Consider the following 57,671-nt stretch of genomic DNA (forward strand, 5'->3'; position numbering starts at 1 on the left):
GCTGGGTGACATCGTCAGAGAGGCTGCCCGCCCAGCGCCCGTCCGCCGGATCGGCCGACAGGCTGCCATCGGCCTGACGCTGGACGATCGCATCGCGCTGGAGATAGTCGGCCAGCGTCACCGGGCCAACAAGCACGGCCGCGCCGAGCTGGTCGGGTACCTGGGGATCGCCATTGTCGAGCCGGTACAACGGGACCGGGCGGGTATCGAGACAGCCTGTCAGGCCGATGCCGATCGCCAGGCAAAGGGGCGCGAATCGCACGAGAGTCAAGTTCATTCCATCACGCTAGAAGGCCGGTGACCGCCCGTCACGCAACGACCGGCGGCGATGCGCAGTGCGACGGTTGTCCCGTCATTTCCGCGCTGAATATCGAAGCGCGCTATCTTCCCTGAATCGCGTGCGCATCACCAGCACCGGCGCCGTTCAACGTGTTTCGACCAGCAGCCCGTCGACCCGCTGGAAACCGCGCGGCAGCTTGTTGCCTCGCCGACCGCGCTCGCCCTTGTAGTGCTCCAGGTCGTCGGCTCGCAGTGACAGCGTCCGCTTGCCGGCCTGCAGGACCAGCGTGGCGCCGGGCGGCAGGATGGCCAGATCGGTCAGGTACTCGTCCCGGCTGGCGACGCGCTCGCCCGGGATACCGATGATCTTGTTGCCCTTGCCCTTGGCCAGTTGCGGCAGGTCGCGCACCGGGAACACCAGCAACCGCCCCTCGGTGGTCACCGCGGCCAGCCAGTCGTCCTCGCGGCTGGTCACCGGCCGCGGCGCGATCACGCGGGCGCCCGCCGGCAACGACAGCAGCGTCTTGCCAGCCTTGTTCTTGGCTTGCAGGTCCTCGCCCTTCACGACGAAGCCGTAGCCGGCATCGGACGCCAGCACATACAGCGCATCGTCGTCCGGCAGCAGCACGCATTCGAATCCGGCCCCCGGCGGTGGCGTCAGACGACCGGTCAGCGGCTCGCCCTGGCCGCGCGCGGATGGCAGCGAATGCGCGGCCAGCGAATAGCTGCGGCCGGTGCTGTCGATGAACACCGCGAACTGGTTGGAGCGGCCCGGCGCGGCGACCTTGAAGGCGTCGCCGGCCTTGTACGACAGGCCGGCCGGCTCGATGTCGTGGCCCTTGGCGGCGCGAACCCAGCCCTTCTCAGACAGCACCACGGTGATCGGCTCGGAGGGCATCAATTCGTTTTCGGCCAGCGCCCGTGCCTCGACGCGCTCGACGATCGGCGAGCGGCGCGCATCGCCGTACTTCTCGGCGTCTTCGAGCAATTCCTTGCGGACCAGTTTCTTGAGCTTGGCCTCGCTGCCGAGCAGCGCCAGCAAGCGCTCGCGCTCCTTGGCCAGCTCGTCCTGCTCGCCGCGAATCTTCATTTCCTCGAGACGCGCCAATTGCCGCAGTCGCGTGTCCAGGATGTAGTCGGCCTGCAGCTCGGAGAGCGCGAAACGCGCCATGAGCACGGGCTTGGGCTGATCCTCGGTACGAATGATGTGGATGACTTCGTCCAGATTGAGGAAGGCGACCAGCAAGCCTTCCAACAGATGCAGCCGCCGCTCGACCTTGTCCAGGCGGAACTGAAGGCGTCGGCGAACCGTGCCGATGCGGTAGGTCAGCCACTCGCCGAGCAGCACGCGCAGGTTCTTGACCTGCGGGCGGGCGTCGAGGCCGATTACGTTCATGTTGACGCGGTAGCTGCTCTCGAGGTCCGTCGTGGCGAAGAGGTGCTGCATCAGCGCCTCGACGTCGACCCGGTTCGAGCGCGGAATGATGACGATGCGGCACGGATTCTCGTGATCCGATTCGTCGCGCAGGTCCGCAACCATCGGCAGTTTCTTGGCCTGCATCTGCGAGGCGATCTGCTCGAGCACCTTCGCACCCGACACCTGGTGGGGCAGCGCCGTGACCACCACGTCGCCGTCCTCGACCCGGTACACCGCGCGCATCCGCACCGAGCCACGGCCGCTCTCGTAGAGCTTCAGCAGGTCGGCGCGCGGCGTGACGATCTCCGCCTCGGTCGGGAAGTCCGGACCCTGTACGTGTTCGCACAGCTGCTCGACGGTCGCCTGCGGCTCGTCCAGCAGGCGCACGCAGGCCGCAGCGACCTCCCGCAAGTTGTGCGGCGGGACGTCGGTCGCCATGCCGACGGCAATGCCCGTGGTGCCGTTGAGCAGCAGGTTCGGCAGGCGCGCGGGCAGCGTCGCCGGCTCCTCGAGGGTACCGTCGAAGTTGGGCACCCAATCGACCGTGCCCTGCCCCAGCTCGGACAGCAGCACCTCGGAATAGCGCGACAGCCGCGCCTCGGTATAACGCATCGCGGCGAAGGACTTCGGATCGTCCGGCGCGCCCCAGTTGCCCTGGCCATCGACCAGCGTGTAACGGTAGCTGAAGGGCTGGGCCATCAGCACCATCGCCTCGTAGCAGGCGCTGTCGCCGTGCGGATGGAACTTGCCGAGCACGTCGCCGACGGTGCGCGCCGACTTCTTGTGCTTGGCGTCGGCGTCCAGGCCCAGCTCGCTCATGGCGTAGACGATGCGCCGCTGCACCGGTTTGAGGCCGTCACCGACGTGCGGCAAGGCGCGATCCATGATCACGTACATGGAATAGTTGAGGTACGCCTGCTCGGTGAAGTCGGCGAGGGAACGCCGCTCAACGCCATCCAGGCTCAGGTCGAGTGATTCGCTCATCGGCAGTTTTCTTCAGATAAGGGTGTATGACTCACGGCCGCTGCTCACCGAACTTGAGCAAATTGCCGTGGAGGTCCGTGACATAGAGTTCTTTCATGCCCCAGGGCCGGACGATCGGCTCCGCGAGGCTCAAGCCGCGTGCGCTGAACTCCGCATGCAGGGCCTGGCAATCGCCGGTGCGCACGTAGCAGGAGGTGTTTTCCGCCAGGTGTCGCTCGGGGCAGAGCCAGAAGTGCAACTCGGCCCCGTCGCGCGCCAGGATCAGGTAGTCGGGCGCTTGCAGCAGGGCCTGAAAGCCGAGAAACCGGGTGTAGAACGCCTGGGTTTCGGCGAAGTCCAGCGAGGCCAGCACCGGCACCGTCGCCTGTATCAGAGCAGTCATCGAGTCGGCCGTTGCTGCCGCAGCACCAGGGTGCCGGCGCGCTGGGTGAATTCGAGTTGGCTGAGGGCGCTCATGCCGAGCAACACCTGCTCGCCGTCGAAACCGGGGGCGACCAGCGCGGCGACATCGCGCAGCACGATGTCACCGAGTTCGAGGCGATCGAGCCGGGTGCGATAGCCACGGGTCTGCCCGTTGGCCGTCTGCAGGGTCACGGCGGCGCCTAGCGAGAGGCCGAGCGAATCGGCCAGCTCATCGGAAATCGCCACGTCGGTGGCGCCGGTGTCGAGCAGGAACACCACCGGCTCGCCATTGATCTTTCCCGAGGCGACGAAGTGGCCCTGTACGTTGGCCTCGAGCAGCACCTCGATGCGATTGCCCTGGTGCGCCGACACCGGCTCGGTGTTGGGGTTGAGCCGGCCCTGTTCCCAGTCCGCGAAGAACCGCGTCGCCAGGAAAAGTCCCATGCCCCACGCGAGGACCAGCATGACGCGGCCCGCCCGGCGCCCGACCGGCTGGCTCACTGGGCGGCGCTCCAGCCGCCCTTCGGCGCGGCGAAGCGCCAGACGACCGGCCGGCGCTCGCCGTCGGCACGCGGCTTGCCATTGTTGTCGACCCCGATCCAGGCGCCCTCGGCATCGATCACGAGCGCTTCGGCGGTGCCGTAAGGCGTGTCGTAGCGGCGCCCCTCCGCGCTCGCCGCATCCGCGTAGGACCAGCACCGCTCCGCCACCCCATTGCTGGCATCGCGCCGACAGATGCGATGGCTGGTGCGCTCCAGCGTGAACAGCTTGCCATCATGGAAGGCCAGCCCGGAAAAGCTCCGGGACTGCTGCCGGGCGCCGAGGGCCGGCGGGGTCGCCTCGGTGCCGCCCTCGGCGAGCAGCACGCATCCACCGGTGCAGCGCCAGCCGCTCTGGTTGCCATGCAGCACCACCAGGCCCCGGCGCTCACGCTCCGCGGCCAGCCATAGCCGGCCCGCCTCGGGATCGACGGCGATGCCTTCGAATCCGGCATTGAAGCCCAGCAACATCCCGCTGGCCCGGCCCTGGCGCACCGGCGATGCGGGCAGCGCCAGCCAGTCGGCCGTCCCGGCCGGGTTGAGCCGCAACACCGCGGCATGCGCCTCGCTGACCAGATAGCGATTGCCAAGCGCATCGCAGGCCAGCCCCTCGAAATCCATCGCCCCTCCGCGAACCTGCGCGCTGACCCACGCCCGTACGCGCAATCCCCAAGGCAGGCCACCCGCCGGTGGCGGCGGCGCGAGGAAGGATTCTTCAATCGCCGTCCAGCCCGATTCGCCTTCCTCCAGGCGATAGAGCCGGCCATCGTCGCGATCGGAGACGACCCACAGCTCGGCGCCGCAGCGCGCGAGGCCAGAGAGATTGCCGCTCGGCATGCCGTCGACCACGGCCTCGGTGACCAATGCCAGCTCCGGCACCGCATCGGCAGTCTGCGCCTCGGACGCCGAGGACGCCGCGACCGCCTGGCCGGCCAGCATCACCAGGGCCGCCAGCCCGGCGCGGATCAAATCAGCACCTCGGCCAGATTGCCTTTGGTCTCGAGCCAGCCCTTGCGATCGCTGGCGCGCTTCTTGGCCAACAGCATGTCCATCATTTCGCGCGTCGCTTCGAAGTCATCCAGTGTCAGCTGAACGAGGCGACGGGTGTTCGGATCCATCGTGGTTTCGCGCAGCTGCAACGGATTCATCTCGCCCAGGCCCTTGAAGCGGGTGACCTGCGGTTTGCCGCGCTTCTTCTCGGCCAGCAGCCGCTCGAGGATGCCGTCTCGCTCGGCTTCATCCAGCGCGTAGTGCACCTCCTTGCCGAGATCGATGCGGTAGAGCGGTGGCATCGCGACGAATACGTGGCCGGCATCGACCAGCGGCCGGAAGTGACGCACGAACAGCGCACAGAGCAACGTGGCGATGTGCAGGCCGTCGGAGTCGGCGTCGGCCAGGATGCAGATTTTGCCGTAGCGCAGCTGGCCCAGGTCCTCGGCGCCCGGATCGACGCCGATGGCCACGGCGATGTCGTGCACCTCCTGGCTGGCGAGCACTTCACCGCCATCCACTTCCCAGGTGTTCAGGATCTTCCCGCGCAGCGGCATGATCGCCTGGAATTCCTTGTCCCGCGCCTGCTTGGCCGAGCCGCCGGCGGAGTCGCCTTCCACCAGGAACAGCTCGGCGCGCATCGGATCCTGGCCTGCGCAGTCGGCGAGCTTGCCGGGCAGCGCCGGGCCCTGGGTGATCTTCTTGCGCTCGACCTTCTTGCCAGCCTTCAAACGGCGGCCGGCATTGCTGATCGCCAGCTCGGCCAGTTGCAGGCCTAATTCCGGATGGGCGTTGAGCCAGAGGCTGAAGGCGTCCTTGACCACGCCCGAGACAAAGGCCGCCGCCTCGCGCGATGACAAACGCTCCTTGGTCTGTCCCGAGAATTGCGGCTCTTGCATCTTCATCGAGAGGACGAACGCGATCCGCTCCCAGACATCTTCGGGCGCGAGCTTCATCCCGCGCGGCAGCAGGTTGCGGAACTCGCAGAACTCGCGCATCGCATCGAGCAAACCCTGCCGCAGACCGTTGACGTGGGTGCCGCCCTGGGCGGTAGGAATCAGGTTGACGTAGCTCTCCTGCACCCCGTCGCCACCCTCGGGCAGCCACAGGAGCGCCCAGTCGACCGCCTCCTTCTCGCCGGCGAGCACGCCGGTGAAGGGCTCTTCGGGCAGCCGTGGGTATTCGCTGACCGCATCGGCCAGGTAGGAGCGCAGGCCATCCTCGTAATGCCACTCGACCTTCTCGCCGCTGGCCTTGTCTTCGAAGCTGACCGACAACCCCGGACAAAGCACCGCCTTGGCCTTGAGCACATGCTTGAGGCGGCTGACCGAGAACTTGGGCGAATCGAAGTACTTAGGGTCCGGCCAGAAGTGGACGCTGGTCCCGGTGTTGCGCTTGCCTACGCTGCCGACGACCTCCAGCTCGCTGGCCTTGAAGCCATCGGCGAAGCCCATCCGGTACTCGCTGCCATCGCGCTTGACGGTCACGATCACGCTCGTCGAGAGCGCATTGACCACCGAGATGCCCACCCCATGCAAACCACCGGAAAACTGGTAGTTCTTGTTGGAGAACTTACCGCCGGCATGCAGCTTGGTCAGGATCAGCTCCACCCCCGGCACGCCCTCCTCCGGGTGGATGTCCACCGGCATGCCGCGTCCGTCGTCGATCACCTCGAGCGAGTTGTCCGCATGCAGGATGACCTGCACCGACTTGGCATGCCCGGCCAAGGCCTCGTCGACGCTGTTGTCGATCACTTCCTGCGCCAGGTGGTTGGGGCGGGACGTGTCGGTGTACATGCCGGGGCGCTTGCGCACCGGGTCGAGGCCGGAAAGAACTTCGATGGCTTCTGCGGTGTAAGACATGGGAACGGGTGCTGTCCTTAAAGATCGGTGAAATCGGCCTCTCGCCAGAGCGATGGGTCAAAGCCGGCAAACGCCAACAGGGCGGGCAGGCGCTCGGCAAATCCCTGGAAACCATGATCGCCCCCGGCCTGGATGCGTACCGCGCAACCGCGGTAGAAGGCCTCGGCCTGGCGATAGTCGAGCGTCTCGTCGCCCGTCTGCAGCCAAACCTGGAAACGCTCCGCATCGCCCGGCGGCCCCACTTCGAGTTCGGCCAGGGCAGCTACATGGTCGTGCGTCAGATCCCAGACCTCACCGCTGTACAGGTTGGTCTGCGGCCCGAGATGACCGTCGAACAGACGATGCGGGTTGACCGCCGGATTGATCAGCAACGCCTTGAGCCCGTAGCTCTGCGCCAGGTGGGTCGCATAGTAGCCACCGAGCGAACTACCGACCAGCAACGGCCGACCGAGCCGGGCGATGGCCTGCCGCAGATCGGCGCTCGCCTCGCGTGGATGGTGATGCAGCGCAGGAACGTGCAGCTGCTGCGACTGGCCGATCCGCCGCATCGCTTCGCTCAGCACCCGTGCCTTCTGAGACAACGGCGAGCTGTTGAGCCCGTGAATGTAGAGGATGGATGGCTGCGATTCAGTCATGCGGATGCGAGGCTCGGACCAAATAGCCGGAAGGCTACAGGCCGCCGCCTCGGCACTGCAAGCGCGCGGCCGATGACGACTCAATAGCCCGTGGCGCCTTCCTCGACCGTGAACGTCAGCCCTTCGACCCGCGAAATACCGGTGGTCAGGGTGCCATCGGCGGCGAGTCGCAGCCAGCGGTAGCCGGGCCCGCGGCTATCGAGTTCGAAGGAGTGGCTTCGCGGCATGAACTGGATACCGGTCGACGGGGAAGCCAGCAGACGAACGCCGTTGCGCATGCCATCGAAGGCCTGGTGAATGTGCCCCCAGAGGACGGCACGTACCTGCGGGTAACGATCGAGCACCGAGAACAGCGCATCGGCGTTGCGTAAGCCGATGCGATCCATCCACTGGCTGCCGATCGACACCGGATGATGATGGAAGCTGACCAGCACATGCCGACCGGCCGCAGACGCGATCGCCTCGTCGAGCAGTTCGAGCTGACCATCGGCCAGGTGCCCGGCCACCGATCCCGGCACGAGCGAATCGAGCATGACGATGCGCCAGTTACCGATGTCAATCACCGGATTCATCAGATCACTGCCGCGCGCGACCCTGATCATATTGTCGCGATCGTCATGATTGCCGGGATACCAGCGCGCCACCGCCGGGATCACCGATGTCAGCGCCTTGAAGCGCTCGTATGACGCGACCGAACCATCCTGCGAGAGGTCTCCGCTGGCCAGCAGCAGATCGACGCCCGGTTGCTCGGCCAAGGCGAGATCGATGACACGCTGGAGGCTGTCGCCCGTGTCGAGCCCCAGCAGCTTGCCGCTCGCCTCGGCAAAGAGATGACTGTCGGTCAGCTGGAGCACCAGCACCGATCCGTCGACAGCCTTGAGGGGCACGCTCGCCACGACGCAACTCCTAACAGCGCAATGCGGCCATTATGGTGCCGGCCGTTTGGGGGGGTAAACCCGCCAACCGGGCATGGGTCACAGATACGGCGCTCAAAGCTGCGGGCGATCCGGTCGACGATCCGGGGCTCAAAGCACCGGTTCGACTTCGTGCCCACACGCCAGGCAATGGCTGAGCCACTCACCTAGAAAAAGGTTGAGCTGGGCCTTCTCATCGGGCTGATGCATCGCCGCGTTCGGATAGGCATAGATGCTGCGAAAGCGGCGGGCGTTCTGTGCGCCGATGACTTCGGCCATGCGCGCGTCATGGTAGACGCGCACTTCCAGGCTCGGCACGGGCAACCAGGGCAGGCAGTGGGTCTGGCTGACCTTCAGGGTCGTGGTGTACGGGCACGTCTCGATGACTTCTAATGCCAGCACGCCAATCAACCGGTCGCCCTGGCTGATCGCGATACGGCGTACCGCCGACTGCTCGCGCATGTCCGGCAAGAGACGCACCAACCGGAGATAGTTGGCCTCACAGGCCGCCTGCAACTCCAGCAGGTCGACGCGGTAACGCTCGCGCACCGGCCTCATGCCCACGCCCCGCGCACGCGCTGGCGGTTCAGCCCCAGCCATTGCAGCGCGATGATGGTTGCCGCGTTGCCGATGCGGCCGTCCGCGACCTGGGCGAGGGCCTCGTCGAGCGGCCAGACATGCACGCGGATGTCTTCGCCTTCGTCGACAAGGCCGTGAATCCCGCCGGCGCCTTCGCTGTCGCAGCTGCCGAGAAACAGGTGAACGAACTCGTCACTGCCGCCCGGAGACGGCAGGTAGTTGGTGATGGGCATCAACTGACCGAGCGACAGACCGGCCTCCTCGACCGCCTCACGCCGGGCGACCTCCTCGGGCTGCTCATCTTTGTCGATCAGCCCGGCGACCAGCTCGATCAGCCAGGGATTGGCCACCTTGCCAATGGCGCCGACGCGAAACTGTTCGATCAGCACCACGCGATCGCGCGCCACGTCATAGGGCAGCACGCAGACGGCATCGTGCCGCACGAACAGTTCGCGCTCGATCTCGGGGCTCATGCCACCGCTGAAGAGTCGATGGCGGAAATGCAACCGCTGCAGGCGGTAGAAACCGCTGAAGCAGGTTTCACGCCGAACGATCTGGATGTCGTCCGGACCGGATTGAAAAACGTCAGTCATCAAGGCTCGCTAAAAGAAGTGGAGGCCGGCCTGGAGGCGGTGGCCTACAAAGCGTTCGAGCGCCATCCTAGCGTGCCCGTTCAACGAGCGCAGCCATTGGCGACAAGCCGCATGGGTCGAACTTACCGCTTCGGGCACAATCGAACCCGTGCCCCGCCGCCGCGCCTCAGGAGGTTCCCATTCCGTCCTACAGATCACTGGCCATCCTCGGCCTGACCACGCTGCTGGTCGCCTGCCAAAGCCCTGTACTTCAGCAGCAGACGACACCGCTCTCCGCTCAGCGCATCCTCGACGAGCAACGGCCCGAGGGCTGCCAGGGCGACCGATGCCCGCTGGTGAATGTCGACACCTTCGTCTTTGCGACCGAGCCGGCGCTCAACGCACTGATCGATGAGCGCCTCAGGCGGATGACCCAGCATGGCCCCGATGACGCGGTTCCCGTCTCGCTCGACGCGTATCGCCAGCGCTTCCTGAGCAATGCCGAGCCCGGCTGGAGCACCTACCTGCAAGCCAAGCCGCGGGATCAGCATGGCGATCTGGTGGTCATCGAGCTGTCGAGCTACCTGTACCAGGGCGGCGCGCACGGCATGCCCGGACGCGGCTTCATCAATTACGACCTAGAGCGCAACCGCGCCGTAACGCTCGAAGACGCCTTGCTCCCTGGCCAGGAGGCCGCGTTCTGGGGGCTTGCCGAAGAGGCGCATCAGGCCTGGCTGGAGGGCAACGTGCCCGAAGAGGACGCCGACTTCGCCGATAACTGGCCCTTCCAGCGCACCGATCACATCGCTTTCCTGAAGGACAGCGTGCTGCTCAAGTACGACGTCTACAGCCTTGGGCCCTATTCGATGGGCCATCCGGAACTCAGCATTCCCTATTCCAAGCTGGATGGGGTGCTGAAACCGGACTACCTGCCACGCTAGGCTTGCGGTATCTCCGGAGCGGACCTGCCGGCCAATGACACATTGCGTCGCCGGTAGGTCCAATCGAAGCACTCCTGCTCCGGTCGGTAACCGTCCACGGTGGACTGCAAGATCAGGCGCACCCTATCGAATTCACCGCCGCGTACGGCGCGAACCAATTGATCGAGCACGACGCGCAAACGCTCCCAGGCGAGGTACCCCTCGTTGGCGCACAGAATCATCGGATGCTCGGTCGGCGTTACGTTATCGCCGATCAGCAGCTCTTCGTAGAGCTTCTCGCCTGGGCGCAACCCGGTGTACTCGATCGCGATCTCGCCGCGCGGGTTCGTTTCGCTGCGAACTGAAAAACCCGACAGATGAATCATCTTTTCGGCCAGCTCGGCAATCAGCACCGGCTGCCCCATGTCCAGCACGAAGACCTCGCCACCCTTGCCGAGCGCACCTGCCTGCAGGACCAGCTGGGCCGCTTCAGGGATGGTCATGAAGTAGCGCGTGATGTTCGGATGGGTGACCGTCACCGGCCCTCCCGAACGGATCTGCTCACGGAACAACGGGATGACCGAACCTGACGATCCAAGGACATTGCCGAAGCGAACCATCGTGAAACGCGTACGGCTGACCACGTGCAGCGATTCATCCGCGGCGAAGAGAACGGGCGCCGGCTCTGCACTGAGCGCCTGCAGCGCCATTTCGGCGAGCCGCTTGGTACTGCCCATCACGTTGGTTGGCCGGACGGCCTTGTCGGTCGAGATCAGGACGAAGCTGCTCACACCTGCCTGAATCGCCGCCTGTGCGGCATTGACCGTTCCGATGACATTGTTCAGCACGCCCTCTTCGATATTGTGCTCCACCATCGGCACGTGCTTGTAAGCAGCGGCGTGATAAACGGTATCGACCCGCCAGGTCAGCATGATTTCAAGCAGGCGCTCCGGATGGCGAATGGAACCCAGCAATGGAACGAGTTCGGTTCGGCCGAGCGTACCCTCAAGGCGCTGCTCCAACTCCCGGTGGATGCTGTAGAGCCCATATTCGTTGTGATCCAGCAAGATCAGCGTCGACGGGGCCAGGTCGAATACCTGCCGGCTCAACTCGGAACCTATCGAGCCTCCAGCCCCCGTCACCATCACCACCTGCCCGCGAATACAGCGCTCCAGCAGATCAGCCCGTGGCTCGACAATATCGCGACCGAGCAGATCGGCGACGTCCACTTCCTGAATATCCTCGACCCTGACGCGGCCACGGGCGAGATCCATGAAGCCCGGCACGGAGCGGATGTGGAGGGGGTAGTGCTCCAGCGCCGCCAAAATCTCCCGCCGCCTGGCCCGACTGGCCGACGGAATGGCGAGCAGGATCTCAGTGGCGCCGGTTTCATCGATCATCCGGTCGATATGGCGTGGCTTGTACACCTTGAGACCGGCAATAACACGATTGGCGATGCTGTCGTCGTCGTCGATGAACGCCACGGGACGCATGGCGCGCCCCATGCGCAACGCCGCCGCCAATTGATTGCCCGCCGCACCTGCACCATAGATGGCGACACGTGGCAGTCCATCGTCACGCATGAACGGAATGGCCATGCCGACGTTGTACCAATCCCCCAGCACGTATTGGCGCAGAACCAACCGCAAGCCGCCGAGCAATACCAGACTCAACCACCAATAGTTGAACACCAGCGAGCGGGGCACGATGGCCGGCGGGTCGCGGTACCAATACATCGCCAGCGCCAGCAGCAATGATGAAAGTGTCACGGCCTTGACGATGGTGATGAGCGCGTCGTTGCCCAGGTAGCGCATGACGGCACGGTACATGCCGATCCGGATGAACAGCGGAATGGCGAGTACAGGGGCCAATCCAAACAACCAGGCATGTCCCGACAAGGGTTCGATACCTTCAAGCTCACCCAGGCGTACAACGAATGCCAACCACAACGCCATCCAGACGAGCACGATATCGGCCGCGACCTGAAGCAGTCTCTTGTAACGGCGTGGTAAGCCCAGAAGGCGATCACGCAAAATCATGCAATTTCCTCGTATACCGCATGGATGCGCACAGGCATCGCATTGCCGGTCAAGATGTGGCCCGTTCCGGCCGCCCAGCACCAAGGAGCCAAGCGAACGTTATCAATGGCAGATACGACGCGATCAATCCGACGACCTCCGTCACTTGTCGCGTCGCCACCAGCAAGGCCCACGGGAGCAACCAACCCACATTGATCGCGAGAACGCTCAGCGTCACGGGAACATGCGAACCGAACCGCCTGGCTGCGGCCTGGTACGCATGGCTGCGATGCGCCTGATGAATCGCCTCGCCTCGCCATAACCGATGCAGCAAGGTAAAGGTTGCATCGACGATGAACACGCCAAGCAGGATCAGCCAGCTCCACCAGAGCGTAGGCTCCAACGATGCGGCACGCAGCGACAGGATGCCTAGGAAGACGCCCAGAAAGCCGCTGCCGACATCGCCCATGAAAATCCGCGCCTGCGGGAAATTCCAGCATAGAAACGCCGCCACGGTCGTCGCCAGAATGACTTCCGGGGCGATCAAGACTTCAGCCATCTCCGCAACGCCAGCAAGCACGTAGCACACCACGGCAGATAACGTTACGAACACACCCTCAATAGCGGCAAGTCCATTGATGCCATCCATGAAGTTATAGAGGTTGATCAACCAGACCAGATACAGAACCGCCAGTATCTGCCCCAACCAGCCCAGCTCGATGGGGTGGCCGGCAACCACCATCGCAGGCAAGCCGCCGAGCCAATACAAAGCCCAACAGGCTGCCGCGGCGTGCCCCAGCAATCGCCAGCGCGCCGGCACATGCCGATGATCGTCCACGAATCCGACCAACGCGACGGAGCCTGCCGCGCCTAGCAAGGACATGGCCATTGCCTGGGTCAGGCCTCCCCACGCGCAGAGCAGCAGGAGCGCGACCAGCGAACACAGGACGAACGCCAGCCCACCGCCGCGCGGGGTCGGAATCACGTGCGAGCTGCGCGCGTTCGGGATGTCCACCAGTTGCCGCCGCAGCGCGTAATGCCGCAAACCTGCCACGAGCAAAAAGGAGCCGATAAATAGCCCGACAAGCAGCAAGGCAACGCTCATTTACGCTGGTTTCGCAAAAAATCCTCCACCGTCCGACGAAGGGCCTGATCCACTGAAACGGGCGGCACCCAGCCAAGCACCTGGCGTGTCTTGTCGATATCGACCTCGAGAGACCCACAAAGCCGCCGAAAAATCCCGAGCTGCCCAGACGCCCTGGCAGCGGCCTCGAGAATTGCCGGAGGCACAGGGGGCAGCCAAGCCCTACAACCCATCGCCGAGGCTGTGCGCCGAAGCAGCTCGGGTGTCGCAAGGGATTCGCCATCACCGGCCATGAACACCTGGTTTCTCGCCTCAGGATGGACGATGCACAGCTCGATCAGATCGACCAGATTGTCCAACGCCACCATCGTCCGACGATTCTTCACCAAGCCGACCGGCACAGGGACCCCACGCGAAACCCAGCGCATCAGCGTCTGGAAGTTGGCCTTGACGCCTGGCCCGTAGACAAGGGGCAGCCGAATGATCACCACCTCCAGCCCCGTCTGCTCTGACAGCTCGATGAGCGCCTGCTCCGCCTCGTACTTTGAGCACGCATAGGGGTCGGCGGGCGCAACACGATCGTCGGCCGACCAAGGGTGGCCTGGCCGGCTCGACTCGCCATGCACCTTCACCGTGCTCAAGAATACGAAACGTCGCGCGCCGTAGCCGACAGCCAGGCGCGCCAATCGGATGGTCAGATCGACGTTAGCCTCGCGAAACGCCTCCAGCGGCGAACTGGCGGTTTCGCGCATCACATGCACACGTCCCGCGCAATGCACGACCGTATGCAGATCCGCGACCGGCGCACCCGCTGCGAAAACACGGCTGGAGGAGCCGGGCACGGCGATTACGCCCGCTGGCAGGGACGCCCCGGTCCGGCGCGTCCAGGCCAGCACCTGCATGTCGTCTCGCAGCAGCAATCGCGCCAGCACCGCCGCGCCAACGAACCCGGTGCCGCCGGTCACCAGTACTTTTTTTTTCACACGGATACCTAGCCTCGCCCCCACTCGACTGCTTCACCGTACCGGACCACTGCCACGCACGCGGCCGGCCAGCAAAGCGCAAGCCCCTTCACTTGAGCCGCCCGTAGCGGTCCTCGAAGCGGACGATGTCGTCCTCACCGAGATACGCACCGGACTGGACCTCGACCAGCTCGAGCGGCACCTTGCCCGGATTCGATAGCGAGTGCTTCACACCCAGCGGGATATAAGTCGACTGGTTCTCCGCCAGGATCGTCTCCTTATCGCCGCAGACGACCCGTGCCGTGCCAGACACCACGATCCAGTGCTCCGCGCGGTGGTAATGCAACTGGAGCGAGAGGCTTTCACCAGGCAGCACCGTGATGCGCTTGACCTGATACCGATCGCCATGGCCCATCGTCTCGTAGTGTCCCCACGGGCGGCTGACCTTGGGATGGCCGATCGCTTCCTGGCGCCCCTCGGATTGAAGGCGGCCAACGATGGCCTTGACCTGTTGACCCGCCGACTTATCGGCGACCAGCACGGCGTCCTTCGTCTCGACGATCAGCAGGTCGGAAACACCGACCGTCGTCACGAGCCGATGGTGGGACTGGACAAGGCTGCCTCGCGTATCGATGGCCATGACATCGCCATCCAGTGCATTGCCCGCCTCGTCACGGTCAGCGATGTCCCACAGCGAGGTCCAGCTTCCAAGATCGTTCCATCCGGCATCGAGCGGAATCACCGCGGCATTGTCGGTCCGCTCCATCACCGCATAGTCGATGGATTCGCCGTCGCAACGCGCGAACGGCTCAGCCGCCACATGCACGAAATAACGGTCCCGGCTGGAGGCCTCGAAGGCTGCCCGGACCGACGTCAGGATGTCCGGACGATGAATGCCCATTTCCCGGAGCAATACCGAGGCCTGGAACATGAACATCCCGCTGTTCCAGAGATAGCGGCCGCTGGCCAGGTAGGCTTCGGCGGCGTCGGCCGTCGGCTTTTCCTTGAAGCCGGCGATGGCATAGGCATCCTCGGCAAGGGCGGGGCCGCATTCGATGTAGCCGAAACCCGTTTCGGGGTGCGTCGGTGTGATGCCGAAGGTCACCAGGCGGCCCGCGCGCGCAAGGGCTTCGCCTGACTCAACCACCTTGCGGAATGCCGGCTCGTCATGAATGTAGTGATCCGCGGCCAGCACCAACAGAACCGGATCGTCGCCTTCGCTACAAGCTTCCAGAGCCGCCAGGACGATTGCCGGAGCCGTGTTGCGGCCCACGGGTTCCAAGATAATGCGCGCATCGAGCTGGCCGATCTCGCGCATTTGCTCCGCCGCGATGAAGCGATGCTGCTCATTGGCGACAACCAATGGTGGCGTATGCTCGAGCCCGTCCAGGCGTCCGAGTGCGCGCTGGAACATGGTTCCGCGTCCCTGGCGATCAAGCGCCAGGAATTGCTTGGGGTATTGCGGACGGGAAAGCGGCCAGAGGCGAGATCCGCTCCCTCCAGCCAGAATCACGGGCGAAAACATAGCAACTCCAGGACTGCCCTCAATGGCAAGACCGCGCATTATCGAAGCGCAAAGGAACAGTTGCAATTGGCCGCGCCGTTGCACCGAGCGCAATGGTCCACAGGGTACGTCGATCGGGGTCGTCAACCTTGGGTCGACGCGTCAGACTGTGACCCGCCGGAGGCAACCGCCCCGTCCTCTTCTCCCTTTCTGTCGATGCCGATGAACCTTCTGCTCAATACCGAATCACTCACCCCTCCGATCACAGGCGTGGGCAACTACACGCTGAACGTCCTCCGTGGCCTTCGCGAGCTGGAGTTGCTCGATAGCATCGAATGTTTCTCCGGTAGTTCCTTCGAAACAGTCGAGCAGGCGATCGATCGAGCATCGGGTACAGGCAGGGCAGAGCATGCCTCCGCCTCGATAGGCTATCGACTGCGCACACTCATCAGGCGTCTTCCGCTCGCCTACCGCGCACGGTCCATGCTGCACGACCTGCAACTCAGCAAGGAAATCACTCGACGGCGCGAGCACGTCTACCACGAGCCCAACTTCATCCTGAAAGCACACCAGGGACCTAGCGTCGCGACCATCCACGACCTGTCCTTCATCCACTACCCTGAGCATCACCCGGCCGAACGAGTCGCCTGGATCGGCTCGGAGCTACCGAAGACACTCAGGCGTGCCGACATGCTCATCACGCCCTCCGAGATCGTTCGCCAGGAGCTCATCGCAGAGCTGCGGGTGCCGGCCGACAAGGTTCGCAGCATTCATCTCGGTGCGGCGGATTGCTTCACACCGATGAACCGGGAAGAAACGGCCAGCTGCCTTGCCCGGCACGGGCTGGCTCATGGGCGGTATGTCCTGTTCGTCGCGAGTCTCGAACCGCGCAAGGGGATCGACCTTCTGCTCGATGCCTGGTGCGCACTGCCGGCGGCGATGCAACAGGAATTCCCGCTGGTTCTGGCCGGAGCCCCCGGCTGGAAGAACAGAGACCTGCTCGGCCGCCTGAAGCGCCTCCAGGAAACGAGCCCGCTTCGACACCTGCACTACGTACCCTTCGACGACCTGCCGACCCTCTACGCCGGCGCTGCGGCATTCGTCTACCCATCCCATTACGAAGGCTTCGGCTTGCCGGTACTGGAGGCCATGCGTTGCGGCATCGCGACCATCACCACCGAGAGCACCTCGATGGCCGAGTTCACCGATGGCAACGCCCTGCTCGTCGAGCGAGGCAACCGTGACGCCCTCGCCCATGCGCTGTATCGGCTACTGGACGATGAGCCTTATCGGCGAACCCTCGGCAGGCAGGGCGCAGAACATGCTCGCCACTTTTCGTGGCGGCAGTGCGCCCGCGAGACGTACCAGGTCTACCAGGCCGCGCAGGAGCGGCACCGAGACGCCCACTGAGGGGCCGACCGCTCGTCCCGACGATAGCCTGCGGAGCGAACGCCCCCTTTAAACTGCCCCAACCCAAGCCGCACTCAACGGATGACCGAGACATGATCAGTGAGATCAACACCCGCACCGAATACCCCTATCGCGCCGTAACCTTTCTCATCGCGACCTTTCCCGACGGCAGCCAGCTCTCGGGAACGGGGGCATTGGTGGGGCGAAACGACGTCCTGACCGCCACCCACGTCATCTATTCCCCCGATCATGGCGGCTGGGCGACGAGCCTTGAGATCTATCCCGGTGTCGATTTCAACCAGCGCACCTACCGATTCGAGAGCTCACCGGTGGTCGAGCTGGGCGCCTTTCGCTGGACGGTACAAGCGTGGCCCGAGCAGACCTTCCAAACCGGCAGCAACGAGACCCTGACGACAGCAGAGAGCCAATACGACATCGCACTCATCGGGCTGAGCCAGGCGGTTGGCGATCAGGTTGGCTGGTTCGGTGTCGCCAGCGGCTACAACGACTGGCAACAGGCCTACCAGATCGGCTACCCATCGGATGGTACCGGCATGATGCTGGGCACGGCCTGGGTCGACCGCAACAGCCTGTATTCGGTCTACCGCGCCGACGCGTCCACCGGCAGCGACATCATGGCGCCCGGCAGCTCGGGCGGCCCCTTGTTCATCCTGGATGAACTGGGCGATCCCTATGTGATCGGCGTCCGCTCGAGCGGCAGTGCGACCACCAGCTATTGGGCCGACGTCGATCTGCTCTACGAACAGATCGTGCTGGCGATGGGCGAGAACGATAGCCTTCTCCCCGATGCCGCTCCGGCGGTCAACGTCGTCTACGGCACCGCCGCACCCGACACCCTGTTCGCCACGGCCGGCGTGGATGACGTCATTGCCGGCGCAGGTCTGGACACTCTGCTCTACGACGAGCAATCCGGACGCTTTCTTGTCGAGCGCTCGCTCGAGGGTTACCAGGTCACCAACCGGCTGGATAGCCTGGATGTCGACTCGCTCAACGGGGTGGAACGACTCACCTTCACCGATGGCACCCTCGCGCTCGACATAGGACCGGGCGAGACTGCTGGGAGCGCCTATCGCCTGTACCAGGCGGCCTTCGACAGGACGCCGGATACCGAAGGGCTGCGGTTCTGGGTCAGCGTGATGGATCGCGGCACCAGCCTCATGGACGTTTCGGCGGCCTTCACGACGAGTCCCGAATACCGCCAGCTCTATGGCGCCGCACCAACCGATGCCGAGGTACTCACTCATTATTACCTGAACGTGCTCGACCGTACGCCCGATCAGGAAGGCTTCGACTACTGGATGACACAAATGCAGGCGGGTCTGAGCGACGCCGCCGTGCTGGCGTATTTCTCGGAAAGTCCCGAGAACCGCCTGAACGTCATCGGCGCCATCGAAGACGGCATCTGGCTGGGGAACACACTGGTCGCCTGAGAAGAGGTTGGCTGGGTTGGGTGACGAGCAACGCAACCCAGCGAAGGCATCAGCCCCTCAAACCAGCCAGATACCCTGGGCGAGCGCACCCGAGGTATTACCGATATTTTCGGGGCTTTCCGAAAACCACATCAGCACTTCAGCGGCGCTCATGCCGTTATCCATCTGCCGATCCCAGTAATCGAAGCCCTCCTGATCCGCTGCCCGATCGAGCACGTTGAGGTAATAGCCATTGAGGATTTCCTCATTATTCTGGCTTGGATATAGCGCCTGGAATTCAGGGCTGCGGACAAAGCCCTCGGCGATCTGTAAGAGCGACTGACCTGCGTCGAGCTCCGCAATCCAGAACGCAAGCCCCTCATCATCGGGCACCCGATCGAATGCCGCCTGATAGAGCCGGTAGGCCGATCCGGTGTTCTCGCCCTTACCGACATCGATCGCCAACACCGATCCGTCGCCAAAAACCAGCCGCTCGACCGATACCAGCGTATCCACTGCGCCTGCCGCGTTGCTCACCTTGAACCCTGCACCACCCGAGACCGTATAGGCAGACGAAAAACCCTCGTATCGAGCGACGTCCAGGCCGCTACCGCCGTCGAGGTAATCGCTCGCCGTTCCCGATACCAGCGTGTCCCAGCCTTCACGACCATAGAGCCGATCGCCCCCGCCATAGCCGGCCAACACATCATTGCCTGCCGAGCCGTACAGCTCATCGCTGCCGCTGAGCATGTAGCCCAGCGCCGCCTGGCCATCGGTCGTGACGTATTGCTCGAGCCGAAGCGCATTCAGGTTGAACCCGCTGGCCTCCATCATCAGCCGCCCACCCTCGTAGCTGGCGGCAGAGGTTACGTAGCCACCGGCAAGGCCGTAGGCATCGTATTGAAAGGACCCGAAATAGTCCTGGGTCCGGTAGCCATCGGTTACGCGAATGTGCGTTGGCGTCGAAACCGGAACATCGCCGTCCCAGGCGTAGACAAGGGTCATATCGGTAGGTTGGTGAAGCGTAAGAACTGCCATGTCAGCGTCTCCATCGATAAGGTGCGCCCCAAGCGTAGCAGGCCCCAGCCTCGCCGCTCGCATCACAAGCACCCAAGCCGATGAGCCCGCCATCACAACAATGATGTGATAGTGATATCACTTTGCGCTCAGTAATATGGCGCCCTGCCCGACCTCCCCGCCCGGCAAGGAATGCCATGTCATCGGAATACCCCGAACGGCGCCGTCACCTCGCGCTGCGTCGCTACATCGAAACGCTGCTGGACGATGGCGCGGTCATCCAGCGCCGCGACCCTCTCCAGCTGATCCACGATGGAGAGCTGTATCGCATCGCCAACGGCATGATGATCAGCGAAGGCGATTCGGCAGAGATGACCCGTAACCTCACGCCGACCCCCAGCCAGACGTTGGGATTCGACCGCGCGCTGGACGAAGTGCTTCGTCAGCTCGAGCAAGCCATCCATGCACGCCTGCGCAATCCGCTACCAGAGCACCACGAGGACGCCGCCAAGCTCGAAACCGGGCAAAGAACGGCGCTCGGATCGACCACGACGCCCGACGCGTAACGGGCGTCGACCGAGGGCATTCCTGCGGGCACGAGGTTGAGCAAGACACTCTGTGCACTCGGCGCAGAGTGAGAAAGACGGCGGTCTCAAGGCCCAGCCGCTTGACTCCATCTGCAGCATCCCAACGATGCTGCAGACAGCGCCCGGCTCGTCAGACGAACCGCACCCAGCCAAACCGGGCAAGGCCAGAAGCTCTTGCCGCTGTCAGACGATGAAGGCCCACTGATCAGCGGCGAGCACATGCTGCTGCATCTCGACCGACGTGGCGAACGCTTCGATCACGTCGCTCAACGAGCCGCCCTGATCGAGCACGGCCTGCCAGAAGGCCTTGCCGGTTTCGTCGGCGGTTCGTCCGAACAAGCTCTGATAGAGCACATCCAGCGTCTGTGACCGTGCATCTGACGTGGAGACGTCCAGGACCGCGCCGATCTCCGGCGATGTCAGCATCGCCCTGAGAACCTCCGAGCGAGCGCCCCCAGAACTCAGGACACCCGACCAGAACTCCAGACCGCCCAGATCCGCCTCCCGCCCGAAGGCCTGCTGGTACACACCGGCCAGCCAACCGGCGGAGGCATCCGTTTGTACGGCCTGCTGACCGTCGGCAAAGGTGAGCATCTCGATGTTGACGAGCGTGACTGCATCCCCGCTGGCATCGATCGGCCTGATCGTCACCGAGGCTGCACCCTGAGTGATGACATAGTCGGCGATACTCCCGCCGAACGTTGCGCCATCGGCACCTGATCCGCCGTGCAGCAAGGCATTGCCCGACCCAAGACCATCGAACTGCAGCAGGTCGCTACCTCCGCCGGCGAAGACCTGATCGCCCGCGCCGGCAACGATGGTCTGACTGGCACCGTCGGCCACGAGCGTCTGGCCGCCCTGCCCCGCGACGACGGTAGCACCACCGATCACCGCAGCGAACGGGACATTGTCCAGCACGATATCAACGCCTGCCGGAAGCCCGCCTGCATCGATCACCAGCGCTGTCGTGGGTGTGTCAGTGGCTCCCGGTGCGCCATTGAGGGTCAGCGTGCCGCTCGGGCGGTCAGCCCCACCCTGGAGGGTCAGCGTCTGCAACAGAAGCGACGCGGCTCCCGAGAGCCCCTGCACGAAGCCAGTGGCGCCGTCGATCATGCCCTGCTGGTCGTTGCCACCGGGAGTACCGAGCCCCTGGATGGTTCGAATCAAGCCTTCCAGCGCGCCCGAGGTGAGCAACGGCGCGGCGGGGCCCGATGCCTGCAAACCGATGCCGCTCGGGATCGAGGCCGTCAGTAGGCTGGTTCCATCGCCACCCGTCACCAGCGGTATGTTGGCGACGGTCGCCTCGCCGGTATCGTCGACCCGGTCGTCCGTGACGACCGGGACGGTGACGACGGTCGTTACCGTTCCGTCGGCCTCGGTGATGGTGCCGGTCTGGACGTCCACCCCATCGACGCTGTCGGTGCTCGGCGCCGGCGCTGCCGGCGGTGACGGTGGCGCACTCACGGTTAAGGTCAACGCAATGTTAGACGTTGCAAGGGCACCGTCTTCGCCGCCGTCGCGAAGGGTGAACGCAAAGGTCTGCCGACCTACGCCATCCGCCACGAAGGACACGCGCCCGGCATCGATATCCGCCTGGGTGATCACGTCGCCGACGACCAGATCAACCCCGGCAAGCTGCAACCGCCCGGAGGCCGACAGCTGCGTCACGGCGTATTCGATCCCCTCAACCGCGTCATCCACATCACTTGCCCGCAGCATGGCCGAGGAGAGCATCAGGCTCCGCCCCGCCGACAGCGACCCACCCTGAGCGACCGCCAGCACAGGTGCATCGTTCACGGCGGTCACCGCGACCGACACCGAAGCCACCGCACTGGTGTGAACGCCATCGTCGATCGTGAAATCGACCCGGCGAGCGTTGGCATCATCGGCCGTCGGGTCATCGCTGCTCGAACCGAACGTTGCCGAACGCAGGACTTCCAGCAGCTCGGCTGGCGACCCACCGGCAAGCGCGTAGCGACCCTCGCCCAGGTCTTGCACGACGATGCCGGTCGTACCGGTCGAGAACGCAAGGACGTCGCCGTCGCGGTACTGGTCGATGGACACCCGTGCGCCCAGCAGGCTGCTGTCGTCGACCAGGTCGACCAGAGCGGCACCTACCGCAACCGATCCGCCTTCGGTGAAGGCGACCGGCGCCGGATCGACCAGCAGCACCGGCACGCGGTCGACATCGGACAGGTTCACCGTCATCACGTCGGTCACGGTCTTCGCGCCGCCCTGACCGCTGGCGCCACCGTCGCTGAACGTCCAGCGCAGCGCGACCGACGCTTCGGGTGCGAACGCCTGGTTCTGGTAGGCCACATGCTGGAGCACCGCCTCGACCAGGGCGCGGGTCGCCTGGGTCGCCGACGAATTGAAATCGATCTGCAGCCGCCCGCTGCCCAGGCTGATCTGACCGAACGCCAGGCCGCCGGCCAGCAGGACGTCATCGGCCACCGTGAACAGGGCGCTCGCCGACGGCAACAGGCTGAACAGGTCATCGCTCGACGCGCCGCCGTCGCGCGTCAGAACCAGCTGCGCACCGGTCAAGGCATCGACGCCGCCCAGCGCGGCATCCAAATCGACATCCGCCAGGCTCGCCAGGGGTGCCAGATAGACGGGCGACGCCCCTTCGGCGTAGCTCGCCACCCCGTCGACGCCGGACAGCTGCGGTGCGTCGTTGACCGCACCGACGCGGAGCGTGACGGAGGAACTGTCGCCGTCCACTCCATCGGAGACGGCCATCTGCAAGGTGACGTCCCGCACATCGTTCGCCGCCGCCGTGAACAGCACCTGCCCACCAGCGATGACGGCGTTGATATCCGCCGCCGTCCCGGTAAGCGTGAGCGTCTCGTCGGTCCCCGCGGCGGTCACTCCGCCGACCGAGGTCGCGGCCAGACGGCCGCTGCCAACGGTCAGCGTCAGTGTGAGCACGCTGCCCGGCGCATCCGCGTCGGCGACCGTGATGCCGGTAAGGGGCACACCGACGTCTTCCAGCAGGCTGATCGAAAGGGGCGATGTCAGCTGCGGTGCGTCGTTGATCGACTCGATGGCCAGCGTCCGGGTCGCGGCCAGGGAATCGGCCACCCCATCGTTGATGATGAAACTGATGGTCCGGCTGGTTCCCGGCGCATCGCTGGTGCTGGTGAAGCTGACCGAGCGCAACGCGGCCTGCCAGTGGGCAAGCGTCGCGGTGCCACCGACGGACGTCAGGGTCAGGGTGCCGCTGACGCTATCGAACGCCGCCACGATGTTGCCCATCTGCCCGTCGTTCACGAAGCCCAGCATGTCGCTGCCGGCCTGGTAATTCGCCACGATGGCCACGCGAGCCGTCGTCAGCGTCAAGCTGTCGATGTCCGTCACCGTGATCTGATCATCGATGGCCTGCGCCGCCGCGTTCTCGACATAGGCGGCGGCCTGGGTGCTGGTGACGAGCACTGCGGGATCGTTTACCGGCGTGATGGGCAGGATCGCCGCGCCACTTGCCTCATCCTGCCCGTCGCTGAGGGTATAAGCGAACCTCACCTCACCGTAGACGTTGGCCCCCGGCGTATAGGACCACTCGCCCGCGTCGAGCGGGGTCAGCGTGCCGGTGCCGCTGACCAGCTGCAGGTCGGTGACCGTGATGGGATCGGACTCCGCGTCCAGGGTCGTGCCGAGCAGCTCCGCCGAGGTGATGATCCGGGCGTCGCTGTCTTCACTGACCGGTGCCAGCGTGGCGCCGCCTGCCGTGGGCGCGTCATTGACGCCCTGCACGGTGATGCTCGCCGTAATGTTCGGCGCCGTCTCGTTCTGGGTCTGGCCGCTGTCTTGCAGCCATTCGAGCGTGATGCTGCGCGCGCCTTCGACAGGCGCCTGGCTGTCATTGCGGTAGGTGATGCCTGCCAGCAGGGATTCGAGTTGCGCAGGCGCGAGGGCGAGCCCCGACAGCTCCAGGCTCAGGCCGCCACTGGCCGAAACCAGGCTGTAGCTGCCGCCGCTGGGCAGATTGCCACCGGCACCGGCGACCAGCGCGATGTCGATGCCATCGAGGCGCAACACTTCCTCGCCATCCTGCACGCCGTCGATCTGCAGCCGCAGGCCGGTGAACATCTGGCTGCTGTTGCCGGTCGAGGCCTGCAAGGCGGGAAACAACCCGACCGCCGCTTGATCTTCCAGGTAGGTGGCGAGGGTCCCGCTGCCGGTCAGGCTGGGCACCTGATCGGCCTCGAGGGAGACCAGGTTGAGGGTCAGGGTGTAGTCGAGGACGACGGGGCCGTTCGCCATCGTGATCGTGTAGCTTCCGGCCTCCAACGTCTCTCCGCTCGAGAAGCTCTGCAATTCACTATCGCGATAGAACGAGTTGCTCATCGCGCTCAGGTTGAACCTGGCGCCATTGATTGCCACGTTGGCGAGCGCAAGCGAATAGCCCTGCACCGCATAGCCGGTGGGGATTGTGAAGACGATGACATCGGATGAATCGCTCGGTGAGTTGAGGCTGCCTAACCAGCGCTGCATACCGGCGTCATCGAGCACCCAGGAGGCTCGCGTAGGCTGTCCCAGCGAGTCGACTCGGGAGGTATAGGGCTCTACATCACCGCTGGTGAATTCGCTGAAATCCAGCGGCCCATTGGTTTGAATTTCCAGGTCCGACATCAGCGGCCTCCTTGCGCTTCAGGGAAGCTTCCTTGCCATCGTCGGGTTACTCGACAAGGCGGCCGTGCGAGAGAGGAAGCGAGGCGGCGAGCATATGAAAAGCGGCAATTTGCCGCAACTTTTGCTTTTTTCGATTGTCGTGCGGGGTCAATCCAAGGTCGCACTGGACAGGCCCCTTGAGCTCGAGAGGAGTCGCCCAATGCGGGTCAAGTACCGCACCGACAGGAAAATCCGTGCGCAGCACGGGAAGGCTGCCGGCCTTCAGGCAGGTTGTCTGCGGTAACGGCAAGTTTTGATATCGGCGATGGCTTGAACCATCAGCCAAACGGACGCAGAGAGTTGGCTGGTGCGCGCAGGGGCGCGTAGGGCGAGAGCTAAAACAAAACCCCGCCATGAGGCGGGGTTTTGTTCAGACCGCAGGACAGGTATCACCCCATGGGGTTTTACCGCCTTGCGGGGCTTACTACATTCGCGTTAAGCGAAGGTGACCAAGCCAGTCTGGGCGTCGAAGGAAACGTCCTCTACATCAGTTACAGTACCAGCCAAGGTAATGACTGTTGTCTCTGGGGTAGCGGCGCTGCTGCCAAACACGCTTGTTTCAACATGAAGCTCGACAGCACCAGTTGTCGCGTTTTCAACGATGAACATTTCCAGCGCACTGTCATTGCCGCCCTGAATCCCGGCAGTGTTGGCATCACTGTCAGTGCCGAGCGTATAACCAGTACCGACGAAGAGCACGTCGCCAGCAGTGATGTCTACGGTCGAATCGGTACCGCCAACTACGAAGACTTCTTCATCAGCAGTGCCAGCTTCGGTTGCCGTATCAATCGGCTCCAGGATGTAACCCAGCTCAGTGATTGCAGTGCCAGCAGCGATGATATCGGCGTTGAGTTCAGCAAGATCAGCAGCCGGAGCAGCCGCCTCGTTGAATTCTTCAACCGCCGCTTCAAGTGCTGCTTGCTGTGCTAGCGCTGCCTGCAGGGCCATAACCGGCTCCTCGGTAGTCGCATCAGTGTCAGCAGTGAAGACATTGTTAGTCGCGTCATAGACATCACCGGTACCGATGTTATCGATCTTGGCACCAGTTGCGTCCAGGGCGGTGTTTGCCTCGGCAACTGCCTTATCGGCAGCCAGACGCGCCTGAACGTCGGCCAGCAAGGCGTTGGCGGCAGCTGCCTCGGCTGCAGAAGTGCTGCTAAGTGCAGCCCAGGCGCTGTTTACGACCAACTTACCGTCGACGACGGTAAGAATCTGAGTACTACCGTCAGTAGCCGCACCAGTGGCGTCATCGATCGTGGTGATGTCAGTGCCATCATAAATGGCATTGAACTTAGCGAGTTCAGCCGTCTGCTCGAGATCAGCAGCAGTCTGGCTCTCCACCGCTTCTTCATAGGTCGCGAGCTGGCTGTTAAAGGTATTGACCAGAGCCGACAGCCCTACCACCTGAGAGACTTCCTGCTGAGCTGCGCTAACCGCAGAAGTGGCAGCGGCCTGAGCAAGCTGGATCTTCTGAGCGACGATAGCCGGAGTATCAGTCGACTGAACTTCCGCACCACCAAGCACGTTGATCTCATCATTCAGATTGGTAGTAGCGGTGGTGAGGGCATCGCTAATCTGAGTTTGAGCGGCTGTAACATCTGCATCAGTACCGGTAGCCGCGTCGCCCAGGTAGGCCTCGGCAAAGGCTTGCAGCGCGTCGTTGGCACCATCCAGCGTACCCAGGGCAGAAGCCAGCTCGGCATTGCTGACGCCGGTAACATCGGCTACTACCGTCAATGCATTCGCAACGCTTGCAGTCGTACCGTCAACGGTATCCAGAATGTTGCCGCTTTCGACCTTGCTGGCCTCAACGTACGCATCGCCCTTGGCGGAAGTGTAGAAGTTGGCAACGGTGACCTTGTTGGAGACGATCAGAGCATCGTTGGTGCTCAGGCCGCTCAGGATGCCTTCGATCAGCTGATCTTCGGTGATCACACCGGTTTCGATGGCGTTGGTCCAGAACTCCAGACCACCTTCGTCAGCAACGCGACCCAGCACGTTTTCATAAACGGCGGCGACCATTTGCTGGGTGGTCATGTTTTCGTACTGGGCCGTGTACTCTTCGCTCTGAACGAAGGAGGCGTGCACGTTATCCAGGCTCAGGCCGCCGTTGTTGATGGCGTCGAGCCAGAAGGTCAGACCTTCCTGGTCGGCGGCACGGCCGAAGTAACCGATGTACAGCTGTTGCAGATCAGATGCAGTTGCCATTTATAGCTTTCTCCAGAAATTAGTCGAATCGACAAGCAGACCTGGATGAATCAGGCCCGTCGGCCCAGCCTGCCTGCCATGCCCCATCGGGGCATGGCCCCCCATGATGGGAACGCTCCATGCCATAGTAGATGCAACTCGCTTACTTTTCCCAATAAGCGACTACACATAACGGAATAAAGCGCGGCCATCCTACACATTTTCCCGATAAGCCAACAAGGCCGAAATGGACTTAAGCCAACCGTTTGGCGCGCTCCCCGCTAAAAACTTGACTCAATCGTCGCCGGTGAGTTCAGGCTCGCTGGTCGCCGCAGGCGGACGGTCACTGATGAAGCGCTCAAAATGAGGCAGCAGCAGCCGATTGGCAAAGCCACTCAGGTGGTCGCCGTCGAAAAACAGCGGGGCTTCACCCCGCCAGGCAGAGCAAGCCTCAGCATCTGTACACAGGAGCGGAAAAGGGTCCCAGACCGCCGCGCCAGGCACCCTGTCGGCCACGGCATACAGGGCTTCGAGTATCGGAGCGCGGTAGCTTTCCAGCTCGGCTCGCGAAACCCGGAACCCTGGTTCGCATACCGGATTGCCTCGGTTGAAGCTGTCTGCGCAGCGGAAAGGCGGGGATCTGAAGACGGGCTTCGGCCCTTCCAGAATGATGCGTACACCTCGCTCGGCCAATGGCATCAGGTCATCGACTGCCGCTTGTTGCGCCCTTTGACGTCCCGCACGGGCCTCTTCGCTGAACACCTGGTAGCGAATCTCATCGAGCGGGTAGACGCCCCATTGGTCGGAAAGTCTCGGCATCCGCATCGAGGCAAGGAAAAGGATGTCGCCTGACTTGGCGCGTGAGCCAATGTCCGCCAGCGCCGCCTCCGCGTGGCTCCGACAAACGGGATGATCGATGTCACGCCAGGCTTGCAGACTGACGAACGGGCAGCCGCCATTGTTGTAGGCCACTATGCGCATTGAATGACGAATGGCGAACTGCTTGAACATCGCTTCATAGGCCAGCGCATGGGAGTCACCGATGACGTATAGCGTCCGAGCCTGCAAGGGCATCTGCCGCTCACAGCCACGCGGCTCATAAATAGATAGCAGCCCGCCGTCGCTGGCCTGATGCCGAGGCGATGCGTCGCAGCCCGGGTACGCAGGATCGGCGTTGACGCCATGTGGGTACCACATAGCGGGATTACGGCCTGGCGAGGTGAGCGATAGCATCCCCTCGGCCTTCACGATGCGCTGATCGAGCCATGCCGCCCCACCGACGAGCAGCAGGCCGCCCAGCAAAACGGCCACCTGCGGTGTGCGCTTGAGGAGCCGCGCCTTACGAACCGGGTTTTCGATCAGGCGGTACGAGGCGACCGCCAGCAGGGACGCCAGCACGACCGCGCTCGTCCTCAGCAGCGGCGTATCGAGCCCAAGTGTCCATCGAAACATGACGAACACGGGCCAGTGCCAGAGATAGAGCGAGTAGGAGATTTTTCCTACCGCGACCAGCGCTCTGTTACCCAGCAACCGATGTAGTGCACGAAGGTCTTCACGCTGATGCAGGCTGAAGATCAAACCGAGCGTGCCGGCCACCGTCACCAGTGCACCCGGCATTGGGAATCCGCGCGCAGTCGTAACGAAAAACGAGGCCAGCAGGGCAAGCAGCGATATCCAACCCAGCGCCGCACGCGCCCAGCCTGACCCCCGGCCTGAGGGCGTCGGAACGAGCGTTATGAATTGATAAAGCAGGACGCCCGAGGCCAGTTCCCAGAAGCGGCTCGGGCTAAGAAAGAAGGCCTGCAAGGGGCTCGAGTGGCTCTGCCAGCCGGCATATATGGCCGAAGCCAGCAACCCACCGGTAAACAGTGCAACCGACACCCAACGTCCCCGCCCGCCTCCGAGCCAAGCGAGAAATAGCAATGGGAACACCAGATAAAACTGTTCCTCGACGGCCAATGACCACGTGTGGGTGAACGGATTGAACTCGGCCGCCGGCGCAAAATAGTCGCGCCCGGTTTCGGCCAGAATGAAATTGCTGAGCCCAAAAAAGGCGTAGAGACCCGTCTTCTCATTAACGGAGCTAAGCCATGAGCCCGGTATGAAGAGCGCTGCCGCCAGGCTCGTCAGGAGCAAACAGACAATCAGGGCCGGGAATATCCGCCTGATGCGCCGCGCATAGAAACCAACCAGCAGCGGCAACAGTGCGCGCTCACGGTAATGAGCGACACTGGCGCTGACCACGAAGCCGGAGATGACGAAGAAAACGTCCACCCCGACGAATCCTGCCGGCAACCAACTCGAATCAAGGTGATAGAGGATGACCGACAGGACTGCGAGCGCACGCATCCCGTCGATATAAGGGAAATACCTGTCGGCGTGAGACATGCCCTGATCCCTATGGATTGCGTGCCTGGCGCTCATCGGCCGCCATGAACCGACTGAAGGAATCGACCAGTTGCCGGTTGCCGTGGCCGCTCAGGTGGTCGCCATCCAGGAAAAGCGGCTTTCCTCCGTCCCAGGCAGAACAGGTTTCGTTTGGACAAAGCACCGGAAAGGGATCCCAGGTCGCCACACCCGGCAGCCGTCGCTGGACCTCGTCGAACGCTGCGAGCACAGGCGCGCGAAGCGCTTGCAGCTCGGCTTTAGGCATCTGGAAGCCGCCTTCGCAAACGGGATTCATGCGGTTGAACCAGTCAGCGCATCGAAATGGCGGCGACTTGAATATTGGCTTCGGCGCTTCGAACACAACCCGCACGCCCTGATCGGTAAATCGACTCAACACCGTAACCGTATCTGCCACGATGCGCTGCCGCCCGGCATCCGCTTCGGGGCCGAACATATGGGCATAGGCTTGCTCGGGATCGATGGCGGCCCATTGGCTGCTCAGGCGCGGCAAACGCAGCGACGGCAGGAACAGGACGTCGCCGGGCTGGAGGGTTTCGATTTCGCCCAACACTCTGTCCACGAAGCGTCGGCACTCGGCGTTGTCGTTCCAGGGTTGCAGGCTGATGAAGGCACAACCACTTTTCACATATGCCTTGATACGTACCGCATGCTCAATCGCATAGGCCTCGAACATCGCCTCATAGGCCATTGCATGCGAATCGCCAATTACGTAGAGGGTCGAGTCGCTCAGAGTCTTCGGCTCGGTGCAATGCTTCGGGACATAAAGCATGAGTACGCCACCTTCGACGGGGTGGTATTCCGGGTCGGCAACACACCCGGTGCTCGCCCCCTCGGCGCTCACCTGATTTGGATACCAGTCAGCAGGTGATTGGCTCACGCTCGTCAGCGAGATAGCGGGTTGGAGCCGATCGATCGCGCGCGCCGACCACCATGCTCCGCTGACGATCAATAGGCCACAGAACACGATGGCAGCCTGCGGCGCCTGCCGGAGGTGCCGTGATTCGCGTACAGGATTTTCTACGAGGCGATAGGAAAGAACCGCCAGCAGGAAAGCCAGCGCCACGGCGAGCAGGCGCAGCCCCGGCGTATCCAGCCCGAGCGTCCAGCGGAACAGCACGAATACCGGCCAGTGCCAGAGGTAGAGCGAGTAGGAGATCTTGCCGATCGCTACCAGCGGCCGGCTGCCGATCAGGCCGTGCAGGTGACGGTGCTCCGGGCAATCGTGCAGGCTGTAGATCAGGCCGAGCGTGCCAAGGACAGCGGGCAACGCCCAGGGGAACGGAAAGCCCTGCGACGAGGACACCGCGAAGGCGACTGCCAGCAATGCCAGCGAGGCCAGGCCGATCAGTGCGCCGAATGTCCCGTTGCTGCCCGGACGACGGGGCGACAGCGCGACGACCTGGTAGAGCAGCACACCGGCCGCCAACTCCCAGAAGCGACTCGGCGTCAGGAAGTACGCCTGCGTGGGGCCGGCCTGGCTCTGCCACGCCGCGTAGCCCAGCGACGCCACCAGCCCGGCGACGAACAAGCCAACCGACAGCCATTTGCCGCGACGCCCGGCCAGCCAGGCGATGAACAGGAAGGGGAAGACCAGGTAGAACTGTTCTTCGACCGCCAGCGACCAGGTATGGGTGTAAGGGTTGAACTCGGTAGTCGGCGCGAAGTAGTCCCGCCCGGTCTGCGCGAGGATGAAATTGCTCAGACCGAAGAAGGCGTACAGGCCGGTCTGCTGGTTGACTTCACTGAGCCAGATAGCCGGTACGAAGAGCGCTGACAGGTAAGCGGTCGCCAGCAGGCAGACGATCAGGGCGGGGAAGATCCGCTTGATGCGCCGCGCATAAAAAAAGCCGAGCAACGGCAGCAGGCCACCGCCCTTGAAGTTGGCGACGCTGGCGCTGACCACGAAGCCGGAGATGACGAAGAATACGTCGACCCCGACGAAGCCCCCCGGCAACCACGGCGCATGCAGGTGGAAGATCAGCACCGAGAGCACGGCGAAGGCGCGCAGCCCGTCGATGTAGGGGTAATAGCGGTTGCCCACATGGGGCGTATGGGTGGTCGAGGTCATGTCAGGCCAGGCGTGTGTCGGTCAATCGAGCCGCAGTCGTCAGTCAGCAAGCGCGCGAGGTGGGCGGCGCTCTGCCGCCAGGTCAGCCAGGGCATTCCGGCGGAGCCCGGCTGGAACCCGTCGCGAACCCAGGCCTCGATGGCATCGGCCAGTGCGGTCGGCTCGGCCGCCTGGAAGAAGCGCGCATGCTCGCCGGCCACTTCGCGGAATACCGGGATGTCGCGCGCGAGAATGGGCAGGCCCTTCTGCGCCGCTTCGATCAGCGGCAGCCCGAAGCCTTCGTCCTCGGACGCGGCGAGCAGGCCGTCGGCGCTGGCATAGACGCGCTCGAGGTATTCATCGCTCACGCCGTCGAGCCAGAACAACCGCCGATCCCGCTCGGGATGCTGGCGCAAGCTGGCGACCAGCGACGGGATGCTGCGACGCTCGTCTTCCGGCAGGTTCAACCAGCCCTCGCGGCCGACGATCACCAGGTTGACCTCGACGCCCCGTGCCCACAGCTCGGCGAACGCCGCCAGCGCCTGAGCATGGCATTTGCGCGGCTCCAGCGTGCCGACCATCAGGATGCTCGGGCGCGCGGCCAACTGCTCGAGCACCTGCCCGGCGGATTCGGGCAGACCGGTCGTGGGCGCGGAGTTGGCAAGGTCGGCGCCGTGGTGGGACACGCCGATGGCGAAGTCATCGAGCCGCCAGCGCGCCTGCAGGCGAATCCAGTATTGCAACTCGTCGGCGACCGTTCGGGTCACGCAGACGGCGCCGTCGAGCTGCACCACGTTGCGCAGCCACTCACCGAAGTGCGCCTGCGCTCGCGCCGGGAACAGCTCCGGGCGGGTGACTGGCAAGAGGTCGTGAACCAGCATGCGGCAGCTGACGCCCCGCGCGCGAAGCGCGCCGAACAGCCCGGCCCGGCTGGCCTGGATGAAGGCATCGCCGGAAATATCCAGCGCGATGAGGCGATCTCCGGCGCGGTAGTCCGCCTCGTAATCGGCAAGGTGCGCCGGCGCGTTGAGCAACGAAGCGGTGTAGGCACAGGCGTAGCGGTAATGCCAGCGCCCGCCCTGGTCGGTCAGGTAAACCGGTTCGACCCGATAGCCGTGGGGCGGCGTCTCCAGCAGGGCGAGCGTCAGTGCGCGGGCGACGCGCTCGATGCCAGTGTGGTGATCCAGACGGCAGGTGGCCGTGATGTCGAGCAGCAATTGCGGCTGGCGCACCGGCGCCGGCAAGGTCGGCTCGAGGCGCTCGGCCAGCGCCTGGATAGCGCGCGCGCTCGGCTCCTGGCGGCCGAGTGATCCGAGCGCCTCGCGCAGGCGGCGGTCTTCGTCGCGCTGGCGTTGACCGAACCGGGCAAGCGCCTCCCGGTACAGCCCGGCACAGCGCTCCGGGGCATAGTGCGTTTCGATCAGGGCACGGCCGCGACGGCCGAGCGCGGTACGTGCCGCTTCGTCCTGCCAGAGATGCTCCAGCGCGGCGACCAGCTGGGCGTCGTCGAAGTCATCCGGCAGCCGGTACACGCCTTCTTCGGGCAGGTCGGCCATGCTGCCGTTCGCGTTCACGATGGTCGCGAGCCCGTGGTTCATGCAGTCGAGTACCGTGCCGGAGGTTTCGCCACGCGACAGGGTGCGAAGCTGCACCCCGAGGTCCGCGGCCGCGAGGTAGCCGCGGAAGGTATCGACGTCGGCCCAGCCGGTGATGCGGATGCGTTCGGACAGGCCGCTGTCGGCGATCGCCCGCCGAAGAGTTCGGCCGTAGTCGTCATCGCCCAGCTCGCCGACGAACACCAGCAGGCTATCCGGCTGGGCAGCCAGCCGCGAGGCCAGCCAGGCGCGCAGCAGGCGGTCGTTGAGTTTGGTGAGGCCGAGCAGGCCGAAGCTGCACACCACGAAGGCCTGCGCCGGCACGCCCAGCCGCGCCCGCGCAGCGGCCTTCGGCTCGACCGCGGCAGGCTGGCGCAGGTGGGGAATCAGCGCCCAGTCCGCACCGGCATCGGGGCCGTACCACTCATGCGCCAGGCGCAACGACACCGCCGAGTGCACGATCACGCCGCGCGCGCTTTCGAGCAGCGTACGGTTGAAGGGGTAGGCCAGTGCGGCGCGCCCTTCGTCTTCGGCCAGGGCCATGTCGGCCAGCGCACGATGGCCCTGGCCGTAATGCAGCTCGCGCCACTTGATGCCAGCCAGACGCGGGTCTTCGTCCAGCTTCCAGATCAGGCCGCTGAGGAAGAAGTCATGCAGCACGACCACGCCCGGCACCTCGGCGAGCAGTTCGTGCATCCAGGCATGAAAGGGCGCGTTGCCGATGTGATAGAGGACGACCTGGTAGTCATCGGCATGGTCGCGCAGCCAGCGCGCATCGCGCGATGTGCAGTGCTCGACGATCCAGGGGTCGTCGATCGAAGGCTGGTCTGTGATGACATCGATGAGGTAGTGCGCCGAGAGCGCCGGCAGCAACTCGGCGCTGTAGTCGGCGATGCCGGTACGCGCCGGCGGGAGGGGTGAAACGTAGGCCAGCCGCGGCAACTGGCCTGTCTCTTGCGACGCCGCGGGTGCGCGCATGCCCAGCGCTTGCAGTCGGCGGGCCAGCCGTTCGACGCGGCCAAAGGTGTCCTGCGCCTGGTTGCTCGCCGCGTTGACGCGCCGAAACACGCCAAGGTAGTGCTGCAGCCTTGCCTGTAGTGCGGGCGATCTGCCCAGCATGCCAACCAGTCGTGCCTCCAGCTTCGAGTCGCGTGACAGCCGCGACCTCAGCCACAGGATCGGACGTGCGAGGGCCAGGGCGACCCGATGCTTGAGCGAGGCCCGATCAAGCCCTCCGCGCCGCAGATGGCCTGCAACCGATCGAATGCGGCGATAGAAGCGGATCAGCAAGACCTTCTCGAGGAATGACAGGCGGGCTTCAAGCTGCTGGAGTGCCTGGCCTTGGGCGGCGAGTTCACGTCGGTCGGCCTCGCGTTCCCGCTCTGTCTGCTGTAGGCGTGCCAGCTGTTCGCCTTGCAGACGAAGGACGCGATCGTATTCCTCCAGCTGGCCGGGCTGGGGCAGCTGCCGCTCGAGCTGGCGGTCGTGACGGTTGGCCAGCGTCTCGAGATCGAGCCCGCGCTGCTGGGCGAACAGCTCGTCGAACACCGCCACGTCGATGTCCGTCGTCGGCGTCTTCTGTGCCACCACGGCGTAGTCGGGGCTGACGCCATAGAGCACCTGCCACAAGCCAATGCGCGCATCGTCCCGATGCAGGGCCGGGTCTTCCTGCAAGCGCAGCACCTGGGTGCGACCGAAGCCGCCGAACTGGCACAGGAAATCGAGGAACAGCGACGGGACCGGGCGCTGATGGGTCGGGTCCAGGTAGAAGTTGTTGGTGCCGACGATGAGGTTTTCGCCATTCGGCGTCTCGAGCAGCAGCAGGCCGCCCGGCGACAGGACTCGCCGGGACTCGACGAGCAGTGCGGCGAGGTAGTCGAACGGCAGGTGTTCGACCACATGAAAGGCCGTGACCAGTTCCAGACAGCCATCCGGCATGGCCTGCAATGCTGCCAGCGCATCGCGGTTCTCGGCGTTCAGGCCGCGCTCGTGACAAGCCGCCAGCATGGAGTCGTCCAGGTCGACGCCATGCGCCGCAAAGCCGCTCTCTTCCAGCAGCTCCAACCACTCGCCACGACCACAGCCGATATCGAACGCACGCGGCTGGGCACGCATCCGCTTCAGGGCATCGAGCCAGGGGCGGTAGCCTTCCTGACGGTGGCGAATCTCGTCTCGCGAGGCACGAAAGCGCTCCTCGAGCGCACGATAGAAATCAGCATTCATGGTGCGTTTCGCACTCCGATTCCACTTTCAGCCATGCCACGCCCGAAAACTCGTGCTGGCTGCGGTTGACGATCTCGAACATCAGCGCCCGCTCCTGCCATGCATAGTTGCGTTCGATATGGCCGGCGTGGCTGTGCAGCGCAAGGGTGATGGAATAGGTGCCTGGGCCGATGTTGGCCGGGAAGCGGAAGCGCCAAGACAGGGCCTCGCCCGCCGGCACCTCGTAGCGAACCTGACCGAGCTGGCGGGTATTGGTGCCGAAGACATCCTGGCCGTAGCGATCCTTGATCAGAAAGCCCAGCACCAGGTCGGGCAACGCCGCCACGCAGCGAGCGCTGACCCGCAATTCGACCGACTGGCCGACATCGACGACTTCCAGCGCTTGCCCTCGCGCATCATGCAGAGCCGCCTCGGTAAAGGTGGCCTCGCCGGTCCCGGAAAGCAGCGCGCCGCCATGACCGGGCAACTCGGCGATCTGCTGGTCCTGATGGTCGGCCAGCATCGCGTTGTAGAAATCCATCACCGCATCCGGCGCCCCTTCCATGGCGACACGACCATGATCGAGCAGGATGGCGCGCGTACAGATGCTCTGGATGGCCTGCTTGTCATGGCTGACCAGCAACAGGGTCGTGCCCTCGCGCGCGAACTGCCGGATGCGATCGAAGCTCTTGTGCTGGAAGTAGGCGTCGCCGACCGAGAGCGCCTCGTCGACGATCAGGATTTCCGGGCGCTCGGCCGTGGCGATGCTGAAGGCGAGGCGCATCTGCATCCCGCTCGAATAGACACGCACGGGCTGGTCGAAGTAATCGCCCAGTTCGGAAAAGGCATGCACCTCGTCGATGAACCCCTCGATCTGCGCATGCGCGTAGCCCATCAGGCCAGCCACGTGATAGACGTTCTGGCGCCCGGTCAGCTCCGGATTGAAGCCCATCCCCAGCTCGAGGATCGCGGCCACCCGCCCATTGACCGCCACCTGTCCGGCGCTGGGCTTGAGCGTACCGGTGATGATCTTCAGGAGGGTGCTCTTGCCTGCGCCGTTGAGCCCGATGAGGCCGACCGCCTCGCCGGGCTCCAACGCGAACGTGACATCGTGCAGGACCTGTGTCTGCTGTACCGAACCGAGGCGGATACCAAGCCAGGCCAGGACCCTGTGGCTCTCGCGGCGATAGCGCAGGAACGACTTGCTGACCGAGTCGACTTTCAGTGCCCAGCTCATAGGACATCCACCACGTCGTCGATGCCCCGACGGTAGACCCAGACGGCAAGCACTACCGAGACGGCCGCACAGGTCGCCGGATAAATCAGCACGCCGAGATCAGGCGCCTGCCGGTACAGCAGGACGTCCTGATAGCCCTGCACGATGCCGGTCAGCGGGTTGAGGTAGAGAAGGTGCCGGTATCGCTCGGACAGCAGTTCGAGGTTGTAGACGATCGGCGTGAGCCAGAACCCGAACTGAAGGACGATGCTGACGATCTGGCCGATGTCACGGATGAATACATTGAGCAGGCCCAGCAGCAGGCCGACCCCCAGCGCGAGCACCAGCAGCAGCGCCATCAGGATGGGCAGCCAGACGATGGCGGCCCCGGGCAGATGGCCGAGGAAGGCGAAAATCACCAGCACCGCAGCGAGCAACAGCAGGTTATTGAGCAATGCGCTGCCCGTCATGATCGCGGGGAGTGCCAGCTTGGGAAACACGACCTTTTTGAGCAGATTGCCGTTCTCGATGTACAGGTTGAGCGAGCGACTGACGATCTCGGCGAACAGCGACCAGGCGAGAATGCCGGCGGTGAGATAGATCGGATAGGCATAGGCCGTGGTCAGTCCCGGCAGCTTCGCCGCCATGACGATGGACAGGACGAAGGCGTAGATGGCGACCTGCGCCAGCGGGTACAGCACGATCCAGAGAAACCCGAGTCGACTGCGCACGACGCGGGATACGAACTCGTTGCGGATGGACGTGCGAATGAAATGGCGGGCTCGCCAAAGCTCGCCAAGCTGCTGATTCAATGCGGGTTCCTTCGCTTGCTTGGAAGACGGTCGGTAACCACGGGGCGTACCGTGATATCGAGGGCGCGCATTGTACGACGGGTCAGCGGCTATCCGTATCCGCTTCTTCCAGGGCTCGCGGTGTCTCGTTGCGACTCAGCCAGACATTGACCTTTTCCACCGTGCCAGCGGAGAGCCCGCCGGACCAGCGATTCAGCACCAGCAGGTTGGTGATGAAATCGTATTGCGCCTGCAGCAGCTCCCGACGTGCCTGGTATTCGTTCTGGACGCTGGTCAGCACGTCTACCGAGTTGACGACCCCGTACTGGAAGCCCTTCTGCGCGGCGATGCTCGACTGCTCGGCCGACTCCAGCGCGTTGTACGACGCGCGAATCTGTTCGACCCCGGCGTGAGCGGTCAGGTAGGCGCTGGTCGTCTGGTTGACCACCTGTCGGCGAATGGCTTCGAGCTCCTGCTCGGCCGCCATTTCATCGGCACGCAGGGCGCGTACCCGAGCCGAGGTGGAGCCACCGCTGTAGATCGGGACCTGCACACCGATGGAAGCAACGTACGTATCGGTAAGGGGCGCAAGCGTATTGTCATAGCCGACATCGCTGCGCTGGGCGTTGATGCTGAAGCTGACGCTCGGGTAGTGCCCACCCTTCCCTTCGCGCAACGCGGCATTGGCCGCCTCGACGGCGCTGGCATGAGCCTTGAGCGCGGGGTTGCTCGCCAATGCGCGGCGTACCCAGTCCTCGATACTTTCCTGAGGCGCCTGCAAGGCGATGTCTTCGCGGATACGGCTGAGCTTCTCGGTGACGGGCCGCCCGACGATCTCGGACAGCGCTTCGCGGCTGAGGCGGACCTGATTGCGCGCCTCGACCTCCATCGCAGCCAGGGCATCGACCCTCGCGCGCAGGTCCAGGACGTCGGTGATCATCGCCATCTGCCGCTCGTAAAGCGCTTCGACGCGATCCAGATTTTCCCGTGTCGCCCGCTGCTCGGCGATGACCAGCTCCAGCTCGTCATCTGCGGCAAGCGCCGCGAAGTAACGCTCGGCGAGGTCGACGGTGGCCTCCGCCTGAGCGCTCTCCGCCTCGAAACCCTGCTGCCGGGCACGGTTCTTGAACTCCTGGTAATTCTCCCAGGCCGCCTTGTTGTAGAGGTGTTGCGTCAGCCCGAGCGAGAGGCGGTCGTTGTTGTAAAGCTCGGCATAAGTGCCGTCGTCACGCCGCGTTCGGTTATAAGCGCCATTCGCCGACAGCTGTGGCAACAGCGCACCGAAGGCTTCGCGCTCCCGCGCCTCGGCGGCCTCGGCACGCGCATAGGCGGCCAGGACACGCGGATCCTCCAGACGAGCCTCGCGATACAGCTGAGCCAGGTCCGTCACGTGCGTGGAAGCCAGCACACCCGTCTTGTCCACGGCCGGCGTCTCTACCGGTGCCACGGCCGCATGCGCAAAGGAGGTCGCCATTATCAACACCGCTAACCAGAGCGAACGCACGGTCAATCCTCGATCAGCGATTTGGCAAAGGCGTCGGTCGCCGGCTGGATCAGGTATTCCAGCAGCGTACGCTCGCCGGTGTTGATCAACACCTCGGCGGGCATGCCAGGTAGCAGCTTGAGGCTTCCGAGCATGTGCGAGCCCTCTTCCGTGAGGCCGACACGCACAAGGTAATAGGGCATGCCGGTTTGCTCATTGATCAGCCGGTCGGCCGAGACCCGAGTGACGACGCCCTCGATCACCGGCGTCGTGGAGCTGTTGAATGCACTGAAGCGGATGTCCGCCGGCTTGCCGACCCGGACGCGATCGATGTCGATGGGCGATACCTGGGCTTCGACCACCAGGTCGGATATCGACGGCACGATATCCAGCAGCGGCGTCCCCGGACTGACGACACCACCGACCGTATGCACGGTCATGCCGAGAATCATGCCGTCGTCCGGAGCCCGGATGACCACACGGCTGATGCGATCGCGAAGCGCCGCCATGCGCTCCTGGAGATCGAACACCTTCGTCTGCACTTCGGCGAGCTGAGTGACGACTTCCGAATTGAAGTCTTTCTTGAGCTGGAGCGTCTGCAGTTCGGTTTCGTTGATCTGCAGCTTGGTCTTGGTGATCTCGGAACGGTGATCGGCGATCTCGGCGCGCAGCTTGTCGAGGTTCCGGCGCTGCTCGAGCAAACGCTGCTTGTCGACGAACCCTTCTGCGAGCAGCTCCTCGAGTTCACCGATCTCCTTGGTATAGGAATTCTCGAGACTGCTCTTGGTGCGGATCATGGCTTCAAGCCCATTGATCTGCTCGTTCAGCTGGCCGATGCGCTTTTCGAGCACAGCGATTTCGCCCAGTTTCGACCGACGTCGCGCCTCGAAGACCTGGATTTCGCCATCGCGCGCCTCTTGCGCCCGCTGGCTGTCCCGCTCGGGCAATGCGGAAAAGTCGATTCGTTCCAGATCGTCGCGCTCGGCGATCAGTCGCGCCTCGATCGCCTGAGCAGCAATCAACTGGCTTTTGGTCATCTCGTATTCGGCACGAATTTGCGTGTCGTCGAGAACGATCAGCGGGTCGCCCGCCTCGACCATGTCGCCATCGCGTACGTTCAGCTCCTTGACGATGCCGCCCTCTAGATGCTGGACGGTCTTGCGGTAGGTCTGCACCGTCACCACGCCTGGCGCGAGCGCCGCACTGTTGAGCGGGGCGAAGGTCGCCCAGGCGCCGAATACGCCGAAGGTAAGGAACACGATGAGCATGCCGGTCATCCGGATGCGACGATCCGACGTTGGCAGGCCGGCGAAGCTTGCTTCCAGGGTATCTACTGCTGTGGCCATATCGTCCTGCCTCACGCCTGCGCCGAGCGCGGCGCCTGTGGCACCGGCGTCGGTGGTTGTTGTGCCGCCTGCTGCGCGTTCAGCTCCGCGACCACCTTGTCCCGCGGGCCGTACAGGGCTATCGCGCCGTTGCGCAGCATCAGCAGCAGATCGAGCTGGGCAAGGATGCTGGTGCGATGAGTGATCACGAACACCGTGGCGCCGCTGGCCTTCAGCTGGCCCAATGCCGCCGCCAGCGCTCGCTCACCGACGTCGTCGAGATTGGAGTTCGGCTCGTCGAGCACGATCAAGCGGGGAGTGCCGTAGATGGCACGAGCCAGCCCGATTCGCTGCCGCTGGCCACCGGACAGGCTGACGCCGTCGCTGCCGATCAAGGTGTCATAGCCGTCTGGCAATTGCAGGATCATTTCATGTACGCCGGCGACCTTCGCGGCCTGGATCACCAGCTCGGGCTCGACATTGCGGAAGCGTGCGATGTTCTCGCTGATCGTGCCTTCGAACAGCTCGATATCCTGCGGCAGGTAACCGACATGGGGACCGAGCTCTTCCTTGTCCCAGTTATTGATATCGGCGCCATCGAGGCGCACCACGCCATGCTGCGGCTTCCAGACGCCCAGCAGCGCCCGGGCGAGCGTCGATTTGCCAGAAGCGCTCGGCCCGATCACGCCAACGACCGAGCCTGCCGGGACCGCGAAGCTGATGTTCTTGATGATCGGGGCCTTGGAACCGGGTGCCGTCACGATAAGGTTCTCGACCAGCACATTGCCCTGCGGCGCGGGTAGGGACATGCGCGGTTGTTCGGCCTGTTGCTTGTCCAGGATCTCGTTGAGCCGTGCGTACTGCGCCCGAGCGCTGATGAAGCCTTTCCAGCTACCGATCATGAGGTCGATCGGCGCCAGCGCGCGCCCGAGCAGGATCGAACCCGCGATCATCAGCCCAGGGGTGATTTCCTGCTCGATGACCAGCAGGGCCCCGAGACCGAGGATCAGCGACTGAACCAGCATACGGAAGGTTTTCGAGAACGAGGTGACCATTCCCCCCTTGTCGCTGGCAGCCGACTGCAGTTCGAGGACCTTCTTCTGCCTCATCCCCCAGCGCGCCATCAACGTTTGCAGCATGCCCATCGACTCGATCACTTCGGCATTGCGCAGGTTCTTCGTCGTGTAGAGGCTCGCGGCTATGTTCTGCTTGTTGGCATCGGCCAGCGCCTTGCCGGTCAGCTTTTCGTTGACTACGGCCAGACACAGCAGAACGATAGCGCTCGCCACGGCCACCCAGCCATACCAGGGATGGAAGAGGAACATGACGCCGATATAAACCGGCAGCCAAGGCGTATCGAAAAATGCGAAAAGACCATTACCCGTAAGGAACTGTCTCAACCCGGTGAGGTCATTAAGCGGCTGAGCTGAGGCGTCCATCCCACCGCTATCGAGGGCGCGCTTGAAGCTGGCACGGTAAACATCGCGGCTCAGCAACACATCGAGCTTAGTACTGACACGCACCATGATGCGCGAGCGCGTCCACTCCAGAGCCCCCATGGTGAGCATGAGCATGGTCATGATCAGCGTGAGCATCAGCAGCGTGATGCCGCTGCCGCTGGTCACGACGCGGCCGTAAACCTGGAGCATGTAAAACGAAGGAACGAGCATCAAGGCGTTGACGAAGAAGCTGAAGAAGCCGACCGACAAAAAGCTGCTCTTGCACGCCTTTAGCGCAGTCTGAAGGCTGTTTTCCGTTGCGTTACGCATGCACCAACTTCTCTGGAGCTCGAAAAGCGGCGCAGTGTATCACCGTCGCACCGGCTTCCTATCGCCTCATCGACTGCGCCTGCTCGCAAGCGACGAAACGTCATGCCAATGGCGTCAGTGGACCGCTCCCTTGCCGATGCGAGGGGCGCAGGTTAGAGTCCGCGCCCTTGCGCAGAGCCGCGCGCGCCGGTGCGGCGCTTGCCCCGCCACGACAGCGCAACGGAGTTTCGGACGCCCATGCGGGTTCTGCATTTTTTCAAGACTTACCTGCCCGATACCACAGGCGGCATCGAACAGGTCATCTATCAGCTTTGTGAAGGGACGCGGGAGCAGGGCGTCGAGAGCAAGGTCCTGACCCTGAGCCCCAACCCTCGCCCCGCCACGGTACAGGTGGCGCGACACCAGGTCGTTCGGGCGCGTCAGGATCTGTACGTTGCCTCGACGGGTTTTTCGGCCCAGGCGTTCGGGCTGTTCCGACAGCTTGCGAGCGAGGCCGACCTCATCCATTTCCACTTTCCCTGGCCCGCCATGGATCTGGTCCACCTGTGCACACGGCATGGAAAGCCAACGGTGCTGAGCTATCACTCGGACATCGTCAAGCAACGCGGCCTGCTGGCGCTCTACCGCCCGCTGATGTCGCGCTTCCTCGACAGCATGGATCGCATCATCGTGGCATCCCCCAATTATCAGCAGACCAGCAGCACGCTCCGTCGCTACGAGGCGAAAACGCGGGTCGTGCCGTTCGGCCTCGACCCGTCCAGCTATCCCCCTCTGACCTCGGAACTGGCAGATCGATGGCGGCACAGGCTGCCGGAGCGATTCTTCGTTTTCGTGGGTGTGCTGCGCTATTACAAGGGGCTGGATACGTTGCTGGAGGCGCTCGCGGGGACCCCCTACCAGGTCGTGATCGTGGGCTCGGGGCCAGAGGAAGACCGCCTCAAGGCCAAGGCCGTGCGCCTGGGCCTCCAAGGCGCGCACTTTCTTGGTTGGCTCGACGATGCAGACAAGGCGTGCCTGATCGATATGAGCCTGGGAATGGTCTTTCCGTCCCACCTGCGCTCCGAAGCCTTCGGTATTTCCCTGCTCGAAGCTTCGATGTATGGCAAGCCAATGATCACCTGCGAAATCGGGACGGGAACGACCTACGTCAATGAGGGGAATCGAACGGGTCTGGTCATTCCTCCGGACGACCCGAAGGCCTTGCGTGCTGCGATGCACCAATTATGGGAGCAGCCAGCCCTCGCGCATCGCATGGGTGTTGCCGCACGGCAGCGCTTCGAGACACTTTTCACCGCCGAGCGCATGTGCCGCGAAACCGTGTCGATCTATCGGGAGCTGATCGCCGGCTGAGCATTGGATCGGCGATCGCGCCGCACCGGCACTGGTCGCCTGGCAGTGCTCGCCCCTCCTCGAAAATCGGAACGAGGGCCCGCTGGAATTCGCACTGACTCTTGCCAAGAGCGAAACGGGCATGTCCGGTCCGGCAGCGTTGCCTATCTGCCGCGCACTGCACCAGCCCGTGCTGGTCGGCCTGTGTCAGGTAGCCACCAAGATCGCGGATGCGGATTGACGTTGAAGCACAGTTTGAAACCCGACGAACCAGCCCGCGGGCTGGTTCGCGGGGTCTGCCAATGAAGTCATCAAACTCAGCTCATGGCGCGAGCCGATGAGGCAAGCTTCAGGGCCGCTGGTTAAGGATGCCCTATGCCTTCGCCCGAGAACCGATCTTAACGGCCGTATATCCGCAAAAGCAGCGGAGACATCTCGCAGGGGGATGCTCTGCAAGGCATCGCCCTATGTGACGCAGTTCACAGGTCTGGACGACAACAACCCCTTCGCGGCACAGTGCCAGCAACCCTTTCACCCAGGAATTTCACGGTTCACCTGATTCGAAGGCACGAACATATCCCCTCACTCTCCGAGCGATGACTTCGACGAGACGCCAGCTCAGGCGGATTATCCTTGCCTGAGCGAACCCTCACTGCGCATCTGGCTCGATCATCCGAAAAAAATGAGCGACTGGAATGCCCGACACCTTCTCAATGCGGCCCTGCCGGAGCCGGCCCCCGGCCGGGAGACCAGCCATGTCACCGGCGCCGGAGTTCTGCTGCTCGAGCCGGACCGGCGCATCTGGGTCCTGCTGCTAGCGAACCCGGCCTGCGCCGCTCGGGTCGGCTTCCTCTAACACCACGAAACATCCCGAGCTTTCGCTCCAGGCGACCGCCATTCGCGAGACTTGGTTGCGGATGGGACTGCGTGCACGACCGGTGGCCTGGCTTGGCGACCTGGATACAGAGGCTGGTGGCATTCGCTACTGCCTGGCCGAACGCACGGGTGGCTCGCCGCAGGGGCGCCAGCCGGACCAGGCGGAACCCTATCTGACGTCCCTTGATCGGCTGACACTCCTCAACGGGCGGTTTCCAGGTTTTCTCGCACATGCCGAAACCCTGACTTGGCTCCAGCGCTCACTCGAGGATCGCCGTGATGGGGCAAGCGAGATCTAGCAGGCGACGATCGATACGCAACCTGCGAGATCCAGCTCTCATCGACCGGGTTCACACCTGCCGGTAGATCACCGAGCCTTCGTCGCGGAAGCGCTCGGCCTGCTCCTTGAAGCCGGCTTCGATCGCCTTCTGCTCCTCGGTCAGCCCGTTTTCGGCGGCGTATTCGCGCACTTCCTGGGTGATCTTCATCGAGCAGAACTTCGGCCCGCACATGGAACAGAAGTGCGCCACCTTCGCCGATTCCTTCGGCAGGGTCTCGTCGTGGAAGGCGCGCGCGGTATCCGGGTCCAGGCCGAGGTTGAACTGGTCTTCCCAGCGGAACTCGAAGCGCGCCTTGGACAGCGCGTTGTCGCGGATCTGCGCGCCCGGATGACCCTTGGCGAGATCGGCGGCATGCGCGGCGATCTTGTAGGTGATGATGCCGGTCTTGACGTCATCCTTGTTCGGCAGGCCGAGGTGTTCCTTCGGCGTGACGTAGCAGAGCATGGCGCAGCCGAACCAGCCGATCATCGCCGCGCCGATGCCGCTGGTGATGTGGTCGTAACCGGGCGCGATGTCGGTGGTCAGCGGGCCGAGCGTGTAGAACGGCGCCTCGTCGCAGCACTCGAGCTGCTTGTCCATGTTTTCCTTGATCAGGTGCATCGGCACATGGCCCGGGCCTTCGATCATGCACTGCACGTCATGCTTCCAGGCGATCTTGGTCAGCTCGCCGAGGGTTTCCAGCTCGCCGAACTGCGCGGCATCGTTGGCATCGGCAATGGAGCCCGGACGCAGGCCGTCGCCCAGCGAGAAGCTGACGTCGTAGGCCTTCATGATTTCGCAGATGTCTTCGAAGTGGGTGTAGAGGAAGTTTTCCTGGTGATGCGCCAGGCACCACTTGGCCATGATCGAACCGCCACGGCTGACGATGCCGGTGACGCGCTTGGCGGTCAGCGGCACGTAACGCAGCAGCACGCCGGCGTGGATGGTGAAGTAGTCCACGCCCTGCTCGGCCTGCTCGATCAGGGTGTCGCGGAACAGCTCCCAGGTCAGGTCTTCGGCGATGCCGCCGACCTTCTCCAGCGCCTGGTAGATCGGCACCGTGCCGATCGGCACCGGCGAGTTGCGGATGATCCACTCGCGAGTCTCGTGAATGTGCTTGCCGGTGGACAGGTCCATCACGGTGTCCGAGCCCCAGCGGATACCCCAGGTCAGCTTGGCCACTTCCTCTTCGATCGAAGAGCCGAGCGCCGAGTTGCCGATGTTGCCGTTGATCTTCACCAGGAAGTTGCGGCCGATGATCATCGGCTCCAGCTCCGTGTGGTTGATGTTGGCGGGGATGATGGCGCGACCGCGGGCGACTTCGTCGCGGACGAATTCAGGCGTGATTTCCTTGGGGATGCTGGCACCGAAGCTCTGGCCCGCGTGCTGCTGATCCAGCAGGCCGGCGGCGCGGTGTTCCTGCAACTTCATGTTCTCGCGGATGGCGACGAACTCCATCTCCGGCGTGATGATGCCCTGACGCGCATAGTGCATCTGGCTGACGTTCCTGCCCGGCTTGGCGCGGCGCGGGTTGCGCACGTGGGCGAAGCGCATGGCGGTCAGCTCGGCATCGTCCAGGCGGCGCTGGCCGAATTCTGAGGAAAGGCCGGGCAGGCGCTCGGTGTCGCCGCGATCCTCGATCCAGGCGCTGCGCACGTCGGCCAGGCCCTTGCGCACGTCGATCTGCACATTGGGATCGGTGTAAGGGCCGGACGTGTCGTAGACGGTGACCGGCGCATTGATCTCACCGCCGAACGCGGTGGGCGTGACGTCGAGACTGATCTCGCGCATCGGCACGCGAATGTCCGCTCTTGTGCCCTGCACGTAGACTTTCTGCGAACGCGGGAATGGCTGGATCGACTGCTGGTCGACCTGGGCGGACTCACTGAGATGTTGTTGTTCTGCACGCATCAGACTGGCTCCTCGATAGTTGTCGGAGCGAACCTGAAAAACACGGCGGGATAAGGGCATCGGGGCGCGCCGGGATTGGCGCCGAGAAAGCTCGTCTGGAAGACTGGCGAGCACATCTTGTTCCCTACGCAGGCCTTAACCTGATCAGGTTCAACGGGATCCGGAACTGTCCGATCTCAGCCTTCGACTCAAGGCACCCCGACAAGAACGCCCGCAGTCTAGCCACAAGCGATCGCGAGCGCCATCACCGAACGACCGATCGGTCACGCGCGGGCTTGCCGACCCTGCATCACGCCTGCTCCGGCTCGCCGCTTGACCCCCCGGAAAGCGGCGCTTAGCCTTGCCCTTCTCTTCTTTCGGGACTCCGCAAATGCTGCGCCCGCACCCTATGAATCGCCTCTTTCTCGCACTGGCCCTGACGGCCGGTTTCACGGGCTTCGCCTGGGGCCAGACGACCGCGACGTCGCCGGTTCGGATCGACCTGGTGAGCGTCTATCAAGCCGCCCTGGCGAACAACGCCGACCTCGCCGCCGCCCGCGCTCAGTTCCAGGCCACGCAGGAAGCCGTACCCCAGGCCAGGGCCGGGCTGTTGCCGCAGCTCGGCGCCGAGGCGGAAATCGCCTCGACGCGCACCGAGGTCGATACCTCCGCCGGCGAAGAGCAATTCACGCGCAGCGGCATGCTCTATCAGGCCAACCTGTCGCAGCCGCTGTTCAATGCCGAGCGCTGGTTTCAGCTCCAGGCCGCGCAGGCGCTGAGCGACCAGGCCCGGTACGAATTCGCATTGGCGCAGCAATCGCTGATCCAGCAGACGGCGGACGCCTATTTCTCGGTGCTGAGCTCGCAGGACAACCTGGCTGCCAGCCGCGCGGAAGAATCGGCTTTCAAGCGCCAGCTCGACCAGGCCAACGAGCGTTTCGAAGTCGGCCTGTCGGACCGGACGGACGTCCTCGAGGCCCAGGCGGGTTTCGACACCGCGCGCGCCAACCGGATGATCGCCGAGCGCCAGGTCGCCGATGCGTTCCAGGCGCTGTACACCCTGACCAACCAGGAATACGTGGCGCTCGAGGGGCTGGAACACGGCTTGCCGGTGCTGCCGCCCATCCCGAACGACGCGAGCGCCTGGGTCGAGACCGCAGCGCAGCAGAATCTCAACCTGCTGGCCGCCAACGAAGCCGTGGAAGCGGCCGAGGAGACGGTCCGCCAGCGTCGCGCCGGTCACGCGCCGACCGTCGATGCGGTCGCGTCCTACCAGCGCGGCGACAACGACAGCCTCGGTTTCAGCAATGCCGGCACCACCGCGTCGCTCGGCTTCGTGCCGCGCTACGACGGCGAGGTCGAGCAAGCCAGCATCGGTGTGCAGCTCAGCATTCCGCTGTACCGCGGCGGGCTGACGCGCTCGCAGACGCGCGAAGCCTTCTACCTGCTCGATCAGGCGGAGCAGCAGCGCGAGAGCCTGCGCCGCCAGGTCGTGGAGAACACCCGCAACCTGCACCGGGCCGTCAACACCGATGTCGAGCAGGTGCAGGCGCGGTTGCAATCGATCATTTCCAGCCGCAGCGCGCTGGAAGCCACCGAGATCGGCTATCAGGTCGGCACGCGCAACATCGTCGACGTACTGGATGCACAGCGCCGGCTGTATGCCGCGGTGCGCGATTACAACGACGCGCGCTACAGCTACATCCTCGACAACCTGCGCCTCAAGCAGGCTGCCGGGACGCTGAACCCGGAAGACCTGAGCAACCTGTCGGACTTCCTCGACCCGGACTACAACCCGGATACCGACTTCCTGCCGGACAATCTACCGCGCCTGGACGACTCGATCCGCGCGACCACGAACTGACCAACCCGGCGCGCGGAACACGCGCGCCGATCAGTTCGCCAGCAAGTCATCGACGCCCTCGAGCAGTCGGCCGAGAGCGCCCCGGTTCTTCTCCAGCACGCCCAGCGCCGCTTCGCCCATCGCTTGCGCACGCAGCGGCTCGGACCACAGCGCCGAAAGGCGTGAGGCCAACTCGGCATCGCTCTCCACGATCATGAGCGCACCGGCGTCGCGCATCCGCTCGGCGATTTCCTGGAAATTGAACAGGTGTGGACCACTCAAGACTGGCAGCCCCAACGCGGCCGGCTCCAGCAGGTTGTGCCCACCGTTGGGCACCAGGCTGCCGCCGACGAACGCCAGGTCGACCAGGGCGTAGAGAAACAGCAATTCCCCCATCGTGTCCCCGAGCAACACCGAGGCGTTCGCGCCGACCGCCTCGCCTGTCGAGCGGCGAACCGTTTCGAAACCCTGTCGCTGGCACAGTTCGAAGACCGCAGCGAACCGCTCGGGATGGCGCGGCACCAGTATCAGCAGGGCAAGCGGATGGATTTCCAGGAGGCGACGGTGGGCCGCCAGGATGATTTCGTCCTCGCCGGCGTGGGTGCTGGCGGCGATCCAGATGGGTCGCGTCTCGGCCTGCCACTGCTGGCGCAAAAGCTGGGCGCGCGAGACCAGGGACGGATCGATGGCAAGGTCGAACTTGATCGAGCCGGTCACCCGCACCCGCTCCGGCCTGGCGCCGAGATCGATGAAGCGCTCCGCCTCGACCGCCGTCTGCACCGCGATCAGCGTCAGCTCACGCAGCATCGGCGCCGTCAGCCCTCGCATGCGCGCGTAGCCGCGAGCCGACCGCTCGGACAGCCGCGCATTGGCCAGCACCACCGGAATGCCGCGGCGCGCGCATTCATGGATGTGGTTCGGCCATAGCTCGGTTTCCATGACGATCGCCAGGCGCGGTGCCAGCCGACCCAGGAACCGGCTCGCCAGCCACGGCAAGTCGTACGGCAGGTAGCAGTGCTGCACGCTGTCGCCCAGTGCGGCGCGAATCCGCTCGGAACCGGTCGGCGTCATGCAGGTCACGGTGAGAGGAAGCGACGGGTGCGATTGCTGGAGTGCGCGAATGACCGGAATCGCGGCAATGGCCTCGCCGACCGAGACCGCATGGACCCAGATTCCGCCGGCATGCAGCCCGGGCGGCAGACGCCCCAGCCGCTCACCGATGCGCCGTCGATAATCCGGTGCCCGGCGGCCGCGCCAATACAGACGCGCCAGCACCAGTGGCATCGCCAGCGTGAAGAGCAAGGTATAAAGGTGTCGATTCATGGCGGCGGAGCTTAGCAAGCGGCTCGCATCGGCCACCAGCGTCGCCATGTGCGTCCAACCCGTTTCAGCCACCTACCAGGAGCCTGCATGTCCGGCTACGTCTACCTCGCCATCGCGATCCTTGCCGAAGTCGTCGCCACCACCTCGATGAAGGCGGTCGACGGCCTGAACCGGCCCTTCGTCCTGGCGCTGGTCATCGGCGGCTATGCGATCGCGTTCTGGATGCTCATCCTGGTCGTGCGCACCATCCCGGTGGGCATCGCCTATGCCATATGGGCCGGCCTGGGGATCGTGCTGGTCAGCATCGCCGCCTATTTCATCTACCAGCAGAAGCTCGACCTGCCGGCGATGGCCGGCATGGGCCTGATCATCGCCGGCGTGGTGGTGATCCGCCTGTTCTCCGAGGCGGGCGCCGCGTGAACGAGGGTTCCGGCGCTGCGCTGCTATACTGCGCGCCCTCTATGGCGAGCCCGGAAGCCCATCCATGACCCGACCCCTGAGTACCGACATCCTGATCGTCGGTGGCGGCATCGCCGGCCTGTGGCTCAACGCCCGGCTGCGGCAGCAGGGCTACTCGACCGTACTGGTCGAGCGCGGCAGCCTCGGCGGCGGGCAGAGCGTCAAGTCCCAGGGCATCATCCACGGCGGCACCAAATATGCGCTGCATGGCGCGCTGACCGGCGCATCGGAAGCGATCGCCGACATGCCCGAGCGCTGGCGCGCGGCCTTGCGCGGCGAGGGCGAACTCGACCTGCGTGGCGTCCGCACCCTGTCCGACGCCCACTACCTGTGGTCGCCCGGCACGCTGGCCGGCAACCTGGCGGGATTTTTCGCCAGCAAGGCGGTGCGGTCGCGCGTCGCGCAGGTCAAGGGCGACGCGTTGCCGCCGGCGCTCCGGCATCCACGGTTCAAGGGCAAGGTCTATCGCCTGAGCGAGCTGGTGCTGGACGTCCCGAGCCTGATCAAGCGGCTCGCCGACCTGGCCGGCCCGTCCCTGCTGGCCGCGCAGGACATCCAGCCGCTGCGGCACGACGGCGCACTCCAGGGGCTCTGCCTGGACGGGCTGGAAATCCGCGCGCAGCGCGTCGTCCTGACCGCTGGCGCCGGCAATGCCGACCTGCTAGCCGCGCTCGGACTGCAGCAGCCGGCCATGCAGCGTCGTCCGCTGCACATGGTGATGGTCAAGGGGCCGACGCTCCAGCCGCTGTTCGCGCACTGCCTCGGCGCAGGCACCAAGCCGCGCGTGACCGTCACCAGCCACCCGGCCACAGATGGCCAGTGGGTGTGGTACCTGGGCGGCGAACTGGCCGAGACCGACGGCGTGGCGCGCACGCCTGACGAGCAGATCACCACGGCTCAGCGCGAGCTGCGCGAGCTGATGCCCTGGCTGGATCTGACTGACGCTACCTGGGCGACCCTGCGGGTCGATCGCGCCGAGCCCGCGCAGTCGAATCAGGCGCGCCCGGACAACGCCTTTCTGCACGAATCACCGCACCTGCTGGTGGGCTGGCCGACCAAGCTTGCGCTGGCGCCGGATTTCGCTCGCCGCGTCGAACAGACGTTGCTGCGCGATGGCCTGCGTCCGGGCGATCACCCACCGCTCCCGGCGCTTGCGCGCCCGCCGCTGGCCCCACCGTTCTGGGAAGGACTGCTGTAGATGACCGCCACGCTGCACGACCTCCTGCGCCCGCTGGGCAGCACGGGACTCAGGGTTTCGCCGCTCGGGCTGGGGACGGTCAAGCTCGGCCGCGACCAGGGCGTCAAGTACCCCACCGGCTTCACCATTCCGGACGACCGGCAGGCCCGCCACTTGCTTTCGATGGCCCGCGACCTGGGCATCAACCTGATCGACACCGCGCCGGCCTACGGCAACAGCGAGGAACGCCTCGGCCACCTGCTCCGGGGCGAGCGCGAGGCCTGGGTCATCGTCAGCAAGGTTGGCGAGGAGTTCGAGGACGGCCAGTCTCGCTTCGATTTTTCCGCAGCGCACACCCGTCACTCGGTCGAGCGCAGCCTGAAGCGCCTCGGCACCGATTACCTCGACCTGGTGCTGGTCCACTCCAACGGCGACGACCTCGCTATCCTGAATGACACGCCCGTCTACGAAACCCTGGCCACGCTCAAGCAAGAAGGCAAGATCGGCGGCTACGGGTTCTCCGGCAAGACCGTGGACGGCGGAATGCAGGCGCTGCACGACGGTGACTGCGCGATGGTCACCTACAATCTCGAAAGGCGCGAGGAAGCGGCGGTTATCGATTACGCCGCCGCGCATGGCAAAGGCATTCTGGTAAAGAAGGCGCTCGCCAGTGGCCATCTCTGCCTCGATCGCGAGGATGCGGTCCGGCTGAGCTTCGAGCTGCTGTTCGACCGGCCGGGCGTCGCCAGCGCCATCATCGGAACTATCAATCCGCAGCACCTGTCGGACAATGTCGCCAGCATTGCGGCCGTATTGAACAAGAAGACCTGAGCCGCCGAAGCGGCCGACCCCACGCAAGGAGAAGCCGATATGCCGCGCGTTCTGATCCGCAAGAACCCCTCCGACTTCAAGACCCTGCCCCTGTTCATCGAGGCCAGCGCCGAGGGCCTGAACTACCAGGGGCTCGGCACGCCGCTGAACTTCACCCAGATGATCCATCGGCGTCGCCCGGTCGAAGTGGGCGACCCGGAACGGTTCTCGCTGGAACTGGCGAACCTCGGCGTATCCGTTCGCCTGACGCTGCATTGGCAAGGTCGCGAATATTGGGTACTGGTGCGCCAGCAGCGCCTGGATCGCGGCGATGTCGTGCTCAAGCTCATCTCCGGCTACGTGCCCGCCCATGAACTCAACCTGCCACTGCTCACCGCCGTCCAGGAAATAGCCGAGGAATGCCTGCTCGAAACGCCGGAAGGCTGGCTCTCGGGACGCTTTGGCGATACCTGGCTGCCGACCCCGTACGAAGGCGCCCTGCGCTATCGGGAGGCCGCGCATTTCACCCTCTCATCGCTGACCGGCGCGACACGGTCGGTGCGCTGCAACGGCATGACGCTCATGGAGCGCCCGCGGGCGTACGTGCATCTGCCCACCGCCTCGTTGCAACTGGTCTACGATATGCGCCTCGATCTACCGCGCGAGACCAAGGAGCTGAGCCTGTTCCATGTCGACGAGCGCGTGGAGGAGGATCGGCTGGTGGCGCGGCTCGAGCGCAGCCGACCGGATCTCTACCTCATCCCGCTGCAGGACGGGCGACCGACCGCCGAACTGGCGACCTTGCGCAAAGGACAGCTGACACCGGCCTCGACGCGCGGCCTGTGGCTGGCGGAGAGCTTCGCCCCGCAGCACGGCTGGGTGGTGCGGGACGAGCGTATCAGTTGGAAGGATTGGACGATCCAGCAGGGCCTCGCCGATACCGCGCGAGAGCCCGCCGCCAGCAGCCGCTGAACCTCAGCGGCCGAACCTCAGCGGCTGCGGATCTTCTCGACGATGGCGGTCGTCGAGCTGTTCTCGACCAGCCCCAGCACCTTCACCTCGCCGCCGTAGGCCTGGACCAGCTCGGCGCCAACGACCTGCTCGACACCGTAGTCGCCGCCCTTCACGAGGATGTCGGGCCGAACCTCGGCCAGCAGACGCTCGGGCGTGTCCTCGGAAAAGCTCACCACCCAGTCCACCGCCCCCAGGCCGGCCAGCACCGCCATGCGCCGCTCGACGGCATTGATCGGGCGACCCGGCCCCTTCAGGCGGCTGACCGAAGCATCGTCGTTCACAGCCACCACCAGCCGATCACCCAGCGCACGCGCCTGCTCCAGGTAGGTCACGTGGCCGGCATGCAGGATATCGAAGCAGCCATTGGTGAAGACGATCCGCTCACCGTGGGCGCGGGCATCCTCGACCGCCGTCTGCAATTGCTCGAGCGCCATCACGCCGCGCTCCGAACCTTCCTCCCGCTGGACCGCACGGCGCAGCTCCGGCGCGCTGATACAGGCGGTGCCGAGCTTGCCCACGACGATACCCGCCGCCAGGTTCGCCAGCGCGACCGCCTGGGGCAGCGCCTCACCTGCCGCGATGGCGGCCGCCAGGGTAGAAATGACGGTGTCCCCGGCGCCCGTGACGTCGAACACCTCGCGCGCGCGCGCCGGCAGGTGAAGCTCCGGGAGGTTCGGACGCAACAGCGTCATGCCATGCTCGCCCCGCGTCACCAGCAGGGCCTCGAGTTCGAGCGCGCCGATCAAACCGAGCCCCTTGGCCACCAGCTCGGACTCATCCGCACAGGCGCCGACCACCGCTTCGAATTCCGCGAGGTTGGGCGTGATCAAGGTGGCGCCGCGGTAGATGGCGAAGTCTTTGCCCTTGGGATCGGCGAGCACCGGAATGCCTCGGCGCCGCGCCGCCGCGATCAGGGCTTGGTGGTTCTTCAACGCCCCCTTGCCGTAATCCGACAGGACCAGCACCTTGACCCCCTCGAGCAAGGCGTCGACCTGGGCCGCCAGGGCATCGGCATCCGTCCGGAACGGCTCCTCGAAATCCATCCGCAGCAGCTGCTGGTGCCGGCTCATGACGCGCAGCTTGACGATGGTCGGCTGGTCGGCGATGCGCTGGAAATGCGCAGCCACCCCCGCCGCATGCAGGCTGTCGGCCAGGCTGACGGCCGCCTCGTCCTCGCCCGTGACGCCCGCGAGCGAAGCCGGCGCGCCGAGCGCCGCGATATTCAACGCCACGTTCGCCGCCCCGCCGGGACGATCCTCGACCTGATCCACCCGCACCACGGGAACTGGCGCTTCCGGCGATATCCGCGACGTGCCGCCATGCCAGTACCGATCGAGCATGACGTCGCCGACCACCAGAACCGGGGCTTGGTCAAATCGGGGCATGGATAGCTTCATCGGGGGCTCCACAAGTCCAAAAAATGGGGGCGATCATAGCATGCGAGGCTTTTCGCCCCAGGGCGCTCGGCCTCGCAGCGCCAAGCCACCGCAAGGAACGGGAGCGGGCTTAGTCGGCCTCCGAGCCCGCTGCCGGCACGCTTTCGTCGAACTGTCTCGAGTGCAACCGGGCGTAATAGCCATTGAGGGCCAGCAGTTCGGCATGCGACCCACGCTCGACGATTTCGCCCCGGTCCATGACCAGAATGAGGTCCGCCTTCTCGATCGTGCTCAGGCGATGGGCGATGACCAGTGTCGTGCGGCCATGCATGACCTTGTCGAGGGCAGCCTGGATATGCCGTTCGGACTCGGTATCCAGCGCGGAGGTCGCCTCGTCGAGAATGAGCACGGGCGCGTCCTTGAGCAGCGCGCGGGCAATTGCCAGGCGCTGGCGCTGACCACCCGAGAGCAATACGCCGTTCTCGCCGACCAGCGTGTCGTAGCCCTGCGGCATCTTTTCGATGAACTCGGCCGCGTACGCATCTTCGGCGGCCTGCCGGATCGCAGCCAGCGGCGCTCCGGCAAGATCGCCATACGCAATGTTGTTGGCGATGGAGTCATTGAACAGGGTGACGTTCTGGCCCACCAACGCGATATGTCGTCGCAGATTACGCAGGCGATAGCGCTCCAGATCCAAGCCGTCGAGCAGGATCTGTCCGTGCTCGTGGTGGTAGAACCGGGGGATGAGGTTGGCGAGGGTGGACTTTCCACTGCCGGAGCGGCCCACGAGGGCAACCATCTGGCCTGGCTCGACGGCGAAGGAAATATCCCTGAGCACCGGTGCATCGCTACCCGGATAGCTGAAAGTCAGGCCCCGCACGTCCAGCCGACCGCTCACCCTTTCCCGCTCCTCGGCGCCCTCATCGGTCTCCGGCGCCTCGTCGAGCTGTTCGAAGATGCTCTCCGCCCCGGCCACGCCTCGCTGGATGGTGGAGCTGACCTCCGAAAGCTGTCGAATCGGCTTGGGCAGCAGGCCAGCCAGGGAAATGTAAGCGACCAGATCGCCTGCCGACGCATCGCCGCGCAACAGCAGCACCAGGAACATGAGCACGGCCATGGCGCAATAAATCACCAGTTGCAGCGTTGGCGTGTACACCGCATTGGTCTTCACCATTCTCAGCTGCTTGGCCTTGTTGTCCGCGCTGGCGTGAAGGAAGCGCTCCTGTTCGTACGGCTCACCCCCGAAGCTGCGCACCACGCGGTAGCCGTGGATGGTCTCGGAGGCCACGTGCGTCACATCACCCATGGCCGCCTGAATCTTCTTGCTCTGCTTGCGGAATTTTTTGCTGGCGCTAGCCACCATCACGCCAATGACCGGCAGGATCGCCACCATCACCAGCGTCAGCTTCCAATTCATCCACAGCAGCGTGGCAAAGAGAAAAACGACCGTCATGCCTTCGCGCACGACAACCTTGATCGCGTCTGTCGCCGCACCCGTCACCATCGTCACGTTGTAGGTGATTCGCGAGATCAGGTGACCCGAGTTGTTGCTGTCGAAGTAGCGGTTCGGCAAGGTCAGCAGGTTGTTGAACAGCGACACCCTCAGGTCCTGCACCAATCCCAACGAGACCTTCGCCAGGAAATAGTTGCCCAGGAACGAGCCCAGCCCCTGCCACAGCGCAATGAGGATGATGAGCAAGGGCACGGCCTGGAGGAGCTTCAAATCAGCCAGCCAGGGCTGGTCACTCAGATACGGCACCTGAGCGAAGAAGCTCGCCTCGGGGTTGTTCAAGCCATCGACGAAAAACTTGAGGATGTAGCCGAGCATTGGCTGGGTCGAGGCGAAGATCAAAAAACCCAGCAAGCTGATCGCAAAGGCCCCCGAATAGGGCACGACGTAACGCAGCAACCGCATGTACACCTTGAGGCTGGATTGCTGGGTAGAATTGGCCATTCGGCAGGCCCCATGACGGCTAGAGGAACAAGATGCGGATTGTAACAGCGCAGGAATTGGAACGCTGGCTGGCCACGGGAAAGGTTCTCGAGGCCGATGCCAGGGGGCCGAAGGTCGTCGCGCTGGATGATCGTTCGTTCCTCAAGATCTTCCATACTCGGCGGCATCCGATGCTGGCGCGCCTGCAGCCGGCTGCACAGCGCTTCGCCAATAATGCCGCCCTGCTGCGGCGATTGGGTATCGCCGCGCCAGTGGTGACCGAAACGTTCTGGATCGACCGCAACCGGGGCCTGAGCGGTTGCCTGTATGAGCCGTTACCAGGCATCTCGATCGACACCCTGTCGAAACAATCCCCCGAGCGCCTGGAAGAAGTTCTGCCTCGCCTGGCCAGTTTCATCCGCGGCCTGCATGGCAAGCGTCTGTATTTCCGCTCGCTGCATATCGGCAACATCCTTCTGCTGCCCAGCGGCAACTTCGGTTTGATCGACTTTCTCGACCTGAAGCAAAACAGACTTCCTCTTTCCAGGTGGCATGTCCAGCGCAACCTTCGCCATCTCAGCAGCCACCTGGAGCGTCGCAAGAATATGGATTTTCCAGCCGAAGAACTTTTTCGGCTGTATCACACGGACAGACAGGAGCACGAGCATGTGTCGCTCAAGGATCGGCCAGTACAGAGTCAGCGAAAACCGTAAGCACGCGAACACCCGGATCGACGCCCAGCAGACGACCATCGACGACAGCGTCGTCAGAACCCTCGTGTCGACTCGACGCACCCTTGCCCGAGAACGCTTGACCAGCGTCTGCATGGGCATCGACGGCGAGAAGGTCTTTGTCAAAACAACATGTATCAGGGGGCTGCCGGCAAGATTTCGCATCAGCCTGGGATTGCGCCGGTCGTCCGGCGCCTACGATTGGCCGATGGCCGAGTTGCGTAACAACCTCGAAGCACGCAAGCGAACTGAAGCCATACCGCGACTGCGCGGCTATGGCTTCATCAAACGCTTCGGATTCGTGAGCGAAATGTTCCTGGCATACGAGCATCTGGACGGCTACATCCATGGCCTGGCGTGGCTACGGCAGCAACCCAACCAGGCCACTGCATTCGCCCAGGCGGCGCTCGGCCTGCTCACCATGCTCAACCGGAAAGGCCTTTATCATCTGGATCTCTGGGCCGGAAACATCATGCTACGGCCCGATGACCTTTCCATGCTCAAGGCAATCGACCTTGAAAACTGCCACATCGGCGATACCGCGTTCCTTGGCGAAACGCTGGGTTACCAATGCGCCTTCCTGTACCAGTACGCCATGAATGATTTCATCGCCGAAGCAGACTATGACGCTTTAGTGTTCGCCCACCTTGATCGGCACGAGCCGCACTTGGACATGACAGCCTTCATGCCCTTCTACACTCGCTTCAAGACGCTGGGCGCCGGCCGCAAGGAGCGACGACTCATTCCGACGAAGGGCCTCCTGATTCCCGGCAAACCTGCGAAACGGACC

Annotated in this window: 42 protein-coding genes and 1 riboswitch (2 of these 43 running past the window's edge); of the genes, 13 read left to right on the plus strand and 29 right to left on the minus strand. The window is 64.2% G+C overall.

Annotated elements, in window-relative coordinates; translation table 11 throughout:
- The 10 genes from D7325_RS03750 to D7325_RS03795 all read right to left on the minus strand — a co-directional run.
- Positions 1-277: the 5' end (the start) of a PqiC family protein gene (locus D7325_RS03750; protein WP_120994202.1), read on the minus strand. The gene continues 440 nt to the left of window position 1, outside the view; the window shows 277 of its 717 coding nt (coding positions 1-277); it begins with the start codon at positions 275-277; its stop codon lies off the left edge, out of view.
- Between the two features lie 147 nt (positions 278-424).
- Complete coding sequence (gene parC, locus D7325_RS03755; RefSeq protein ID WP_120994203.1) at positions 425-2,680, minus strand: DNA topoisomerase IV subunit A; 2,256 nt, start codon at positions 2,678-2,680, stop codon at positions 425-427.
- 31 nt (positions 2,681-2,711) lie between these two features.
- Positions 2,712-3,062 carry a bleomycin resistance protein gene (locus D7325_RS03760; RefSeq protein WP_120994204.1) on the minus strand — a complete coding sequence of 117 codons (351 nt, stop codon included), beginning with the start codon at positions 3,060-3,062 and terminating at the stop codon, positions 2,712-2,714.
- Positions 3,059-3,583, minus strand: a complete 525-nt coding sequence (locus tag D7325_RS03765; protein ID WP_120994205.1) for a retropepsin-like aspartic protease family protein — start codon at positions 3,581-3,583, stop codon at positions 3,059-3,061. Before D7325_RS03765 ends, D7325_RS03760 begins: the two co-directional genes overlap by 4 nt.
- The gene (locus D7325_RS03770) at positions 3,580-4,560 is read right to left on the minus strand and encodes an esterase-like activity of phytase family protein (protein WP_120994624.1); all 981 of its coding nucleotides are present in this window, start codon (positions 4,558-4,560) and stop codon (positions 3,580-3,582) included. The genes D7325_RS03765 and D7325_RS03770 overlap by 4 nt, the downstream gene beginning before the upstream one ends.
- 26 nt (positions 4,561-4,586) lie before the next feature.
- Complete coding sequence (gene parE, locus D7325_RS03775; protein ID WP_120994206.1) at positions 4,587-6,473, minus strand: DNA topoisomerase IV subunit B; 1,887 nt, start codon at positions 6,471-6,473, stop codon at positions 4,587-4,589.
- Positions 6,474-6,490: 17 nt separating this feature from the next.
- Positions 6,491-7,108 (minus strand): YqiA/YcfP family alpha/beta fold hydrolase, encoded by a 618-nt coding sequence (locus D7325_RS03780; protein ID WP_120994207.1) that lies wholly within the window; start codon positions 7,106-7,108, stop codon positions 6,491-6,493.
- 80 nt (positions 7,109-7,188) lie between these two features.
- Positions 7,189-8,004, minus strand: a complete 816-nt coding sequence (gene cpdA, locus D7325_RS03785; protein ID WP_120994208.1) for a 3',5'-cyclic-AMP phosphodiesterase — start codon at positions 8,002-8,004, stop codon at positions 7,189-7,191.
- Positions 8,005-8,133: 129 nt separating this feature from the next.
- On the minus strand, positions 8,134-8,580 hold the full coding sequence (locus D7325_RS03790) for a DUF1249 domain-containing protein (RefSeq protein WP_120994209.1): 447 nt from the start codon (positions 8,578-8,580) through the stop codon (positions 8,134-8,136).
- The gene (locus D7325_RS03795; protein ID WP_120994210.1) at positions 8,577-9,194 is read right to left on the minus strand and encodes an NUDIX domain-containing protein; all 618 of its coding nucleotides are present in this window, start codon (positions 9,192-9,194) and stop codon (positions 8,577-8,579) included. The genes D7325_RS03790 and D7325_RS03795 overlap by 4 nt, the downstream gene beginning before the upstream one ends.
- 179 nt (positions 9,195-9,373) lie before the next feature.
- Between D7325_RS03795 and D7325_RS03800 the strand changes: the two genes are divergently transcribed.
- The gene (locus D7325_RS03800) at positions 9,374-10,114 is read left to right on the plus strand and encodes an RsiV family protein (RefSeq protein ID WP_120994211.1); all 741 of its coding nucleotides are present in this window, start codon (positions 9,374-9,376) and stop codon (positions 10,112-10,114) included.
- On the opposite strand, the gene D7325_RS03805 is transcribed toward D7325_RS03800, so the two are convergent.
- The 4 genes from D7325_RS03805 to D7325_RS03820 all read right to left on the minus strand — a co-directional run bounded on the left by D7325_RS03805 (position 10,111) and on the right by D7325_RS03820 (position 15,682).
- Positions 10,111-12,132, minus strand: coding sequence for a polysaccharide biosynthesis protein (locus tag D7325_RS03805; RefSeq protein ID WP_177431775.1), 2,022 nt, complete (start codon positions 12,130-12,132; stop codon positions 10,111-10,113). The two genes, D7325_RS03800 and D7325_RS03805, sit on opposite strands and share 4 nt — an antisense overlap.
- A 49-nt stretch (positions 12,133-12,181) precedes the next feature.
- Positions 12,182-13,216 carry an MraY family glycosyltransferase gene (locus D7325_RS03810; RefSeq protein WP_120994212.1) on the minus strand — a complete coding sequence of 345 codons (1,035 nt, stop codon included), beginning with the start codon at positions 13,214-13,216 and terminating at the stop codon, positions 12,182-12,184.
- Positions 13,213-14,178 (minus strand): NAD-dependent epimerase/dehydratase family protein, encoded by a 966-nt coding sequence (locus D7325_RS03815; protein WP_120994626.1) that lies wholly within the window; start codon positions 14,176-14,178, stop codon positions 13,213-13,215. Before D7325_RS03815 ends, D7325_RS03810 begins: the two co-directional genes overlap by 4 nt.
- Positions 14,179-14,266: 88 nt before the next feature.
- A complete protein-coding gene (locus D7325_RS03820; RefSeq protein ID WP_120994213.1) occupies positions 14,267-15,682 on the minus strand; it encodes a mannose-1-phosphate guanylyltransferase/mannose-6-phosphate isomerase in 1,416 nt (471 codons plus the stop codon).
- Positions 15,683-15,883: 201 nt separating this feature from the next.
- Between D7325_RS03820 and D7325_RS03825 the strand changes: the two genes are divergently transcribed.
- Both D7325_RS03825 and D7325_RS03830 read left to right on the plus strand, forming a co-directional pair.
- Complete coding sequence (locus D7325_RS03825) at positions 15,884-17,071, plus strand: glycosyltransferase family 4 protein (protein WP_162987998.1); 1,188 nt, start codon at positions 15,884-15,886, stop codon at positions 17,069-17,071.
- A 92-nt stretch (positions 17,072-17,163) separates the two neighbouring features.
- A complete protein-coding gene (locus D7325_RS03830) occupies positions 17,164-18,522 on the plus strand; it encodes a DUF4214 domain-containing protein (RefSeq protein ID WP_120994215.1) in 1,359 nt (452 codons plus the stop codon).
- A gap of 57 nt (positions 18,523-18,579) precedes the next feature.
- Here the strand turns inward: D7325_RS03830 and D7325_RS03835 are convergent, their stop codons facing one another.
- A complete protein-coding gene (locus tag D7325_RS03835; RefSeq protein WP_162987999.1) occupies positions 18,580-19,602 on the minus strand; it encodes a DUF4214 domain-containing protein in 1,023 nt (340 codons plus the stop codon).
- A 113-nt stretch (positions 19,603-19,715) separates the two neighbouring features.
- On the opposite strand from D7325_RS03835, the gene D7325_RS03840 reads away from it, so the two are divergent.
- Entirely contained in the window at positions 19,716-20,084 is a 369-nt protein-coding gene (locus D7325_RS03840; RefSeq protein WP_120994217.1) for a hypothetical protein, read from the plus strand.
- A gap of 204 nt (positions 20,085-20,288) precedes the next feature.
- Here the strand turns inward: D7325_RS03840 and D7325_RS03845 are convergent, their stop codons facing one another.
- The 10 genes from D7325_RS03845 to D7325_RS03895 all read right to left on the minus strand — a co-directional run bounded on the left by D7325_RS03845 (position 20,289) and on the right by D7325_RS03895 (position 41,800).
- Positions 20,289-24,617 carry a tandem-95 repeat protein gene (locus D7325_RS03845; protein ID WP_162988000.1) on the minus strand — a complete coding sequence of 1,443 codons (4,329 nt, stop codon included), beginning with the start codon at positions 24,615-24,617 and terminating at the stop codon, positions 20,289-20,291.
- A 594-nt stretch (positions 24,618-25,211) separates the two neighbouring features.
- Entirely contained in the window at positions 25,212-26,984 is a 1,773-nt protein-coding gene (locus D7325_RS03855; RefSeq protein WP_120994220.1) for a DUF4214 domain-containing protein, read from the minus strand.
- A 273-nt stretch (positions 26,985-27,257) separates the two neighbouring features.
- Positions 27,258-29,351 (minus strand): acyltransferase family protein, encoded by a 2,094-nt coding sequence (locus tag D7325_RS03860; protein WP_245962003.1) that lies wholly within the window; start codon positions 29,349-29,351, stop codon positions 27,258-27,260.
- Between the two features lie 10 nt (positions 29,352-29,361).
- Positions 29,362-31,440 carry an acyltransferase family protein gene (locus tag D7325_RS03865; protein ID WP_120994222.1) on the minus strand — a complete coding sequence of 693 codons (2,079 nt, stop codon included), beginning with the start codon at positions 31,438-31,440 and terminating at the stop codon, positions 29,362-29,364.
- Positions 31,437-35,237, minus strand: coding sequence for a glycosyltransferase (locus D7325_RS03870; RefSeq protein WP_120994223.1), 3,801 nt, complete (start codon positions 35,235-35,237; stop codon positions 31,437-31,439). The genes D7325_RS03865 and D7325_RS03870 overlap by 4 nt, the downstream gene beginning before the upstream one ends.
- Positions 35,227-36,453 carry an ABC transporter ATP-binding protein gene (locus D7325_RS03875; protein WP_120994224.1) on the minus strand — a complete coding sequence of 409 codons (1,227 nt, stop codon included), beginning with the start codon at positions 36,451-36,453 and terminating at the stop codon, positions 35,227-35,229. The genes D7325_RS03870 and D7325_RS03875 overlap by 11 nt, the downstream gene beginning before the upstream one ends.
- On the minus strand, positions 36,450-37,244 hold the full coding sequence (locus tag D7325_RS03880) for an ABC transporter permease (protein ID WP_120994225.1): 795 nt from the start codon (positions 37,242-37,244) through the stop codon (positions 36,450-36,452). The genes D7325_RS03875 and D7325_RS03880 overlap by 4 nt, the downstream gene beginning before the upstream one ends.
- A gap of 82 nt (positions 37,245-37,326) precedes the next feature.
- A complete protein-coding gene (locus D7325_RS03885; RefSeq protein WP_120994226.1) occupies positions 37,327-38,697 on the minus strand; it encodes a TolC family outer membrane protein in 1,371 nt (456 codons plus the stop codon).
- A 32-nt stretch (positions 38,698-38,729) separates the two neighbouring features.
- A complete protein-coding gene (locus tag D7325_RS03890; RefSeq protein WP_120994227.1) occupies positions 38,730-40,052 on the minus strand; it encodes an HlyD family type I secretion periplasmic adaptor subunit in 1,323 nt (440 codons plus the stop codon).
- 11 nt (positions 40,053-40,063) lie between these two features.
- On the minus strand, positions 40,064-41,800 hold the full coding sequence (locus D7325_RS03895; protein WP_120994228.1) for a type I secretion system permease/ATPase: 1,737 nt from the start codon (positions 41,798-41,800) through the stop codon (positions 40,064-40,066).
- Positions 41,801-42,037: 237 nt separating this feature from the next.
- Between D7325_RS03895 and D7325_RS03900 the strand changes: the two genes are divergently transcribed.
- Positions 42,038-43,150, plus strand: coding sequence for a glycosyltransferase family 4 protein (locus D7325_RS03900; protein WP_120994229.1), 1,113 nt, complete (start codon positions 42,038-42,040; stop codon positions 43,148-43,150).
- 661 nt (positions 43,151-43,811) lie between these two features.
- A complete protein-coding gene (locus D7325_RS19030; RefSeq protein WP_162988001.1) occupies positions 43,812-43,985 on the plus strand; it encodes a hypothetical protein in 174 nt (57 codons plus the stop codon).
- A 370-nt stretch (positions 43,986-44,355) separates the two neighbouring features.
- Here the strand turns inward: D7325_RS19030 and thiC are convergent, their stop codons facing one another.
- Complete coding sequence (thiC, locus tag D7325_RS03910) at positions 44,356-46,236, minus strand: phosphomethylpyrimidine synthase ThiC (RefSeq protein WP_120994231.1); 1,881 nt, start codon at positions 46,234-46,236, stop codon at positions 44,356-44,358.
- 104 nt (positions 46,237-46,340) lie between these two features.
- A riboswitch (TPP riboswitch) is annotated at positions 46,341-46,447 on the minus strand.
- A 159-nt stretch (positions 46,448-46,606) separates the two neighbouring features.
- Here thiC and D7325_RS03915 point away from each other — a divergent pair.
- The gene (locus D7325_RS03915; RefSeq protein WP_245962004.1) at positions 46,607-48,079 is read left to right on the plus strand and encodes a TolC family outer membrane protein; all 1,473 of its coding nucleotides are present in this window, start codon (positions 46,607-46,609) and stop codon (positions 48,077-48,079) included.
- A 30-nt stretch (positions 48,080-48,109) separates the two neighbouring features.
- On the opposite strand, the gene waaA is transcribed toward D7325_RS03915, so the two are convergent.
- On the minus strand, positions 48,110-49,381 hold the full coding sequence (waaA, locus tag D7325_RS03920) for a lipid IV(A) 3-deoxy-D-manno-octulosonic acid transferase (protein ID WP_120994628.1): 1,272 nt from the start codon (positions 49,379-49,381) through the stop codon (positions 48,110-48,112).
- A gap of 87 nt (positions 49,382-49,468) precedes the next feature.
- On the opposite strand from waaA, the gene D7325_RS03925 reads away from it, so the two are divergent.
- From D7325_RS03925 to D7325_RS03940, 4 genes are all read left to right on the plus strand, one after another.
- Complete coding sequence (locus tag D7325_RS03925) at positions 49,469-49,801, plus strand: DMT family transporter (protein WP_120994232.1); 333 nt, start codon at positions 49,469-49,471, stop codon at positions 49,799-49,801.
- 64 nt (positions 49,802-49,865) lie between these two features.
- The gene (locus D7325_RS03930; RefSeq protein ID WP_120994233.1) at positions 49,866-51,038 is read left to right on the plus strand and encodes an NAD(P)/FAD-dependent oxidoreductase; all 1,173 of its coding nucleotides are present in this window, start codon (positions 49,866-49,868) and stop codon (positions 51,036-51,038) included.
- Positions 51,039-51,848 (plus strand): aldo/keto reductase, encoded by an 810-nt coding sequence (locus D7325_RS03935; protein ID WP_120994234.1) that lies wholly within the window; start codon positions 51,039-51,041, stop codon positions 51,846-51,848. It abuts the gene before it with no gap.
- 39 nt (positions 51,849-51,887) lie between these two features.
- Positions 51,888-52,799, plus strand: coding sequence for a metal ABC transporter ATPase (locus D7325_RS03940; RefSeq protein ID WP_120994235.1), 912 nt, complete (start codon positions 51,888-51,890; stop codon positions 52,797-52,799).
- 17 nt (positions 52,800-52,816) lie between these two features.
- Here D7325_RS03940 and hldE read toward each other — a convergent pair whose 3' ends face one another.
- Positions 52,817-54,238, minus strand: coding sequence for a bifunctional D-glycero-beta-D-manno-heptose-7-phosphate kinase/D-glycero-beta-D-manno-heptose 1-phosphate adenylyltransferase HldE (gene hldE / locus D7325_RS03945; RefSeq protein WP_120994236.1), 1,422 nt, complete (start codon positions 54,236-54,238; stop codon positions 52,817-52,819).
- A 109-nt stretch (positions 54,239-54,347) separates the two neighbouring features.
- The gene (gene msbA / locus D7325_RS03950) at positions 54,348-56,171 is read right to left on the minus strand and encodes a lipid A export permease/ATP-binding protein MsbA (RefSeq protein ID WP_120994237.1); all 1,824 of its coding nucleotides are present in this window, start codon (positions 56,169-56,171) and stop codon (positions 54,348-54,350) included.
- A 32-nt stretch (positions 56,172-56,203) separates the two neighbouring features.
- Between msbA and D7325_RS03955 the strand changes: the two genes are divergently transcribed.
- Both D7325_RS03955 and D7325_RS03960 read left to right on the plus strand, forming a co-directional pair.
- Positions 56,204-56,863: a protein kinase family protein gene (locus D7325_RS03955; protein ID WP_120994238.1), complete on the plus strand. Its 660-nt coding sequence runs from the start codon at positions 56,204-56,206 to the stop codon at positions 56,861-56,863.
- On the plus strand, positions 56,817-57,671 hold the 5' portion of the coding sequence (locus D7325_RS03960) for a protein kinase family protein (protein ID WP_162988002.1). It continues 9 nt past the right edge of the window; the window shows 855 of its 864 coding nt (coding positions 1-855); the start codon lies at positions 56,817-56,819; the stop codon falls past the right edge of the window. Before D7325_RS03955 ends, D7325_RS03960 begins: the two co-directional genes overlap by 47 nt.

This window comes from Stutzerimonas urumqiensis, assembly GCF_003640395.1.
Classification (GTDB): Bacteria; Pseudomonadota; Gammaproteobacteria; order Pseudomonadales; family Pseudomonadaceae; genus Stutzerimonas; species Stutzerimonas urumqiensis.

What these genes read in the sequence shown, in the direction of transcription:
- D7325_RS03895 (WP_120994228.1), bottom strand. Translation starts at nt 41,800, where the DNA reads ATGCGTAACGCAACGGAAAACAGCCTTCAGACTGCGCTAAAGGCGTGC.
- D7325_RS03825 (WP_162987998.1), top strand. Translation starts at nt 15,884, where the DNA reads ATGAACCTTCTGCTCAATACCGAATCACTCACCCCTCCGATCACAGGC.
- D7325_RS03935 (WP_120994234.1), top strand. Translation starts at nt 51,039, where the DNA reads ATGACCGCCACGCTGCACGACCTCCTGCGCCCGCTGGGCAGCACGGGA.
- hldE (WP_120994236.1), bottom strand. Translation starts at nt 54,238, where the DNA reads ATGAAGCTATCCATGCCCCGATTTGACCAAGCCCCGGTTCTGGTGGTC.
- D7325_RS03770 (WP_120994624.1), bottom strand. Translation starts at nt 4,560, where the DNA reads ATGCTGGCCGGCCAGGCGGTCGCGGCGTCCTCGGCGTCCGAGGCGCAG.
- D7325_RS03865 (WP_120994222.1), bottom strand. Translation starts at nt 31,440, where the DNA reads ATGACCTCGACCACCCATACGCCCCATGTGGGCAACCGCTATTACCCC.
- D7325_RS03940 (WP_120994235.1), top strand. Translation starts at nt 51,888, where the DNA reads ATGCCGCGCGTTCTGATCCGCAAGAACCCCTCCGACTTCAAGACCCTG.
- D7325_RS03930 (WP_120994233.1), top strand. Translation starts at nt 49,866, where the DNA reads ATGACCCGACCCCTGAGTACCGACATCCTGATCGTCGGTGGCGGCATC.
- D7325_RS03890 (WP_120994227.1), bottom strand. Translation starts at nt 40,052, where the DNA reads ATGGCCACAGCAGTAGATACCCTGGAAGCAAGCTTCGCCGGCCTGCCA.
- D7325_RS03820 (WP_120994213.1), bottom strand. Translation starts at nt 15,682, where the DNA reads ATGTTTTCGCCCGTGATTCTGGCTGGAGGGAGCGGATCTCGCCTCTGG.
- D7325_RS19030 (WP_162988001.1), top strand. Translation starts at nt 43,812, where the DNA reads ATGAGCGACTGGAATGCCCGACACCTTCTCAATGCGGCCCTGCCGGAG.
- D7325_RS03885 (WP_120994226.1), bottom strand. Translation starts at nt 38,697, where the DNA reads ATGGCGACCTCCTTTGCGCATGCGGCCGTGGCACCGGTAGAGACGCCG.
- D7325_RS03875 (WP_120994224.1), bottom strand. Translation starts at nt 36,453, where the DNA reads ATGAGCTGGGCACTGAAAGTCGACTCGGTCAGCAAGTCGTTCCTGCGC.
- parE (WP_120994206.1), bottom strand. Translation starts at nt 6,473, where the DNA reads ATGTCTTACACCGCAGAAGCCATCGAAGTTCTTTCCGGCCTCGACCCG.
- D7325_RS03835 (WP_162987999.1), bottom strand. Translation starts at nt 19,602, where the DNA reads ATGCGAGCGGCGAGGCTGGGGCCTGCTACGCTTGGGGCGCACCTTATC.
- D7325_RS03760 (WP_120994204.1), bottom strand. Translation starts at nt 3,062, where the DNA reads ATGACTGCTCTGATACAGGCGACGGTGCCGGTGCTGGCCTCGCTGGAC.
- D7325_RS03860 (WP_245962003.1), bottom strand. Translation starts at nt 29,351, where the DNA reads ATGTCTCACGCCGACAGGTATTTCCCTTATATCGACGGGATGCGTGCG.
- D7325_RS03955 (WP_120994238.1), top strand. Translation starts at nt 56,204, where the DNA reads ATGCGGATTGTAACAGCGCAGGAATTGGAACGCTGGCTGGCCACGGGA.
- D7325_RS03805 (WP_177431775.1), bottom strand. Translation starts at nt 12,132, where the DNA reads ATGATTTTGCGTGATCGCCTTCTGGGCTTACCACGCCGTTACAAGAGA.
- D7325_RS03900 (WP_120994229.1), top strand. Translation starts at nt 42,038, where the DNA reads ATGCGGGTTCTGCATTTTTTCAAGACTTACCTGCCCGATACCACAGGC.
- D7325_RS03855 (WP_120994220.1), bottom strand. Translation starts at nt 26,984, where the DNA reads ATGGCAACTGCATCTGATCTGCAACAGCTGTACATCGGTTACTTCGGC.
- thiC (WP_120994231.1), bottom strand. Translation starts at nt 46,236, where the DNA reads ATGCGTGCAGAACAACAACATCTCAGTGAGTCCGCCCAGGTCGACCAG.
- D7325_RS03830 (WP_120994215.1), top strand. Translation starts at nt 17,164, where the DNA reads ATGATCAGTGAGATCAACACCCGCACCGAATACCCCTATCGCGCCGTA.
- D7325_RS03915 (WP_245962004.1), top strand. Translation starts at nt 46,607, where the DNA reads ATGCTGCGCCCGCACCCTATGAATCGCCTCTTTCTCGCACTGGCCCTG.
- D7325_RS03790 (WP_120994209.1), bottom strand. Translation starts at nt 8,580, where the DNA reads ATGAGGCCGGTGCGCGAGCGTTACCGCGTCGACCTGCTGGAGTTGCAG.
- D7325_RS03840 (WP_120994217.1), top strand. Translation starts at nt 19,716, where the DNA reads ATGTCATCGGAATACCCCGAACGGCGCCGTCACCTCGCGCTGCGTCGC.
- D7325_RS03780 (WP_120994207.1), bottom strand. Translation starts at nt 7,108, where the DNA reads ATGACTGAATCGCAGCCATCCATCCTCTACATTCACGGGCTCAACAGC.
- D7325_RS03870 (WP_120994223.1), bottom strand. Translation starts at nt 35,237, where the DNA reads ATGAATGCTGATTTCTATCGTGCGCTCGAGGAGCGCTTTCGTGCCTCG.
- parC (WP_120994203.1), bottom strand. Translation starts at nt 2,680, where the DNA reads ATGAGCGAATCACTCGACCTGAGCCTGGATGGCGTTGAGCGGCGTTCC.
- waaA (WP_120994628.1), bottom strand. Translation starts at nt 49,381, where the DNA reads ATGAATCGACACCTTTATACCTTGCTCTTCACGCTGGCGATGCCACTG.
- D7325_RS03795 (WP_120994210.1), bottom strand. Translation starts at nt 9,194, where the DNA reads ATGACTGACGTTTTTCAATCCGGTCCGGACGACATCCAGATCGTTCGG.
- D7325_RS03810 (WP_120994212.1), bottom strand. Translation starts at nt 13,216, where the DNA reads ATGAGCGTTGCCTTGCTGCTTGTCGGGCTATTTATCGGCTCCTTTTTG.
- msbA (WP_120994237.1), bottom strand. Translation starts at nt 56,171, where the DNA reads ATGGCCAATTCTACCCAGCAATCCAGCCTCAAGGTGTACATGCGGTTG.
- D7325_RS03925 (WP_120994232.1), top strand. Translation starts at nt 49,469, where the DNA reads ATGTCCGGCTACGTCTACCTCGCCATCGCGATCCTTGCCGAAGTCGTC.